This window comes from Sphingomonas sp. GV3 (genome assembly GCF_031082075.1).
GTDB classification, from domain to species: domain Bacteria; phylum Pseudomonadota; class Alphaproteobacteria; order Sphingomonadales; family Sphingomonadaceae; genus Sphingomonas; species Sphingomonas beigongshangi.
The window spans coordinates 1-56,345 of the sequence record NZ_JARWLE010000003.1; the positions used below are offsets into that span (position 1 = coordinate 1).

Sequence of the window (56,345 nt, forward strand, 5' to 3'; positions counted from 1 at the left end):
ACATGGCATCGAGCCTACGGGCCAGAAAGGGATTTCCGGTTGCCCGATCGGATGCAGAAAAGCCGTCCATGACCCGAAGCTTCATGCCGTCGTCGCTCCGAGCCGCCGCGCCTCGAGCGTCTCCATGACCGCCGGGCAGATCAGACACCGGCGCGGCAGCGATGCCGGGCCCCGCAGACCTATTTCGGGTGGGAAACCGTGCGCATGGTCGCAGTGCGCGTCCATGTCAGCTGCAGGCGCGGGCGCCGACACATCATCCCGACATGTCGACACGCGCGCGATCAATCCCCGATCGGGCTCTCGCCGTGCTTGCGCAGCACGTCGTTGAACGCCTCCGCCATCAGTGCCTGCAGGCTTCGCCCCTGACGGCGGGCGAGCATGTGCATCGCGAACGACATTTCGGGGCTGAAGAAGCCGGCGATCTGCTTGCGCCCCTGGCGGCTGGCAGGTCCGGTCGCAGGCGCGCTCCCCTCCCCTGCCCCGCCGGCGGCCGGCGGAGCCGGGGCGGGTGCGGGCGTCGCGGCGGGCGCGACGCTGCGCAGATTGGCGAAGCTGGGTTTGCGGCTCATGCGGCGCTCCTCTTGCGGGCAGGCTTTCTCGGCAGCGACAGGCCGACCTGTCGACATGTCCACTCGTAGATCTGGCGGATATCGTCGGCCGCCTTCCCGTCCGGTTCATATTCCATGACGGTGCGCCCCTCGCCGCTGGCGTGGCGATAGGCGGCGCGGTCGGGGATCTGGATGGGGCATGCGGGCGTGCCGAAGCCTTCGACGAGTTCGGCCGCCTCCTGATAGATGCGCGGCGCATTGGGATTGCCCGCGGTGAAGACGACGAACGCCGGCTTGCGCAGCAGCTGGACGAGCTTGGCGGTCGTCTGGATCGCGGAAAGGTCGAAGGCGCTCGGCCGGCAGGGGATCAGCACGAGGTCGGCGACCTCGACCGCGGCGCGCGCGGCACTGTCGGCGTGGGGCGGCGTGTCGATGACGATGACCTCCGCGCCCTGCGTCCTTGCCGCCTCGACCTTGGCGGCGAGGCGGGGCGGCGGGCTGTCGATCACCTCGGGCGGCACGTCCTGGCGCCACGAGGCCCATTGGCTCGCGGTCGCCTGCGGATCGGTGTCGATGACCAGCGCGACGCGTCCTGCATCCTGCGCGGCCGCGGCAAGGTGGATCGCGAGCGTCGTCTTTCCCGCCCCGCCCTTCTGGCTGATGATGGCTATTGTCGGCATGACTATCCCTATACGTGTCGACACGCCGACGTGGCAAGTCGTCGAAGAGCCGACACGGCAACTTTCCGTGCGCTATCACACGCGGCTGCTTCCACGCGCGACTGGGCGGGCGGGCGCGATGGCACGCGACGGCAATTGCTTGGTCCCGCTAGGGAGCATTGCGACGGCGCAGCCGGCGCTCCCGTGGGTGCTTTTGGCGTTGGGGATTATAGTTTTGCGGTTCGGTGCCTCGTTCTTGGCCGTCAGGCCGGACGTGTTGGCCGGCTAGGCCAACGCCATTCGTCCTTTCTGATAGAATCCGGTAGCGGTTGAGGATCATCCTGAGACTCGCGCTGTGACGCATCGAGCGCAGCGCCCAGCCGCGCAAGCATCGCGCCGAGCGCGCCACCGACCGTCGTGCTTGCAAGGTCGCGGCAGCTGAGCCCTTCCAGCATGCGTGCCTGGTCCTCGGCACGATCGGCATCGTGCTGGATCTGGTCCTCGGGCAGCGGCGCGGGACGGAAACGGCGCGGCAACAGCGCGAGCAGGCGCGCGGGCAGCATGGCGCGATAGACGTTGGAGGTCTGCGCATAGCGCGGCCCTGCCCCCTCCCCCGGCACGCGCTTGAACCGCCGCTGCGTCACCAGCAGTCCCGCCGCCTCCAGCGACCGGAGCGCCCGCGCCACGGTCGCGCGGCCAAGGCCCGTCGCCGCGGCGAGATGGTCGTAGCTCGGGAAGACCTGGCCCTTGTTGAGCCGCGCCAGCGTCAGCAGCTCCTCGAAGACGCGCACCGCGCCCGCGGTCAGCGCCGCGATCGCGGTTTCCGCCGCATCGAGCAGCCGCGTGCCGGCGCGCGCCTCGCGGCGCAGCGACCGGCCGATGTCGAGCGCCCGCCGCGCGGCATTGAGCAGCCGGTCGGTCTCGCCCTTTGCCGGAACCGCGAAGAACTGCGCCTCGAACGTTCCTGCCTCGATACTGTCGCGGCGCACGGGTGCGCCGGTGCGGTGCAGACCGCCCGATCGCGCCGGCCGCCAGGCCGTCAATCCGCCGCGCACCGGGCGCGCACGGTCCCGCAGGGCCAGCGCGCTCGCCTGGCTCAGGGTGCAAGCCGTCATCTTCCGTCTCCTTCGGAGCCGGGAATCGGGACAAAGAAAGGGTGTGGCGCGAAACGCGCATCCTTGAACCGTCAGGGGTTTCGGGCTATTGGAGAGGGGTCGTTGTGAGACACGGTACGACGTTTGGCGACGTCGCTCCAAAACCCTGGGATGCCCGGCTTCGTGCCGGGCTTTCCTTTATCCGGTCATGATGATTCCCTTAGACATCGACCGTCGGCGACATGCCGGCGGCCACGCGGTTCGTTCGACCATCGTCGCGGATCGTGCGTGTCGACGATCCACAAACGCCCCCAATACGAAAACGCGCGCCTATCAACATTGCGGCGAATTTGCCGAGAACCAAGCGTCCTGATTCGTGGTTTCGCCCGGAAAACCGCAACGAATATTCGTGCTTTCACCCGGAAAACCGGCCGGCCAGGGGCCACAACAGGGCCTTATCGGTCCCGAAAGCCGCCTTTACTTGACCTCGGTGGTAGAAATATCAGTCGCGGGGGTAGATCGTGCTTTCACTTGGAAAACCCGGCGGAAGGCGCGCCGGTCAGCCGACGCGGGCGCGACCGGTCGTGCCGGACGGTCCGCCTCCCTCCCCGCCCTCGATCGCCAGCGGGCGCAGGCGGAATCTGACGATCGTACGCAGCCGCGGCCGGCCGCCGCTGGGCGAGGGCAGCTTCTCCTCGGTCAGCGTCAGCTCATATTCGGGCAGCGACTGCTGATCGGCGACGTCGCGCAGCTGCTTCTTGAAATATTCGAGGCCCCGCCGGTCGGCGGCACAGCCGACCCGCGCCGCCAGCGCCTCCATGTCGACGTCGAAGCCCACGTCGTCCAGGCAGTTGAACTTGGCGAGTTCGTAGAGGCGCCGCTCGATCGGACCGAGCTTGAAGAAATCGAGGTGATAGGCGGCGATACGCCGGTCGGTGAGGATCGCGCGGTACAGCCAGTCGCAGACCATCACCTCGACGCGCTTCACGCGGCGTTCGCCGTTGGGAAGCTTGGTATATTTGATGTCCGCCTTGAGCAGCCACGAAAAGGCGCTGTCGGAGCCCTCCCCGCCCGTCTCGATGTTGGTGATGATCTGCGTGCCCTGCAGCCGGTTGAGCGAGGCCTTGAGCGACGTGTAGGAGCGTGCCGAGACGTTGGTGCCGGTGACGCGGAACAGATCGTTGGCGGTGAAGCTCAGCACGCGGTCGACCGTCTCGCCCCGCTCCATCCGCCCCGCCATAAGGCTGGCGATGTAGAGCAGGATTTCCTTGTCATAGATGGTGGCGACGCCGGTCTTGCTCGGGTTGATCTCGATCCGGGCATCGCCGCTCTCGAAGATCATCGGCGTCATCTGCGCGCGCTTGGTGAGCGCGAAGAAGGGGAATTCCGCAACCGTCCGCTCGCCCTGCACGTCGCCGTACAGCGGGCTGTCGAGCTGGAACAGGTCGCCCTGGTTGAGAGCCTTGTTGTTCATGCGTCGCGCATCCTTGCGTGGAACGACATGCCGGCCTTTCCCCTGCCTTGTCCATCGACCCCGGCGCTCGAACCAGGTTTTCCGGGTGAAAGCACGAACATTTATGCCTCGCCTGGTCGCCATACCCCGATATCGCCTTCGCTGGCGCTTCTCACGCGGCAAAGCGCCGATTTGCGCGGCAAGACGGTCGATCCGCCTGGCCCATCTTCGCGGCATTCGTGCTTTCACGCGGAAAACCAGGTCCCTGCCCGCGGCCGGTGATACGGCGCCGTCTCAGTCACACATTGAATCACCAAGCCTGCGGTGATTCAGGAAATCCGTCGGACATAGCGGCGCCTCCCGCCTAGACCCGCCGGCATGGACACGCTGCCGTTCACGCCGGTCGAGCTCGTCGCGATCGATCCCGCACGCAACATCCGTCGGCGCTGGCGCGTCGCCGCCTATCGCGACCTGTTCGGTACGGTGATCATCGAGACGGGCTGGGGGCGGATCGGCGCGGCCGGGCCGATGCTGGCGCGCAGCTTCACCGACGAGGCGGAGGCGACGCGCTACGTGCGCATGCTGCTCGCCCGGCGCCGGCGCGCGCCGCGGCGGATCGGCGTGGGCTATATCGGGGGCGTCACATAAAACGGGCACAGATATACGGTAACGGCGATCATGCCGGCAGCCGGACGGTCTGACGAAACGGGCGCAGTTCGCCATCACGCGGTGCAGGATCGGACCAGAGATAGTCGCCGGTCAGATTGATGTGCTGCCACCCGAGCGGGGAGAGGTGCTGGAGCAGGTCGGGCGACACCGGGCGGCCTTGCCGATCGAGATGGCGCATGGCGGCTTCAAGGTAGGTGGTGTTCCACAGCACGATCGCGCCGGCGACCAGATTGAGTGCGCTGGCGCGGTGTCCCTGGGCTTGCAGGCCGTGATCGCGGATGCGGCCGGTGCGATGGAAAAAGATCGCGCGCTTGAGTGCGTTCTGCGCCTCGCCCTTGTTCAGCTCACGCGTGGCCTGGCGGCGCTCCTCGGGCCGTTCGATCCAGTCGAGCGTGAACAGCGTGCGCTCGACGCGGCCGATTTCGCGCAGCGCCAGTGCAAGACCGTTCGCGCGCGGATAGGAGCCGAGCCGTTCCAGCATCACCGATGCGCTGGTGACGCCGGTGCGGATCGAGGTCGCGAGCCGGATCACGTCGGTCCAGTGACCGGCGATCAGCGCCTCATCGATCGGCTGCGCCGCGAGCGGGGCGATATCCGGTCCGGGCCGCATGTCGGCGAACAAGTGCAGGCGCCGGGCGGCGATATTCGGGATGCGTGGTGCGAAGCGGAAGCCGAGCAGGTGGCATAGCGCGAAGACATGATCGGAGACGCCGCCCCCATCGGTATGGTGGCGCTCGATCGCGAGGTCAGCGCCATGGTGGAGCAGGCCGTCCAGGACATGCGCCGCTTCGCCGGCTCCGGCGGAGATGACCCTGGAATGGAACGGCGCATAACGGTCGGAGACGTGCGTGTAGAAGGAGACGGCGGGATCGCTGCCCTTGTGCGGGTTGATCGCGCCGGTCGCCTGCGCCCGCCTGTCGAGCGGGAAGTTCTGCCCGTCCGAGCTGGATGCGGTGCCGCTGCCGAACATCGCGGCAAGCGGCATTCGGTGCTGCGCATCAGCCAGACTCGCCAGCGCCGTGCCGTAGCTGTCCTCGCGCAGGTGCCAGGCCGACAGCCATCCAAGCTGGCGCTGCGTCACCAGTCCGCACGCCTCGGCCATGCGGGCGTGGCCCAGGTTGGTGGCATCAGCGAGAACGGCGGTGAGGATCGCGCGCGGATCGTCATGCACCCGTCCCGTCGTCAGATGGGTGAAACAGTCGGTAAGGCCTGTCCAGCGATCCACGTCGGCGAGCAGGTCGGTGATCCGGATCGACGGCAGGTGCGCGTAGAGCGGGGCGAGCACGCTTTCCGCTTCGTCGGGCGTGATCGCCCGCAGGGGTGAGATGCGCAGACGACCGTTCGCGAGCTGCACGTCCTCCAGCGTATCGGCTGCAATCTTCGCCTCGACCTCCGCCAATCGACGCGCGAGCAACGCCTTGCGCTCGGCCAGCCAGCCCATGGCCGTATCGGCGACGGGCACGGGCAACGGCCCTGCGTCGCGCATCGCGGCGAACACCGGTGCAGGAATAAGCTGCTGTTCGACCGCGCGATAACGTCGGCTGCCCTCGACCCACATGTCGCCGGCGCGCAGCCGATCGCGTAGTTCGGCCAGCACGCAGAACTCGAATGTCCGTCGATCGAGGGCGGCGCGGTCGATGCGTCGTCGCCAGGTGGCGCGGAGGAACCCGAGCGACACGTCAGGCGGCAGCTTGCGCAGATGACTGCTGCCGAGGTCGCGCATGACGGCGACGGCGTGGGCGAGCGGAGCGCAGGCCGGCACCGCCCCGAAGGTGAATGCGGCGATGAACGCCGGTCCGATCTGGCGGAGGATCGGCGCATTCGAGCGGGCAAGCTCGATAGGGTCGAGCGGGTCCGGGCGGACGAGGCGGCGTGCTTCCTCGACCTCCGTCGCCAGTGCATCCCAACCTATGACGCTCTCGATGGCCGCGAGCGGGTCGGTTCCCCCGTTGCGCGCCGTCATGACCACCTCGCCGAGCCGGGCGAGCAGGCGTATCTTGGTGTTGATTGTTCGCCGGTCGCGCTTCAGCGCAGCCTCTTCGCGACGTTCCGCACGCCGGAAGAGCTGTCCGAACAGACGCTCGAACATCAGCACGGCATCGTCGGTCAGCGTCACCTGCGTCTCGATCGCGGTGGCGACCAACACCGCACGCCTGCGTACCGGGTTGAGCGTGGCGAGATGCTGGGCGGTGAGCCGGGCGCCTTCCTGTGACAGGCGACGCAGCCGTTCGGGGTGGATCGCCGCGACGAGGCCCGGATCGAGGTCGATGGCGCGCAGGACCGCCAGACGGTCGAGGATCGCGGAGAAAGCCCGGCGTCCCGGCTTGCCTGGCGGCTGACGTACCCACGCCAGCACGCTGGTCGATGTGCTGTCATGCCCGTCCAACAGCGCATCGAGCCGGTCGCGCCGCATGACGGTGAGGTTTCGGGTAAGTAGGTCGCCCACATGGCGCTCGGCATCGAGCAACGCCTTGCCGACCATCCGTTCGACGGGCGTGATGCCCGGCACGATGATCCGGCGCCGGCGCAATTCATCGAGCAGCAGTCTCGACAATGCCACGCCGTTGGTCGTCGTCAGCGCAGGCGGCAGGAGCCACGCCTGAAGCTCCACCCGAACGGGCCGGGAGAAGGGCTGAAAGCCAAACACATCGCGCAGCGTGTCGAGCTGCTCGTAGCGGGTCGGACCACGCGCCGCGTAGTCGGCCAGTGCTTCCGGCGCGATTCCGAGTTGCTCGCCGACGAAGGCGAGCGGGGCGTGGCGGATGACCTCGCCCGGCCGGAGTAGCCGCCCCGGATATCGCAATCCACATAGCTGGATCGCGAAGCCGAGCCGGTTGTGCGGGCGCCTGCGGCTGACGATCACGCGTAGATCCTCGGCGCTTAGCGTCCAGTGCCGGACCAGCGTGGCTTCGTCCTCCGGCAAGGCGAGGAGGTCGGCGCGCTGCGCCTCGGTCAGGACGGAACGGCGTGGCAATTGGGATCAGGCCCTGGCGGGGGCGGTCCACCCGATCCTTGCCAGCGTATCGATCAGCGTCGAGCGGGCGACGCCGAAGTTGCGGCACACCGCCGCCTTGCTCGCGCCTCCGTCGAGCGCGGCGGTGATCGCCTCGATCTTCTCCGCGTCGATCATCGGCGGCCTGCCGCCCTGCCGCCCCCGGCGTTTCGCCGCGGCGAGTCCGGCCATCACCCGCTCGCGGGTCAGCGCACGCTCATACTGCGCCAGCGCGCCGAACATCGAGAACAGCAGCTCGCCGTGCGGCGTGGTCGTGTCCATCGCCTCTGTCAGCGAGCGGAAGGCGATGCCGCGCGTACGGAAGTCGGTGATGATCGACAGGAGGTGCGGCAGCGAGCGCCCGAGCCGGTCGAGCTTCCACACCACCAGTGTGTCGCCTTCCTTCAGCCAGGCGAGGCAGGCCTTGAGGCCTGGACGGTCGTCGCGCGCGCCGGACGCCTTGTCGGCATGGATGTGACGCTCATCCACCCCGGCCGCGATCAGCGCGTCACGCTGAAGGTCGACCGATTGCCGGTCGTCGGCCGACGACACCCGCATGTACCCCACCAGCATGTACGACAAACCCTCCCAGCCCGGTTTCCGCATAGTAGAACAAGACGACAGGGTTTGTCGTGCAAATTTGGCGTACTTTGGCTTCCGGTTATCATCAGCTCGGTCCGCCCAGCGGAAATCACCTGTTTGGCGACAGGTCATGGCGGTCGCCCGACCTGTCAGAAGACCTTCCGCAGATTGAAGCTGAACACGCGTCCGAGCGGGTCGAGATAGGCGGGCTGGTAGCTGAGCGGTGTCGCGCCGGCGCGGTCGCGCACCTGCGGGCGGGTATTAAACAGGTTGGTGACGCCGATGGTCGCGCGCGTGCCCTTCAGCCATGCGGGTGCAGCGGAACCGCCGAAGCGTTCGGCAAGGTTGGCGAACAGGCTGAGGTTCACTGTCGCGAAATCGCCGAAGCGCAGGTCGTCCGCGGCGTTGGCCAATCCACCGATCCCGGTTCCGCTCCGCCAGGTGGCCGTGACGCGGGCGCCGAGACCCCGCTTGAAGGCGCCGGCCTGGAACTCGACCTCGTGACGACGCCGGCCACCGCCGAAGTCGACTGCACCGCCGTCGAGCAGGTCGAGTGCGGGAAGACCACCGCGCAGGGTAATCGCGTCCTCCAGGTACCAGTTGTGGTACAGGCTGACGAACACCCGGCTCGTCAGGTTGGCGGCATTTCTGGACATCGCGCTCCCCGGCTCGGCGCGGGTGAAGACGGCATTCGGCAGCGCCCGCCGGGCTTCCGCCTCGCTCGCAAACACCCGCGTCCGGGCGTTCTGAATGCCTGGGGGAACCGGTCCCAACGGCCGGGTGAAGTTGATGCCCCAACGTACCTGCCCCTGACGAGACTCGGCGAAGTTGAGTGGACGTCCGTCGATCCGCTGAAGCCGCCCTTCGCCATCGCGCGTGAAGCGATCAGGGAAGGCGGCCTCGATCCGCGGCGTCACAATCGGAAAGGCGGCGATCGGATCGTCGATCCGCGTGGCGACATAATCGAGGCTGAGGGTCAGGTCGGTGCGGGCGAGGGGGCGGACGTTCAGCCCGATCCTGACGACGTGACGATCGTCGGGACGAAGGGCCGCATTGCCGCCCGATACTCGCGTGACGTCGACCACCTCGCCCCGGCCGATATCGAACGTCCGGACATTGGGGGTGACCAGCAACGGTCCGCCGAGCTGCTCCAGCGTCGGCGCGCCTTCCTCATTGGTGACGGAAGCGATGAAGCCGACCGCATCCACCGGTGACCAGGCAAAACCGTAGCCGAAGGTTCGCAAGGTTCCGGCATCGGACAATCGCTCGACCGCGAGGTTCACGTTGGCGGAAAGGTTGCCGATCGGGGACGCTATCCTGCCGGCACGGCTGAGAAGTGGAAGGTCGAGACTGACCTGCGCCGACGCCCGGTCGCGGGAAAGGTCGGATCGGCCATCAGGGCCGCCACGTGACGATCGGCCCTCGAAGTCGCGAACATCGACACCGCCGCGCACGCTCGCCGACACCGGTCCTGCGGGCAGTTCCAGAACCGGGCCGGTCAGGAGAAGGTCGGCATTGGCAAGCGTGTCGATCGACCGTGCCTCGTCGCGCATGACGATCGTATCGGAGACATCCGTGAGCACCTTGGTGCTGGTACGGTCGTAGTTGCCGGTGAACGTCCACAGCCACCGCCCGGTCCTGCCGCCCAGCGTGGTGCCGAGGTGCCCGACGCGACGGTCGCTGTCACGCCGCAGCGGGCCATCCACGCCGAGCCCGAACAGGCTCGCGCTGCTGTTCGCCTCGAAACGGGCGTTCAACGTCGCCGACACGTCGCCCAGGACATGACCGCCGACCAGCACGTTGACGGAACCCTGCTCGCTTGACGGCAAGAGCGTTCGGAACCGGCCGAGCTCCGGCGATCCGGAAAACTGCTGCACATCCCGGTCGCTCTCCAGCAGCGACGCGGCGCGGTTGTACGTCGCGCCCAGGCCGATGCGGGTATCCCCGCGGAGCCTGAGATAGTCGACATTGCCGACGCCGTTGTCGCGCCCTCCGTCGGTCGGCGCAATATAGCTGACTTGGCCGACGCGAGAGATGAAGCGCTCGTACGTCACCACGTTCACGACCTTCTGATCGGCTCGATAGCCGTATCTAAGCGCCAGTTCTTCGGGAAACACCTCCATCCGCTCGATCGCTTCGGTGGGTATCCGGGCGATCTCGGAAAAGTCCGACACGCGCCGGCCGTTGAGCAACGTGACGGGGCCGCCGTCCCCGCGCCCTCGGTTGCTCGCCACCTGCGGACCGATCGCCTCCAGCAGCGCGCCGATATTGTCGGCACCGAACGCCCTGATGTCGAGCTGGTTGAACGTGCGTTCGGCCGGAAGGTCGCCGACCACCGCACCACGTGGCCGCTGTCCGGTCACGACGATGTCGCTTCCGTTCGCGCCTGCACCGGGCTCACCCGTCACCCTCGTAAGCGCTGACGGATCCTTGCGGAACCGCTCTTCCAGCTGACGCTGAATCTCGGGGGGCAGAGGCTTCCCATCGGCACCGCGAAACTCCATCCGGGGTACGGTGCCTTCGGCAGGGATCGGCGTGTCGGCGGGCACATCCGCCCGGCCCGGCGATGTCGGAACCTGGATCGGCGGAGTGGAAGCGGCAGTCCCTGACGTCTGCTGTGCGTGAAGCCCGCTCGACGCCACCCCCGCCAGCAACCCCGCCACGAATTTGTGTCTCACCTTCATGCCATTTTCCCCTGACCGTTCGTCCGGGTGGCGTTCAAGCGGAGCAGGGTAGCGTGGTGATGGCCGTTCGGTAGCGAGCCATGATACGCAAATGCTACATGACCTTGGTAGAACCACGTCATGAAAGCCGAGATTATCGCAGCGAGCACGATCCTCATCGTCGACGACGATGCCAGCATCCGCGATGCGCTCGCAGACTTCCTCGGCGGGCACGGCTATGCGGTCCGTACCGCCGGCAACGCCGCGACGTGCGAACGCGAACTGGCCGAGGCATCCGTCGATCTGATCGTGCTCGACGTGATGATGCCGGGAGAGGACGGGCTGTCGCTGTGCCGCCGGCTCGCCCCCGCCGGTACGCCGATCCTGATGCTCAGCGCGCTGGACGCCGTGACAGACCGGATCGTCGGGCTGGAAGTCGGCGCATGGGACTATCTGACCAAGCCGTTCGAGCCGCGCGAGTTGCTGGCGCGGGTGCGGGCGCTGCTGCGAAGGCCGGGGGCGGAGCGTCCCGCTGCCGGCCGCGCATCCGGCGGAGTGGTGTTCGCCAGTTGGTGGCTCGATATGGCCGAGCGACGTCTGCGCGATCCCAACGGACGCGTGCTATCGTTGAGCGAGGGCGAACACGCATTGCTCGCAGCCTTCGTCAGCCGCCCGGGCCGTATCCTCACGCGCGACGCGCTGCTCGATCTCGCGCGCGGGCTGGACGCAGTGTCCTATGACCGGGCGATCGACATCGCCGTCAGCCGCCTGCGTCGCAAGCTGGCCGAGGCGCATCCGGACCCCCTGATCGAGACGGTGCGCGGTGTCGGTTACCGCTTCCTGCCAACGGTCCATCCGGCATGAGGCGCGCACCCAGCGCGCTCGTGGCGATCGGCGGCTTCGGCGTCGCCGTCGCCACACTGAGCGTCGCGACCACCGCCGCGATCGTCATCCTCGCGCCTCAGCCGCCCGTGCTGCGCGTCAGCGCAGGCGAAGCCATCGCGGCGTTGCACAGGCCGGTTCCCGGATTCGAACGCCATCTCGTTGCCGAGCCGCCCCAAGGTGCGCGCCTGAAGATGCTGGAAGGACTGATCGCCGCTGAGTTGGGCCGGTCTGCGCGCGACGTGCGGGTGACATGGCCGGACGGTACGGCGCGGATGGGCATGCATGTCCAGAAGGCGACGATCAAGATGGCGCGCAGCCCCGGTGCCGCTGCGCTGCCGCCGGCGTTCGTCCTCGTGCAGCGGGCGCAGGGCCGGTTCGATATGGTCGCGCCAGGTGCCGCAGGCGGCGTGGCCCGCGCCGCACTGATCAGCCTGCCGATGACCGCCTTCACGACGAGCGTACGACAGCCGGACGGTCGCTGGCTCAGCGTGGAGCCTGCGCGGCCGTTCCTCGGCGGATGGCAACGCAACATTCTGATCGCCTTGGCCATCAGCCTCCTGCTGCTTGCTCCCATCGCATGGATTTTCGCGCGGCGGCTGACCCGCCCTTTTCGTGCCCTCGCCGGGGCGCTCGACGACGATCGCGCATCTCCGCTTCCGCACGAAGGACCGCGTGAACTGCGCGAAGCGGCCGCGGCGATCGCCGCGATGCGGGACCGGCTCGCCATCGAGGCGGCAGAGCGCGCGCGGATGCTGACGGCGATCGCCCACGACCTGCGCACGCCGCTGACCGGCCTTCGCCTGCGGATCGAGGCCGCGCCCGAGCCGCAGCGTGCCCGCATGGTCGCCGATGTCGAACGAATGCAGGCGATGATCGGCGAGGTTCTGGCCTTCGCCCGCGACGCCGCCGCGCCGGCCGAAGTGGTGGATGTCCGGCCTCTGCTCACTGCAATCGTTGAGGATATGGGTCAGCGCAGCGCGATCGTCCGGCTCCTGCCCGGTGACGAAGCGCGCGTTTCAGTGCCCGAACTCACCTTCCGGCGCGCAGTCGAGAATCTCCTGCGTAACGCGATCGATTATGCAGGGGGCGGCAGGCTTACCCTGCGACAAGCCGACACCAATGTGTGTATATCGATAATCGATGACGGCCCCGGTATTCCGGCCGGCGATCGGGAGCGCGTGCTGCGTCCGTTCGAACGCGGCGACGCCTCTCGCAATCGCGACACGGGCGGCGCAGGCCTTGGCCTCAGCATCGTCCGCGACTTCGCGGCCGGACACGGCGGTGACTTCACCTTGGCCGATGCCCCGAACGGCGGAACCATCGCGACGCTTAAGTTGCCTTCTGCGTAACGGCCCGCACCGTCCGTCGGCCTTGCCCAGGCGCTAGCGTATATCTGTGCCCGTTCTATGTGACGCCCCCTATATCGACTGTCGACATGCCTACACGCATAGGTGACGGCCTGTCGGCAACGGCAGGCGATCCGCGGCCGGCATCCGGCGGTCATGGCTGCCGGCGACCGGCCACTACGGATCGTACGCATGTCGACACGTCGGTCTGTAGTAATCCCAACATCCCGACAAGTCGGCCGCGGTCGTCGTCCCGTGGCGCGAGCGCGTATTACGTCCCGGCGATCCCGAACCCGCTGGCGCTGAACCGCAGCGCCTCGGCACGCATCTCGCGGGTCGCGATCAAGCCGTCCGCGGTGGCAAGGAAGGCCCAGCTCGAATGCGGGGCAGGGGGCGGCACGAGCGCCGCGGGATCGAGCACGGCGACGTTGATCCCGCCGGGCCGCCTGGCGGACGGCGCGCGCAACGCGGCGATGCCGGCAGCGCGGGCCTTTGCGCCGAGCGCCTGCGTCGCGACATAATCGGTCGGATGGGTCCAACGCCCGGGCGGCGCGTCGAACGGCGGCTGCGTCAGATCGAGCGCGCGCTCCGTCGAGACCTGCACCGCAAAGGCGGACATGGGCGTCGGCGTGCGCGGCCGCTGGAAACCGGGCGAGCGCGCGAAGGCGACGAGCCGCCAATAGGCGGTTTCCGCGACCGCGGTCGCGACATCCTCGGCCGCATAGAAGATGCCCGGCAGCACATCGCCGCCCCGAAAGCGCGAAGGCCGACCCAGCCCGTAACGGAATGGCGCGGCAAGCAGCCAGGGCAGCCGTCTGGCGGCTTCGGGCAGCATCGGCTTGACGTCGTCGGCGAGCGCCTCGAGCAGCGCCTGACCCGCGGCATCGTCGGCCAGCCGGTTGGTGGCGATGCGATGCTGCCCCTCGACCATGCGGATCACGCGCCCGCGATAGGAGGCGGCATGCGCGGCAGGATCGGCGACCATCGGTGGGGAAGGGGGCTTCAGACGCGCGTGCGCAGCGCGTCGACATAGTCGCTGGTGCGCAGCAACCCGCGCACGCTGGCGATCAGATCGATGGGCGCGGCGCCCAGGTCGAGGTTGGGCGTCACCAGCCAGGATCGCGCCGCGGCATCGTCCGCGCCCAGCCAGCTGTCGAGCGAGCGGAACAGGCGCAGGAGATGCTGCGCGAGCTCGAACGGCTTGCTGCCCGGCTCGAGCCGATAGGTGCCGCTGCGCAGCCGCGACACGGTCGGCGCGGACAGGCCGATGATCGCGCCGAGCCGCGCGTTCGACAGCTGCCAGAAAGCGGCGATCCGCGCGATCGCCTCGCCAAGGACACGCGAGGCATCGGGATCACGGGCGGGAAGGGCGGTGGCCATGCGCATTCTCCTATAGAAACATATATCACGATATCGTTCCAAGGAAACTGCGGACACCTCCATGGTTTCGATCAAACCAACATGTAGATTTGTCGACATGTGTGCGATTCTACCATTCGAGGTGTTGGCTGTACGACGCGTGCGGACCGTCATCAGCACAGGTCGTCACCGCCTGTTATATCAGCCTGATCGGCCACGATCGCGGGGAAGCCGGGTCATTACGGTCCTCGGCTCGACGATGACATGGTCGAGCATCCGCTTTGGCGATCAAAACGCTGGCTACGGACGGCTACATCCCGCACAAATGTCGCAATGGCACGAACTTGTGGGGCGCACCTACGGATCGGGGTCGCCGCAAACAGAGGAAGCGATATGACAGAAGCCATTTCCGTCTGTGTCCTCGCCCGAATGCCGAACCCCCATCTGGAGGCATCGGTCGGCATCTTTCGCCATGTCCTTGGCCACGCCGGCGCCTCGCTTTGGGTTACCGACGATGTCACCAAGGCCCTGCTGCACGCGGGCCCGGTATTGGTCATGCAGCTTGAGCAATATAATCTGCGCGCGCATCTGCTGGCGATCGCACGTGCCGTCATGCGCCGGCGAACATGTGCCATGGTATTTCGCTCGCGCGAGGCGCTGGTCGGCACGAAGCCGCAAACGCGCGTGAAGCGCCTGTTGCTTCGCGTCGAGCGCCGCCTCTCCTCGATCGCGATGCTGACAATCGTCCCCTTCGATCTTCTGCCGCGGCCGGAAACGCTGTTCCGCGGATGGCTTCACGATCCGCAGCTCTGGGATATCGCCATTCTGCCCGCCCCCGACGAAGATCGCGGTTTGGCGGATCGTGCCCTGACCATGGCGAATGGGCGCCCCATCATCATCGTCATCGGCCTGCTGGCGAGCTACAAGGGCATCGACAGGCTCGCCGAACTGGCCAACGACGCCGATTTTTGCGCGCAGTATCTGCTGGTCATCGCGGGCTCGCAAATTGCGGATGTGAAACACCGCTTCGCCGACATCGCCAATGACTGCATCATCGAGGACCGGCACATATCGGACGGCGAAATCTATGCTCTGTACGAGGCCGCCGATTACGTATGGTCCGTCTATGCGCCATCCTATGACCAGGCGTCCGGCATATTCGGCCGTGCCCTGCAGTTCGGCCGCACGCCGTTGGTGCGCGCCGGATCGCTGATCGAGCATTATGCGAAGACCCTTGGCCGGGAGACGGTCGCGGTGGACTGGGAGGCCAGTCCAAGCGAGATCGCCCGGATGCTCAGCAGCGTGCCGGGCAAACGTGCGCCCTACCGGGTGGATACGACGGCCAGCTTCGAGACCCTCACCACATCCGTTATCGGCAGAGCACATTAGGATCGCGACACACGTCCAACTCTGTTCAAGAAACCGAAGTCTTATCTATCACCTCGATATCGGGTGAAGCCGGAATGACAAATACCCGGTCGCCCCGTTGCGCCACGGCGAATAACTGCCGTGCGAAATCGGGCGGCAGGCCGATGCAGCCGTGCGTCGCCCGGCCCCTCGCCACGACGCTGGCGTGCAGGGCGACGCCGTCATGCGTCAGCCAGAGCGTGAAGGGCATGTCGGCATCATAGGCCTGCGACCGGTGCAGGCGCTCCTTGCCGAGCAATCGAAAGCTGCCCGACGGCGTCGCCGTGCCGTCCGATCCATAGACGACCACCGCGGTGCCGATCTCGTCGCCACCGCGGAAGACCGAGATCAACTGGCGTGGCAGATCGACGCGGATCCAGATCGGTCCGCTGCCCGCGCCCCGCTCGTCCCATAGGAAATCCCCGAAGGCCATCTTGCGGGGCACGGCCAGGAGACTGCCCACCGGATGCCGGCTGCCGTCGGTCGCGACGAACACGGGCCGGTCCTGCACCCGGTAGCGGATACGCCCCTCGACGGGACGGGCCGGCAGGGCAGGGGCCGATCGCCCGTCAGCGGGCGGCGCGGGTGCGCGATCACAGGCCGCGATCGGCAGGGCCGCGGCAACACAGACGATCGCCCGTGCCGAACGACGGAGCCTAGAGCGCCTCATGCGGGCGGCGTGCCGGCGCGCAACGCAGGATCGATCCCATGACGAAGAAGCCCAGCAAAAGCATGGTCCAGGTCGCCGGCTCCGGTACCGCGGGCACCACGACCGTTCCGGGATCGCTTGCGCCGGCGGTCGGGCCAGACCCACCGCCGCCACCCGCTCCCGGTGCGGTACCGACGACGCCGGGGATCCCCGCCAGGAATCCACCCGTCGGCGCAAAGGGCGCGTTTCCGCCCGTCACCACCCCGTCGAGCGGCCCATCCACCGGCCCGCCTGAGGGACCGACAGCCGTGGGGGGGACGCCTGCGACCGGCGTATAGAGCGCGGGAATGGCGCCACCCGGTACGGGTGCCGCTGGACGCCGGCGAACCGAAGACAGCACGCGCTCGGCGGGCGGCCCGACGTCGAACCCCGTCCGCGGGCTCTTGTCGTTGACGAGCCAGCCGTAATGCCGGCCGCCCGGCGACCGGGCGTCGAATATGCCGTCCATGTCCGTCGGACCTGACGATCGCGTCGTGCCCGCAGTGGCCGCAATAGCGGTCATGGGAAGCAGCGCGTCGATACCGGCGACCCCCGCGCCCCCGGCGATCACGAGCGCGGCAGCGGATAGGGCAGCCGTCAGCGGCCGACCCAGGACGATCGAGACGGCGCGTCGTGCAAGCTGCCGGAAAGACGGCAAAATCTTCATAACTTAATCGAACTCGTTCCAGGTTGATTGGTTGCGCACACGTGACGACCGCGTCGCTCCAATGTGCGATCCAGCAAGGCTGGACCGGGGCGGTTCCGGCCCTCACCCCCACCCGACCGCCCAGCCACGATACGCTGTGTGGGCGGTCGGGTGGGGGAGAGGGCCGGCACCGCTTCCACGCACGTGGATCAGACTGTAGCAGAGCGACGCGGTCGTATCGAGCCGGAACGGCCGTATCAATCCTGGACGGGGAACCGAGCTCAGCGCCCGACGGCGGAATAGGTGAAGCCGAGGGCTTCGACGTCGTCGCGGCGATAGATGTTGCGCAGGTCGACGAGGACGGGGGCGGCCATGGTCTGCTTGAGGCGGGCAAGGTCGAGCGCGCGGAAGGCGTCCCATTCGGTGACGATGACCACCGCGTCGGCGCCCTGCGCGGCTTCATAGGCGTCGCTGCAATAGGCAAGGTCGGGCATCATCCGCTTCGCCGCGTCCATGCCCTCGGGATCATAGGCGCGCACCGTCACCCCGGCATCGCCGAGCGCCTGCGCGATCGCGATCGCGGGAGCATCGCGCATGTCGTCGGTATTGGGCTTGAAGGTCAGGCCGAGCAGCGCCACCGTCTTGCCCTTGGCCTCGCCATGGCCCCGCTCGCCGAGCGCGGCGAGCACCTTGCGGCCCATCGCGCGCTTGCGGCTGTCGTTCACCTTAACCACCGCCTCGACGATGTGGACCGGGCTCTCGAAATCCTCGGCGGTCTTGAGCAGCGCCAGCGTGTCCTTGGGGAAGCACGAGCCGCCATAGCCCGGCCCGGCGTGCAGGAACTTCTTGCCGATGCGGTTGTCCAGCCCGATGCCGCGGCTGACGTCCTGCACGTTCGCCCCCACCGCCTCGCACAGGTCGGCGATCTCGTTGATGAAGGTGATCTTGGTCGCCAGAAAGGCGTTGGCGGCATATTTGATCAGCTCGCTCGTGCGCCGGCCGGTGAACAGGATCGGGCTCTCGTTGAGGTACAGCGGGCGGTAGACGCCCTGCATCACCTTGCGCGCGCCCTCGTCGTCGGTGCCGATGACGATGCGGTCGGGCCGCTTGAAGTCGCCGATCGCGGCGCCCTCGCGCAGGAACTCGGGGTTGGAGACGACCTGGACGGCAACGTCCGGGCGCTTCTCGCGCAGGATCGCCTCGACCTTGTCGCCCGTGCCGACCGGCACCGTCGACTTGGTCACCACCACCGTCGGCCCCGTCACCGCCGCGGCGATCTCCTCCGTCGCCCCGAAGACATAGGACAAATCGGCATGCCCGTCGCCACGCCGCGACGGCGTGCCCACCGCGATGAAGATCGCATCCGCCCCCGCAACCGATGCCGACAGATCCGTCGTGAAGCTCAGACGACCCGCCGCCACGTTCTTCGCGACCAGCGCCTCCAGACCCGGCTCGTAGATCGGCATCCGGCCCGCCTTCAGCGCCGCGATCTTCCCCTCGTCCTTGTCGACGCAGGTCACCTCATGCCCGAAATCCGAAAAACACGCCCCCGATACCAGACCCACATAGCCCGAACCGATCATCGTAATGCGCATCGTTTATCCCAGCCCACCAAGGGTTTCCTGGCGCGCCTTCTAGAACCGCATTTGGGGAAAGCCAGCCCCGCCCGACGTCGCGCATCGACCGTAATGGTACACAATGCCGCGACGTCTTCGCGAAAGGCCCAAAATCAGCGCAGGCACTCACGCCGTTGTTCGACATTGTCGCCGCTCGTCGACCGGGTCAGCATCGCCAGCGCGCGGCATCGGCCGCCGTCATCCTCCTCCAGCGGGCCGGCGACGACGAAGCCGCGAACCCCCGAGGCGTCCTGCCATTCCTGCATGTCGCCGCTGAGCAGGGCGATCCTGACCGCAGCCGCACGCGACGGGGCGACACCGGCAGCCACCTCCGCGCCTTCGTCTTCCCCCAGTGCGAGGTCGAGCGATCCATGGGGGCTTGGCAGGGCGGCGGCCGCCTGGTGCCGGACGACGGACCGCGGCCGCGGTACGGGGTGTCTCGCGGCCTCGCCATCCCGGCTGCGATGGTGGGTTGCGACCTGCCGGACGACGGGGGGCACGGGAAGAGTGACGCTGTAGGGCTGGCTTGCCCGCACCCGCTCCCCCAGGATGCCGGCGACGGCGAGCGTACAGAGGCTGAACACGATCACCCCGGCATTGGCACGGATCGGCAGACGCTTCGGCGCCCGGCCCGCCCCCGGTGACGGCTGCGCCTCGTCGACATAGCAGCGATGCCAGCGCGCGATCCGCACGGTGCCGACATGCACGCTCCAGCCCCGATCGACGACGTAGCGGCCCGCGTCGTGCGTTGGATCGATCGTCATGACCGCCGTCCTCCTTGCAGTCGCCTGGCCATCCGGGCGCCGGGATGACGGCATAGGTCACGCAAGAGAAAGCGCCAAGCAGGGCGGCGGCCTCGCAAGGCCGCGAACGAGAGGCCAGGAAAGCCGCGCGCCCGGTCGGCGCGCGGCTTTCCGACCATGTCGAACGTCAGGCGGGCAGGCCGGCGGTCAGACGCTTGATCTTCATCTCGAACTTCGCGTCCATCCGGCGCTTGGTCGAGCGCATGCCGAACCCGATGACGCCGAAGCCGAGCAGCATCATCAGCCACGTCGCCGGCTCGGGCACCGGTGCCATCGTCGCGACCGTGCCGTTGAGATAGCCGTTGATGAAGTCGAGGTTGTACGAGAGGAGCGTGTTGCCGCCGAGTTCGCCGATCGACGAATTGGTGCACTGCGACAGGTCGCGCGTCACGGCGGTGCTGCCCGACTTGTTGTACGGGTCGATCGAATTGCCGCCGCAATAGCCGGTGAACACCGCACCGGTGATGCCGAACGACGTCACCGTGGCGATCTTGCCGTCGATGAACGCGGGGCCGCCGGAGTCGCCGGGCGAGGCCGCCGCCTCGTTGGCGACGCCGAGCTGCGAATTGCCGCCGATCCGGCCGAACACGTCGTGCGCGGCGGTGCCGTCGTCGAAGTCGTACATCACGACGCCGGCGCCGACGTCCGAGAAGACCTGGTTGCCGTAATATTCGTAGATGTTGCTGCCGACGCGCTTGCGATAGTCGTTGGCGACGCCGACGTTGGTGCCCTGCGGACCACCGATCGTGCCCGTGCCGACCTCGGTATATTGCTGCAGCGGGTTGCCGGTGAAGATGCCGTATTTGTCATAGGCGCTCGTGTCGCCCGTGATCGTGAACAGGGCGACGTCGTGCCCGCCGATCAGGCCCCCGCTGGCTTCATAGTCCGGATTGACCGCAAACGCGCTCGCGGTGAAGATCTTCGATGCGGCACTGCGGTCGCCGAACGACGGCAGGTAGAAGGCGATCGAGGTGATCGGATCGTTCGGGTTCGTCTCGAGGCAATGCGCCGCGGTGAGCACGGTGCCGCTGCCGATCAGCGATCCGGTGCACAGGCCGCCGAGACCCGTCGTCGCCGTCGAAACGGTGGAGACGAACAGCGAACCGACGCCGCTATAGGCCGACGTCCTGCTGCTGCTGACCTGCCCGACGGTCGTATAGGTCATATAGCTCTGGGCCAGACCACCCGTCACATAATCGGCGGCCGATGCGCTCCCCGCCGTCAGCGTGCCGGCGAGCGCCAGCGCCATCATCATCGTCTTTTTCATCTGTCCCCGGCTCCCAGTATCGCGAGCCTGACCGGCCCTACGCACAAGCAAGCTGACAAAGCGATGTCGAAAGCGCAAGTGCGGTTAATGGTATTTTAATATTTGAATTCCTGACGTTCGATTGCACACCTTACAAAGTGGAATGATGCGGATGCTGTCCATGATCCTGGCCCTGGCCATCGCTTCGGCCGCTACCGGCGAGAAACGGCCGTTTCCCGTAGCCGGCCCCTCCGCACCGTGCCGGGAACGCGACGGCCGCATCCGGATCCATTGCCTGCCGCGCGGCACGCTCCGCGCGCTGCCCGTCCTCACGCCGCAGGCGCTTCCAGTGCCGTCCGCCGCACCGCGACCGGAGCCGACCGCGCCAAATCGCTCCAAAACGGGACACCGGCCGTAAAAAATCCGGCACGGTCCAGGCGGGGGCAGCTTGCCCCGATAGGCGGGCGGGTGCCGCCGCCTTCCCTATGCGTCAACCTTTCGGGGCAAAGCGCGTTATCCTGGCATCGTTCCCCAGAGGTCGTTCATGCCCCCACCCGAAAACCGCGCCGCCACGCTCGATGCGCGGCGGATGCTGAAGATGGCGCGGTCCGCGCATGCCTATGTCCGGGGCAATACGGCGCATTTCTACGAATGGCTGGCGCAGTCCCCCGCCGCACACCGTATCCCGAAGGGACCCGCGATCTGGATCTGCGGCGATTGCCATCTCGGCAATCTCGGCCCGATCGCCGACGGCGACGGCAAGGTCGCAATCCAGATCCGCGACCTCGACCAAGCGGTGATCGGCAATCCAGCCCATGACCTGATCCGCCTCGGCCTGTCGCTCGCCACCGCCGCGCGCGGGTCGGACCTGCCCGGCGTCGTCACGATGCGGATGCTGGAAGAGATGGTCGACGGCTATGCCGCCGCGATCGCCGATCCCGAGGCTCATGCCCCCGACGCGGAATCCGACGTCGTGCGCAGCATCGAACGCGAATCGCTCGGGCGCCGCTGGCGCCACCTCGCCAAGGAGCGGCTCGACGCGGTCGAACCGCGCATCCCGCTCGGCAAGCGCTTCTGGGTCCTGGCGCCGGAGGAACGCGACGCCCTGCGCCGCCTGTTCGCCGACGAGCGGGTCGCAGCGATGGTATTGTCGCTGAAGGGCAAGGAAAAGGCGCGCGAGATACGCCTGATCGATGCCGCCTATTGGATGAAGGGGTGCAGCTCGCTCGGCCTGTTGCGCTATGCCGCGATCGTCGGGTTGCGCGGCGGCAAGGGCCATTGGTCCTATGCGCTGGTCGACCTCAAGGAAGCGACCGACCCTGTCGCCCCCATCGCGCGCGGCGCGGCGATGCCGCGCGACAATGCGGAACGCGTCGTCGCCGCGGCGCGGGCGCTGTCGCCCCATCTGGGCACCCGCATGCTGCCGGTGCGCATGCTGGACCGGTCGCTGTTCATCCGCGAGCTGACGCCGCACGACCTCAAGCTGGAGGTCGACCAGTTCAACCGGACGGAGGCGGTGTGCGCCGCGCGCGAGCTCGCCTTCGTCGTCGGCAAGGCGCATGCCCGCCAACTCGATCCAGCCGCCCGTACCGCCTGGCTGGCGAAGTTGGAGGCGGACCGGCGCGGCGCGATCGATACGCCGTCCTGGCTCTGGGAAAGCGTCGTCGCGCTGGCCGCGCGGCACGAGGCGGGATATCTCGACCATTGCCGGCGCTATGCGCTGGCGGCCTGACCCCCGCCGACGGCATGTCGGCGTGTCGACATGTCGCCTTGCCGACAACGTGCCGGTCCTGTCAGGACCGCGATCCGTTCCGCGTCACGATACCAGGGCGGGGACGCCGCAGTGCGCGCCCGGTACGCGGACATCCGCTTGGCCGACCCTGATCCCGGCGACCTGCTGGATCTGGTCGAGCAGCTGATCGACCAGCGGGGTCGCACCGGACAAGGCGCTCAGCAGCGGCGTGGTGAGGGGAGACGTGCCGACCTGCAGGCCGAGCACGCTGATCCTGAGGTCGAGCCGCTGCATCAGCGATCCCACCAGCCCCTGCGTGACCGAATTGGCGTTGACCGTGCGCGCGACGTTGCCGCTGATGTCGGCGGCCGAGAAAAGCAGCCGCTGCCAGCCCGATCCCGCCAGCTGGACGTCGGCCAGCCCCTTGATGCCGGTCGGCGGCACGCTGAGCAACGTCGCATATTGCGAGGGCAGGGGGGTCGACAGCGCGTAGAAGGCGGGATCGGAGACGGACGCGATCATCGCGCGGCCGGGGGAGGCCTGCGCGTCGACCGCGACGCTGGCGCCGTCGCTGCCGCAGGTCACCGACGCCAGCCGCGCCGACGCGCTCGCGCCCTCGACGACCACGGGCAGCTCGGCCGCCACGAGCCCGATGCCCAGCACGTCGACGCGCGCGGTCACGCCGATCCGCATCTGCGCGGTGCTGACGGTGACCGAGGCGTCGCGCCCTACCTTGATCCACGGCGAGGTCGCCTCCCTGCTGCCGATCGCCATGCGGACGTTGGTCGCCGCGAGGCCCGGGACCTGCGCACCGAGGCCGAGCGTGATCTGCCGGTCACCGCCGGTGCCGATCAGCGCCTCGCGCAGCAGGGCGTCGGCCGCGACCTTGACCGGGGGCGGGGCGGGGCTGGTGCCGAGGTCGATCAGGCGGCGCACGTCGATCTGCGTCGTCGGCACCTTGAGCGCGACCTGTTTCAGCACCGCCGCGGCGGCCGGCGCGTTGGCGGCATCCGCCATGGCGGCGATGAGCGTCGGCAGCGCGACCGTAGCGCCGGCCGTGCCGTCGAACGAGGCGAGGCTGACGCCGGCGCGCGTGCCGAGCAGCCGCGACAGCGTCAAGACGTCGACATTCGCGCCGACCAGCGCATTGTAATCCGCGACCGACAGATTGAGATCGACGCCCGCCAGCGACGACAGCAGCGCTCCGGGCACGCCACCCTGCACGCTGGCCAGCCGCGACCCGATGCTGATCGCCGCCTCGCCGGTGCGTGCGGCGGTCGCGGTCACCCGAAGATCATGAAACCGCCGGCCGGTCAGCACGCCCGCGAAGAACAGCGGCACGCGCCGCGCGAGCACGAGGCGCACCGCGGTGCGCGCGCCGGCGCTCGTCTGGAACCGGTCCGCGGGCGCGATGCTCCGATCCGCGACATAGGTTCCGCTGTCGGCGCGCACCAGCGTGACGTCGCTCACCCCTTCCGCGTCGATCAGCTGCCCGGTCGCGATCCCCGCATCGCCCATGGCGACGCTGGCGAGCGCCGCGCGATCCGCCAGGCCCTGCAATTGCTGCTTGCGCATCACCAGCGACCCGTAATCGACCGCGGTCGCCGCCCCCCCGAGCGCGATCAGGATCAGGAAGACCGACAGGATCGAGACGCTGCCTTCCCGCGACGCGGACAGGTGACTCAGGGCGCGACGCATCACAGGCCACCCAGCAGGATCGTTGCCCGCTGCACGATCCGTGTGGGCGGTGCGGGAACGAAGGGCAGACGCAGGGTCGCGATGCCGCTCGCATCGTAGGTCACCGTGACGGTCAGCCGGTTGGCCTGTTCGACGACGGCGACGCGCGCCTGCTGCATGTCGTAGCGGCCGACCGCACGAAGATTGTCGGTCGCCCTGCCGATCGCCAGCGCCTGCCGTTCGCCGCTGTCGAGGCCGGCGATCGCCGCGCGCGCACCGTCGTTTGCCGCATGCTGCACGCCGTTCGCCAGGAAATACCACCAGGAATAGGAAATGATGCCGAACGTGAACAGCAACAGGACCGGCGTCAGGACGGCGAATTCGATCAGCACCGCCCCCGCACGGTCGCAGTACAGTCGCCGCCAGGGCCGTCGCCTGTCCAGCCTGACCGCGATCTTTCCACTGTGGCGACATGCCTCTCTAAGTCGAAGAGCCATCGATATTCCCCTTGCTCGGGAAAATCGCGCCGACGCCACTAACGAAGTCATAAAAAGTCAATCTGGATCAAGCCCTTATCTGTGCGGTTCAAATACTGATTCGGGTATATTGCGCAGCCGGTACGATCGGCCCCGGAGCGGGACTTTTGCGCTTGCGCTTCGATGTCGGACGCGCTTCCTCGATGGCGAGGATCGCACGGCATCGCCGGCGACGGCGGGAGAGACGGCGCATGAGCGACATCAATCGGCGCGATGCCTTCGGATTGGCGGCGCTGGTCGGGGGCGTGCTGCTGCCCGAGTCCGCGACCGCCGGACCGATCGGCACGACGGAAGGGCAAGGGCGACCGGCAGCGACATGGCGGCGCGGCCACGACGGCCAGCGCATCGCCGACCTGGGCGACGGGCGCTTCCTCAATCCGCTGATCGCGGGCGACCGGCCCGATCCGGCGATCCTGAAGGACGGCGCGGATTACTACATGACCTTCTCCAGCTTCGACAGCTATCCCGGGCTGACGATCTGGCACAGCCGCGACCTGATCAACTGGCGGCCGCGCAGCGCCGCCCTCCATCGCAACATCGGCGCGGTCTGGGCGGTCAGCCTGGCCAAGCACGACGGCCGCTACTTCCTGTACATACCGGTGAAGGCGACGCCGAACGACATCCACGTCATCACCGCCGAGCATATCGACGGGCCGTGGTCCGATCCGGTCAGCCTGGGCCTGCACGACCATATCGACCCGTGCCATGCCGTCGGCGAGGACGGTTCGCGCTGGCTGTTCCTGTCGGGCGGCGACCGCATCCGGCTGGCGGACGACGGCCTGTCGACGATCGGCGCGGTCGAGCATGTCTACGACCCGTGGCGCTATCCCGACGACTGGGACGTCGAGGGGTTCAGCCCCGAAGGCCCCAAGATCCACCGGCGCGACGGCTGGTTCTACATGATCACCGCGGTCGGCGGCACCGCGGGGCCGCCGACCGGCCATATGGTCATCGTCGCGCGGTCACGCTCGATCCACGGCCCCTGGACCGACGATCCGGGCAATCCGGTGGTGCGCACCCGCTCGAACGACGAGGCCTGGTGGTCGCGCGGCCACGCCAGCCTGGTCGAGGCGCCCGACGGCAGCTGGTGGTCGGTCTATCACGGCTATGAGAACGGCTATTGGACGCTCGGGCGCCAGGTGCTGCTCGATCCCGTCCGCTGGACTGCGGACGGCTGGTTCCGGACGACGGGCGGCGACCTGTCGCGCCCGCTGCCCGCGCCGCGGGGCGGGGAGGGGGGGCCGCACGGCCAGCCGCTGTCCGACGATTTCGCCGCGCCGCTGCAACTCGGCACGCGCTGGAACTTCTTCCGCCCCGGACCGGGGGAGCCGCGCCGCATCGGCCACGAACCCGCCACGCTGGTGCTGGAGGCGCGCGGGACGGCGCCGGCGGATTCCGCGCCGCTGCTGATCACCGCCGGCGACCGCGCCTATGTCTTCCAGTGCGATATCGCGATCACGCCGGGTTGCACCGCCGGGCTGCTGCTCTTCTACGACGACCGGCTCTATTGCGGGCTCGGGTTCGACGAGCATCGCTTCGTCACGCATCAATATGGCATGGAGCGCGGCCGCCCCGCCAATCCGCATGGCCGGCGCATGACGATCCGTATCGCCAATACGCGCCACATCGTCGCGATCCACACCTCCGGCGACGGCGGCCGCACCTGGCATCGCTTCGATCGCGGGATGGAAGTGTCGGGCTATCACCACAATGTGCGCGGCGGCTTCCTGATGCTGCGCCCCGGGCTCTATGCGGCCGGGACGGGCGCGGCGCGCTTCCGGGATTTCCGCTTCACGGCGCTACCGGGGTGATGACCACCGACATTGCAGAATTGTCGACCTTTGTCGGCCGGCGATATTGATGCGAAGGAGTAGTGCACAGCGCGCCTTTCATCCACGGCTACGACGATGGGCTACCGACCGCGACCGGCCGCGCGCGGGGTGGATCGCCCCGATGCGATCGCGCCGGCCGCGACCAGGGCCGGGACGAAGACGAACGCGTTCAGCAGCGCATCCAGCGTGGCGAGCACCGCCACCAGCGCGAGGCCCCGATCCACGGCGATCGGCGTGGCGCCCGTCATCAGCATCCGGAGACCGCCCGATAGCAGGATGATCGCGGCAAGGCCAAGCGCCACCAGCCCGAACTGGCCGATGAGCAAGAGGGCGAGGCTCCAGGGTCGCGTCCGGCTCGGCCGCCACCAATCCCAGCGCGACATACCGACGATCGGGTGCTGGCGGATCAGCCCCGCGACCTTCTGATCCTGCGACACGCGCCAGGCGATAGATCCCCGCCCGGTCGCCCGGACGACCGCCAACAGCCTCTGACCGGGCGCGGTATGGCGCACGAGGCGCTCGATCGGCAGGACACCCGCGACGTACAAGGGGGCGAAGATCAGCGCCAGCCCGGCGACGCCGAGCGCGATCCGCCGCAGAAGCGGTGCACCGACCGGCACCAGCAGCAGCACCATGCCGGCCAGCATCAGCAGGATCGCTCCGGCGGATTGCGACAGGATCGCCACCCCCGCCAGGATCGCGGCCTGCACCGCATGCGCTCGACCGCGCGTCTGGCGCCACACCGCGGTCGCGCACAGCGCCGCCAGTGCGATGAAGATGCCATATTGGTTGCCGTCCTCGAACAGCAGCAACGGCCGGAAGCCGATATACCGGTCCGTCCCGTCGGCGACGAACGGATGGGCACCATATAGGGCCGTATAGACGAACGGTCCCGCCACGCCCTCGGCGAGCGCGAGCGGCGCGAGCGCAAGGCCGCCGATCGTCACCGCCTTTGCCAAACCGATCCGTCCGGCCGCGTCGGCCAGATGCACGCGCGCGAGCAGCCAGGGCGCGCCCCACACCCCCAGAAGATAGAGGCAGGACAGGATCGGCGCGGGTGAGGGCGCCAGCGCGGCGAAGCCGGCGATCCCCGGCCACAGGCAGAACAGCAGGACGGGCAGGTCGACGGGACCGGGCCGCCAGGCCAGCAGCGTCCGCGGCGCCCTGATCGCGGCAAGGGTCAGCGTGACGACGGGGGCCACCCATGCCTTGTTGATCAGCATCGCCGGGGCGGGCAGCATGGCGCCGATCACTTCGATGGTGAAGCCCGCATGATAACCAACATAGGATCCGACCGGCAGCGCCAGCCAGCCGCCGACATAGGTCGCGAGGATCGCCGTGCGGATCGGCAGGGTCGCGAACAGGACACAGGCCAGCGCCGCATAGGCGACATAGATCATCGATGGTGCGGACAGACCATGGCTCCCGACGGTTATGGTCCGGCACGGTCGCGGCCCCTGGCCGGAACGCATCGGGACGCTAAGCCGAAGCCATGACCGATCTCATTGCAAACACCAACACGTTTGGCATCTGGGCGCTGGCACTGGCGGCGGTCGCGGCCGCATCGCTGCGCCGACCGTCCTGGCTGCTCCTCGCCGCCCTGCTTGCCGCAATGGCGATCGTGATCGCCACCGATGCGCATTGGATCGTCCATGACAGGATCCGCGCGATGCTGATGGCGGACGGCCTCTATGCCGATCATGCGCGCATCCAGATGGCGATCACCCTGGTGGGGGCAATCGGCGTCGCCTGCGCCGGGCTGTGGATCGTGCGCGCGGCGCGCGGCGCGCGACGCTGGGCATGGTTGACGACGCTGGCGCTGGTCGGTCTGTTCTGCGTTCAGGCGCTGTCGGTCCATGGGGTCGACGCGCTGCTCGGCATGCGGCTGGGACCGGTTATGCTGATCGGCTGGCTATGGGGGACGGCGGCCCTGGCGATCCTGCTTGCCGTCGCACACGCGCACAGAAAGGGCGGATGAATCCACGCGTTATGGATTCGTGAACCTTACCCATGGCTTGCCGCTGTCCCGTGCGACGGATAGGGGGCGGACGGGCAGGCGGCATCCGACCGGCGTGACCTGCGGAGCGCGACACCGACCATGATACAGGACCAACGCGGCACGATCGGCAGCGATGGTGCGGCGGAAATCGTCGCACCGTCCGCGGACGACACCCTTCCGCCGCGATGGTTCGGCCGCATCCTGGCGCGGATCCCGCGGCTCGCGGCGCTCCAGCAGGTCGGCTGGGTGACGGGCTCCTACGCCTTCAGCCAGGTCACGCGCCTTGCGACCAACGTCGTCCTCGCCAAGCTGCTCGCGCCGCAGCTGTTCGGCATCATGCTGATCATCAACACACTGCGCACCGGACTCGAGCTGCTGTCCGACATCGGCATCTCGCACAACATCATCAGCAATCCGCGCGGCGACGAACCGACATTCTTCAACACCGCCTTCACGCTGCAGGTGATCCGCGGGTTCGCGCTGGGGGCGCTCGCGCTGGTGTTCGCGGGGCCGGTGGTACGGATCTACGACCGTCCCGAGCTGAGCGTGCTCGTCCCGCTGATGTCGATCCTGTTCATCCTGTCGGGCCTCCAGGCGCCATCGCGCTTCCTGATGGTGAAGCACGGCGAGGTGAAGGCCTATGCGCTGTCGGACATCTTCCTCGGCATCGGATCCTTCGCGCTCAACGTCGGACTGGCGCTCTATACGCCGACGATCTGGGCGCTGTTCATCGGCCTGATCCTGACCTCCACGCTCCAGACCGTCGTCACGCACGTCCTGATGCCGCGCGGCGTGCTGAAGTTCCAGCTCGACCGCGCGTGCATCGGGCAGATCACCTCTTTCGGGAAATGGGTGTTCCTGTCGTCGCTGATCTACTTCCTCGCGATGAACTACGACCGCCTCTATTTCGCCAAGGCGGTGCCGTTCGCCGTATTGGGCATCTATGGCGTCGCGCGGACGTTTTCGGATGCGGCGGCACAGCTGGTCCAGCGTATCGGCGACATGATCATCTATCCCAAGATTGCCGCCACGCAGCAGGACGGCCCGGCGTTGCGCCAGTTCCTGGCGCCGGCGCGCGGGCGGATGCTGATGCTGATCGCCATCGGCTTGAGCATCGTGGTCGCCGGGTCGGACCAGATCATCATCCTGCTGTACGACCAGCGCTATCATGCCGCGGCCTTCATGCTGCCGGTGCTGCTCGCCAGCATCTGGTTCTCGATCCTGGCGACGCTGGGGGATTCGGTGCTGATGGGCACCAGGCGCCCCGCGCATACGGCACGCGCCAATTTCGCGAAGTTCGTCTTCACCTGCGCCGGCCTGCCGCTCGCGCTGCATTATGACGGCATGGTCGCCGCATTGTTCGTGATCGCGTCCGCGGACATCGTCCGCTACGCGCTGCAGACGATGTCGCAGCGCGCGCAGGGCGTCTCCTTCATCCGTCAGGATGCAGTGCTGACGCTGGCGATCATGGCGATGATCGTCGTCTGGCGCATCCTGTTCACCGCCGTCGGCCTGGTCCCGTCGCTGTCCGCCTGGTGGGGCTACGGCGCGGGGCTGCACGGATAGGGCTTGCCGGGAGTAGGTCCCGTCAGGCGGGATGGGGCAGCGCGGTGGCGGCGTCCGGCAGCGGCGGGGCGATAGGGCGCTTGGCGCGGCTGCGCAGCATGGCGCGCCGCTCGACGCCCAGCCCGGCGACCAGGCCCAGCGTGATCGCGAACAGATACTGGATGATCCAGGTCACGAACACCCATTCGTACAGGCAGTGCAGCGCCACGACGATCAGCGTCACCGCCGCTCCGAGCGCGATCTCGCCGCTCGGACCGCGCGGCCGTGCCCAGGCCAGTCGCAGCGCGGACACGATCGCCAGGGCGAACAGCAGGATGAAGCTGACGAGTCCGAGGTATCCGGTCTCCGCGCCGATCAGCAGATAGGTGTTGTGGACATTGGCGTTGCGGGACGACGATACCCAGGCCACGCCGGCACGCGTGGAATAGCCGCCGGTATTCGCCTTCACGACATATTGGTTGGCGCCGACCCCCATGGGATGATCGGCCCACATCGCGCGCGCGGCGGTCTCGAAGGCCTTGCGCTCGTCATAGTCGCCGGTGTCGGATTGCGTGGCGAAACGATGCTCGAGCGTCAGATAGGCGATCGGCGCGCCGGCGAGCAGCACGGCGAGGCCGATCCCGGCCACCCGCATCTTGAACGCCGTGCGATGGCGCAGCAGCGAGAGGATGACGAGGACCACCAGGCCGGCGCCGGCCAGACCCGTCGTCGCACGGGACCCGGTGAGGATGACGGCGATGCCGCCTCCGATGACACCGATCTTCGGAAGCCATCGCCGATCCCCCGCCAGCATCGATGCCAGCGACAGCAGCAGCGCGAAATGCGTCGCGAGCCCCAGCAGGTTCTGATGCCCCATCGTTCCGCTAGCCTGCGTCACGCCCTGCAGGCGCTGGATGATCGAGAAGACCGCCTGGAAGGCGACGCCCGCCGACAGTCCGCCGATGATCTGCCTGGCGCCATCGGGAAGCCGGGCGACCCGGGTCACGGCCGCGAACACCAGCATCGCACGGGCGAGCTGCCACGAAAACAGGAAGGACGCCATGGCCGGCGTGGCGAACAGGCTCGCGACGCCGCTGCAGACGAAATAGCCGAGATAGGCCCACAGCAGCAATTTGCCGCCCGGCGCGGACCGGGTCGTCAGCAGGATCGCGATCGCCAGCGAATCCAGCAGCGATACGATCATGCCCTTCACGTATCCGGGCCAGAACGCCCAGGACACGATCGAGACCTCGAGATGCGCGTAGCCGATGATGAACGGCGCAAGGCCGATCGCGAACCAGCCGTAACGGCGGATCGCCGGCGATCCGTTCATCAGTGCGTAGAACAGCGGGATTGAGAAGGCGAACACCGCCAACCCGATAATACGCATCACGATGACTAACTCCGCCCCGCAGCCCTGGCAGCGTTGCCATAGCGACGCTCCGGCACTTGGGCGATCACTTTATGAGCTGGTCGACGGCCTGGCCGTAGATCCGGGCCATACGGCCCTGACCGCCCGAATAGTTCGGGGCACCCGTACCGTCGGTCGGATGCAGGCCGTCCTTGTACCATTGCGTGTCGCACGCGGCGGCATCGGGGCCGATGTCCGGATCCGCCGCGAAGTCGATCACGGCGTCGATGCGGGTACCCACCGCCTGGCGGATGGCGGGGTTGACGATCGCGCGGCGCGTATTGTGGTTCGCGACATAGGCCGCGGACTGCGGCGCGCAGATCGGCAGGATCGTGCCCACCGCGACCTTCGCCCCCGTCGCGCGGACCGTCGCGACATAGGACCACAGGGCCGCGAGCCACTGATCGGTCGAGGCGTAGCTGCTGTCGCCCAGGTCGTTCGCGCCGATCAGGATGGTCACATAGCCGGGCCGCAGCGCCAGGTCGGCGGTTAGCCGCTGGACCAGGCCGTTGCCGCCGGCGACGTCGCTGATGCGGGTGCCGCCCACGGCCTTGCCCGCGAACGACACGTTCGGATGCGAGGCGGCGTAGAGGCCGGTGTGGCTGCCGCCCCAGAATACGGAGATCGAATCCCCCTCGGACAGCACCAGCGAACTGGGCGGCGAGGCGGTGGGGGTGGGGGTGGGTGCAGGCGTCGGCGCAGGCGTCGGCGTCGGAGTCGGCACAGGTGTCGGTGTCGGTGTCGGTGTCGGTGTGGGAACGGGGGTCGGCGCCGGCGTCGCGGGGCTGGTCGCGCTGCCGACGACCGTCACCGGAGCGCCCGCCGACGTATTGCCGCCGCAGGCCGAAAGGCCGAGCGCCAATGCCACTATCGATATGCGGCCCCCAAGGGACATACGCAGAGTCGTGGTTCGCAGGCAGGCACGCATCGTCGAAAACCCCTTCCGGTCCCGAAGATCGGCCGGTTCAGTCGTTGACGATTTGCTAGCGAGATAGTGATAAGATTTACTGAATGACGAACGCTGAAAAAACACTGGGGATGGATGTACTTGGTACTGGTGCGCCTGTCCGGCGCGCCGCGACCGGGGGGCCGGACAGGCCCCTGTCGATATCCCGTATCCCCGGCATCGACGGCCTGCGGGCGCTGGCCATCCTGATCGTCATGGTGTCGCACGCCGGGCTCGGTCGCTACGTTCCGGGCGGGTTCGGGGTGACGATCTTCTTCTTCCTGAGCGGCTATCTCATCACGACGCTGCTCAGGGTGGAATATAGCCGGAGCGGCCGCATCAATCTGCCTGCCTTCTACATGCGCCGCGTCCTGCGCATCCTTCCCCCCTTGTATCTGACGATGACGCTGGTCGTGGTGCTGGCCCTGACCGCGGTGATCGACACGCGGGTGACGCCGCTGAACCTCGTCACCGACGCGCTGTTCCTTACCAATTACGCGGGCCTGCTGGGGCTGCCGTCGACGACGCCGATCCCCTTGTGGTCGCTCGACGTCGAAGAGCATTTCTACATGCTCTTCCCCGCCTGTTTCGCCGCGCTCGCCATGTGGCGGGGATCCCGCATCGCCCGGACGCTCGGCGCGATCTGCCTGCTGACGCTGCTGATCAGGATCGCGACCTTCGCCGCGATCGGCGAAGGCGAGATCTATTACTGGTCGCACACGCGGATCGATTCGATCATCTTCGGCGCCGTCCTTGCCGTATGGCAGAACCCGATGCTGGACGAGGATGCCTGGCGGCCGCGACCGTGGCACGTCGCGCTGGCGCTGCTGGTCATCGCCCTGACGCTGGCGCTTCGCGCGCCGGCCTTCCGCGAGACGCTCCGCTACACGTTGCAGGGCGGGGCGCTCTTCGTGCTGTTCAGCGCCGCGATCCAGGCGCGTGGCCCCGTCGCGCGGCTGCTTGCCCAACGCTGGCTGCGCGTCGTCGCGCTCTTCTCCTATACGCTGTACCTCGTCCACATGCCGATGCTGGAGGCGATGCGCCCGCTCGGGTTATGGTCGGTACCGGTCGCCTATGTCCTGGCCTTCGCCTGGGCCGCGGGCATGTATGCCTGCGTCGAGCGACCGCTGGCGCGGCGCCGCCAGCGGTCGTTGCGCAAGGTCGTGCAGGGGGCGTAACCGCCCCCTGGGCCGCTCATGCGGCCGCGACGGGCCGCCGGCGGGGCGATATGGCGCGGTGAAGAAGGGCCGTCAGCGGCCGCTCGATCGCCGCGTGGAACAGCGCCGCGAAGACGATGGCCCCGACCGTCGTCGCGATCATCAGGAGCGCCAGCGGCACCGCCAATCCCATCGTCCGCAGCAATGCCAGGACGAGGGTGATGAGCAGGATGTGGCAGAGGTACAGAACGTAGGAACTGTCCCCCAGCCAGCTCAGCCGCCGCATCAGGCCGCTTCGCCCGGTCTGTTCGAGGACGACCATGCCGGCGATCAGCAGCGCGCTCGGCACGCCCCAGACGATGGCGCTCGGCGCCCGGTCATAGCCCCAGGCAAGTCCGGCGCCATACAGGACCAGCGCCGACGCCACTGCCGCCCAGCCGATGCCCCGCGGCAGGGCGTAGCGGGTGGTGATGCGCGCGACCCACACGCCCATGCAGAACTCGAGCAGCAAGGCGTTGGTCGCCATCGCCGCCAGGGGATGGGCGGGGTGCAGCACCATGCCGACCGCGATGCTGCCGACGAAGACGAGGGTCAGCGCGATCGTTCCCCGCAACGCGCCCAGGATCATGATGATGCCGAAGACGAAATAGAAGTAGATTTCGTAGGACAGCGTCCACGCCGGGCCGATGACCAGCGGGGCGCTGGCGGGGGCGAGCGCCAGCATGCCGGCGAATTGCATCGGCGACAGGAGGGGCATGATGCCCAGCATCGCCGTCACCGCCAGGTATAGCGCGACGAAGATCCAGTAGATCGGGTAGATGCGCACCAGCCGTCGCAGGAAGAACTGCCCGGTCCGGAACCGACCCGGGCGGCCGAAGCTCGTCAGGTACATGATGTACCCGCTGATCACGAAGAAGATGTGGACCCCGACCTTGCCGAAGCCGAACGCATAGGCGGCCCCGACCGTCGGCGCGGCAAGTGCCGCCGGCACGAAACTGATATAGGCGTGGTAGATCACCACGACGGTCGCCGCGACGAAGCGCATGCACTGGATCGAGTGCAGTGTCATGCCGCCACTGCTCGGACGCCCCTCCGCCACCGCCTCCGCCTTGGACATCGTGGCGGGCTCCGCAGGCGTCATCGCCCGGCAGCCGACAAGGCGTGGTCGATCAGGTCGAGCGCCGCGCTGTCGTCGTCGAACTTGCGCGCGAAGTGCATGCCGGACGCCAGCATGGTGGGAACCTCTGCGGGCCCCAAGGTCATGGGATGCGCGCCCCCGCCGTTCCACTCCGTGAACCGCTTGTTGCTGCGGTTGAGCACCAGCCCCGGCGTGTTGCAGAGCACCGTCTGGTAATAGCTTTCCTCGGGAAAGGCGCGCCAGCGCAGATGCCGCTGCAAGGCCCGATGCGTTGCGGTCGGCTGCAGGAAGACATCGGCGACACGGCGATTGCCGGTGAACCAATGTTCCCCCCACCACAGGCTGAAGCCGTCCCGGAACGGACCTCGCTGCGTCCATGGCAGGCGGATCGTCAGGCGCCCCGGACGCCACCGCGGGCGCCGTCGCAGGATCGGCAGCCAGAACTGCCGCGCGAGGTAGAAGCCCCATTTGGTGCGGAGGCTCTCCGCGCGATCGAGATGGCGCAACATCGGATTGATGTCGCCGGTCAGCGTCGCGGCGGCCGGTGCCGGTTCGATCTGGTGGACATCGATGAACGCGTCGCACCCGCTGTCGCGCAATTCGGCCAGGACCGCATCGGGCTGGCGCACGGGATAGTCGGCACCGCTGAGCAGGACGAACCAGTCGGGGCCGCCGTCGGCATAGAGCAGCGCGAGCGCGTGCAAGAAGGCGTCGACGACGCTCCATTTGCCCCATCCCGTCGCGACCCAATCGTCGACGAAGCGGACGTTCGCCGGGAACCGGCTGCGATCGAGCGGCGCCTGACCGAAATCATGATGGCAGGCGATCGGTGGGTTTCCGTAGAGTTCGCCGAGAGTGCGGATCAGACGAAGCAATTGATCCGGCGCGCGATGCGACAGGATCACGAAGCCGATCGGGGGATGTGGGGGCATCGAACCTCTCTGGTGCCGGACCGGAACGGCATCAGCCGATCTGTCGCGGTTTGTGAAGCCATATCGCGGGAACTTGATCATTTCGCTAAGAAATACATGCGATATAGGGCGCAGCATGCCGCGGCTGCGGCTATGGCTGCGGCACAAGGGGTTGGCGTTGACGAAGTTTGGGACGGCGCCGGCATGGTAGCGACGACGAACACCGATGGCATGCGGGACGCCGGTGCCCGCGACGATGGGGCGGACGTCGGCATCGTCCTGATCGGCCGCAACGAGGGCGAGCGGCTGGTCGCCTGCCTGCGCTCGATTGCGCCGCTCGGCCTGCCGATCGTCTATGTCGACAGCGCATCGACCGACGGCAGCCAGGCGGTCGCGCGCGACGCCGGCGCGCATGTGCTCGACCTCGACCTGACCCGTCCCTTCACGGCGGCCCGCGCGCGCCACGAAGGCGCGATGGCGCTGATCGCGCAGGGGCCGGGCCTGCGATACATCCAGTTCATCGACGGCGACTGCGCCCTCGCGCCCGGATGGATCGAGGCGGCCCGGCGCTTTCTGGAAGCGGCGCCGGATTATGCCGTCGCCTGCGGACGCCGACGCGAACGCCGGCCCGACGCCTCGCTCTACAACCGCCTCGCGGACATCGAATGGGACACGCCGGTCGGCGATGCTCCCGCCTGCGGGGGCGACTCCCTGATCCGCATCACCGCCTATCGGGCGGTCGGCGGCTTCGATCCGACGCTGATAGCGGGGGAGGAGCCCGAACTCTGTTCGCGCCTCACGCGTGCGGGATGGCGGATCCGCCGCCTCGACGCGGAGATGACGGTACATGACGCCGCCATGACGCGCCTCGGCCAATATTGGCGCCGCGCCGTGCGCAGCGGCTTCGGCTATGCGCAGGCGTGGCGCACGACACGCAGCCACCCGCATCCGCTCTACGGCCGCGAACTGGTGCGCGCGTGCGGCTGGACGCTGATCCCGTTGCTTCTCTCGATCGTCGGCGGTCTGGCGGTCCATCCCGCCGCCTGGTTGCTCGCGCCCGCCATCTACGCGCTGCAGGTCGCGCGCCTGTCATCGCGGTTCGGCGCCGGCCATGTCGCATCGTGGCAGCGCGCCGCACTGCTGACGCTCGCCAAGGCGGCGGAGACATGGGGGGCGCTGCGCTATTTCGGGCGCCTGGCGCGCGGCCACGCAGGCGGGACGATCTTGTACAAATGACGACGCGACGCATCGGCTATCTGACCAGCCAATATCCCGCCCCATCGCACACGTTCATTCGCCGCGAGATCGCCGCCCTGCGCGCGATGGGGCTGGAGATCGCGACCTATAGCATCCAGCGCCCCCCCGCCGGGCTGGAGGCGCCGCTGGACCGCGCGGCCGCGGCGGATACGTTCACGGTGCTGGCGCGGCCCAAGGCGGCCTATGCCGGCGCGCATCTGGCGGCGCTGCTGTCGCGGCCCGGCCGCTATCTCGCGACGCTCGCGCTCGCCTGGCGGCACCGCGTGCCGGGCGTGCGCGCGGCCTTGTGGGCGCTGTTCCATTTCGCCGAGGCGATCCTTCTCGCCCGGCGGCTGGAGGCGGACGGCGTCCGCCATCTCCACAATCATTTCGCCAATTCGGCGGCCACGGTCGGCCTGCTCGCCAGCCGCTTCGCGCGCATCGACTGGAGCCTGACGCTCCACGGCATCTCCGAATTCGACTATCCCGCCGGGCTGCTGCTCGCCGACAAGATCGCCGCGGCGGATTTCGTCGCTTGCGTGTCGCGCTTCGGCATGGCGCAGGCGATGCGCGCGATCCCCACCACACACTGGCCGAAACTCGCCTTGGTGCGATGCGGCGTCGACCTCGCCGACCTGCCGCCCGCGCGCGCGCCCGGCGACGAGGCGCCGCGGCCGCTGCAGCTGATCGCGGTAGGCCGCCTTTCGCCCGAAAAGGGCCAGGCGGGGCTGCTCGAGGCGATCGCCCTGCTGCGCGACCGTGGGATCGGGATCGCGCTGACCTTGGTGGGCGACGGGCCGGATGGCGCACAGCTGAAGGCGCAGAGCAGCCGGCTCGGCCTCGACGCGCTCGTCCGTTTCGTCGGGCGGCAGGACGAACGCACCGCGCTCGCCTCGATCGCGGCCGCGGACGTGCTGGTGCTGCCGAGCTTCATGGAAGGGCTGCCGGTCGTGCTGATGGAAGCGATGGCGCTCGGCGTGCCGGTGATCGCCACGCGGGTCGCAGGCATTCCCGAACTCGTGCGCGACGGGACCAGCGGCCTGCTGTTCGATCCGGCGGACTGGCAGGGGCTGGCGGATGCGATCGCCAGGCTCGCGGCGGACCCGGCGCTGCGCGCCCGCCTCGCCGTCGCGGCACGGCAGCGGATCGAGACCGAATTCGCAATCGAGCGGGCGGTCGCGCCGCTGCCGCCTCTCTTCGCTTCCTCCTCCGCCGGGGCCGTGCCGCAATGATCTTCGACGCCTTCGATCGCATCCGCATCGTCAACCTTCCGCATCGCCGCGACCGCGCCGCGCAGATGGAGGGCGAACTGCGTCGCATCGGCCTGTGGGGCGATCCGCGCGTCGCCTTCTTCGCCGCGATCCGCCCCGCCGACGCCGGCGACTTCACGTCGATCGGCGCGCACGGCGTCTATCTCAGCCAGAAGCAGATCCTCGCCGAGGCCGCGGCGGCCGGCGAATCCGTCCTGATCCTGGAGGACGATTGCGATTTCGCGCCGCATGCGCGCCACTATGCGACCGTCGAGCCTTGGGACATCTTCTACGGCGGCTATGAAGCCTCCGATCCGGCGGACCTCGCCCGCAGCGACATCATCGGCGCGCATATGATGGGCTTCACCGCCGCGGGCGCGAAGGCCGTCAGCGCCTATCTGCACGACCTTCGCTACACCGGCATCCATCCGCCGATCGACGGTGCCTATGTCTGGTTCCGGCGCGCCCATCCGGAGGTCGCGACGCATTTCGCCGTGCCGCCTCTCGGCCATCAGCGATCGTCACGCACCGACATCGCCGATCTCGCCTTCTACGATCGCTGGCCGGTGCTGCGGTGGCTGGCCAATGCCGCCCGCCGGGTGAAGCGTGGCCTCACCCGGCGCGCGCGCTGACCGGGATCACTGCGCGTAATATTTGCCGTACTGGCTGCCGTATCCATAGCCATAGGGGTCCGACCAGCCGCCGTCATAGCGGTTGAGGACGGTCCCGATGCACGGCGTCGGGTGCAGCATCTCGCGCGTGCCGAGGATCTGCTTGCGCGTCGTGCTGCCCTGTTCGACCACCATCAGATAGGCGTCGAGCTTCTCGCAGATCACCGACGTGTCGTCGTTGGCGAAGGCGGGCGGCAGGTCGCACAGCGCGATCGCATTGTCGGGCAGCGCGTGCATAGCGGCGGCCAGCGCCTTGAAGGCGTTGCCGCTGAACAGCTCGGCGGAGCGGTCCATGCTGGCGAAGCAGGGGAAGAAGGCGAAGCCGTTCTCGCCGATGCGATGCCCGATGTCGCGCAGGTCGGTGACCTTACCCTCCAGGAACAGGCCGAGGCCGCGCCCCGACTGCAGCCCCAGTTCGCGGGCCAGCGACCCGCGACGCAGGTCGAAGTCGAACAGATAGACCTCGCGGTCCGCCATCCGCGACAGTGCCGCGGCGAGGTTGGTCGAGATGAACGACTTGCCCGCGTTGGGCGCGGCCGAGGTGATGCCCAGCACCTTCATGCCGTCGCGCGCGAGCCGCTTGGCGACCTGCGAGCGCAGCAGGTTGAAGGCGCGCGAGCGGATGTCGCGCGAATCGAAACCGACGATCTTGCGGCTCGCCAGATACTCGGGATCGAGCGGCAGTTCGGGCAGTTCGGCGGCCGTCGGGATGGCGAGCGGCTCGGCCATGTCGTGGCCCGCCTGGTACAGCGATGAATTTTGGGTCACGTATCGATCCTAAGCCTGTGCCTTGCGGCGTCCGAACCAGCCCCGCTTCGCGGCGCCACCGCGCGCGGAAACGGTGGGAATGACCCCGAGCGGGACTTCACCGAGCAATTGCGTCAGCGTCGCCGGGTCACGGATCGGACGCAGGATCAGTTCGACCAGGAACATCAGCACCAGGCCCAGCGCGAAGCCCGCGGCCGGGCCGCCGGCGAGCAGCATCCAGCGCTTGGGGAAGCTCGGCTCGTCCGGCACGACCGGCGGGTTGACGATCGACAGCCGCTCGCCGAGCTGCTCGTTCTCCGCCTTCACCCCGGCGCGCGCCTGGAAGAGGCGGTCGGATACGCCCTTATACTGTTCGTTGAGGCCGTCGAGCTTCTGCTGGAGCTGCGCGATCTGCTGCTGGACGAGCGGCGCGCGCGACTGTGCGCCGATCGTCGCGTTCACCCGCGCGGACTCCCCCGCCTGCGCCGCGCGCAACGCGGCGATCTGCCGGTTGTTGAACGCCACCTGCTCGTCGATCGCGCCGACCGGTGCGTTGGCGACGTTCTTGCGCGCCAGCGCCTTGGCCTCGGCGAGACGCTGCCGCGCCAGCCGAACGTCGGGATGATCGTCGGAATAGACCGACTGCGCCGCGGCCAGCTGCGCTTCCGCCTGCGCGACGACGGGATCGCGCGTATCGGCGGTACGGCTCAGGTTGCGCTGGGTCAGCAGCTGCGAATTCTCGCGCTGCAGCGCCGCGATCTGGACGTCATAGCTGCCGCCGCCACCACCGAGCATCGTGACGCCGGCGCTTGACAGGATCGAGCCGTTGGCCGCCTTGATCCCGGCGATCTGCCGCTCCTGCTCGGCGATCTGCTGCTGCAGGCTGCGTGCCTGGTCGGACAGGAACTGCACCGAGGCGCTCGCCTGCTGCGTCGACTGGGTCGCGTCGAGCCGCAGGACCTGCTCGCTGAGATCCTGCGCGACGGCCTGCGCCTTGGTGGGATCGGCATAGGAATAGGACAGCGTGAAGGCGATCGTGTTGCTGTTGTTGCCCTGCTGCTGCATCTCGGCCGCGAGCGGAACGATCGTCACCGCCTTGCGCATCGTGTCGACGATGTCGGACAGCGCGGCATTCGCGCGTTGCTTGGGATACAGCTGATAGCGGTTGACCAGCTCGATCAGCTCGGGACGGCTGAGCACCTGCTCGCGGATGCGGGCGATGCGGCGATCGATCACGTCGTCGGGATTGCCCGCGGCGACCGCCTGCGGCAGCGTCGACGACTGCACCAGCAGCGTCGCCGTCGAGGTATAGCGGACCGGCACTACGAACGCGGCCGCGACGCCGACGATCGTCAGTGCGATGATCGGGATGATCAGATACCAGCGCCGCTGCCAGATGATCGCCGGCAGATGGGCAAGCAGCGATCCGCCGCCACCCTGTTCGGCTTCATAATCGTCGATCTGCTTCATTACCGTCCATTGAACCTATAGGTTATGCCCGCGGTCGCCGTGAGATTGGCCTCGCGGCGGATGCTGTCGCCGAATGCCTTGGCGTAGCCGCCCGACACGAAGCCCGACAGCGTACGCCGGAAGCGATGCGAGTAATTGGCGTTGACGCTGGCGAAATCGAGGGCGCCGTTGTCGGTGATATTGCCCGTGGGGGTGCCGAGATTGCGCAGCAGCGGCGCACTGGCATGCGAGTAGCTGCCGGACAACGAGAGGTCGTCGAACTCGTTGATCCGATAGCCGATCGAGGTCGCCGCACTGCTCGACGTGCGCACGCCCTGAAAGGCGGAGGGCACCGTCTGCCGCGCGAAGTTGAAACAGGCGGTCCAGCGTAGGTCGCGCCGGCACAGGTCGGCGGTGCCGTTGAACGTGGTGGTGGTGCGGGTCTGCCCCAGGCCTTCGTTCAGGTTGACGATCGCCGCGCCCAGCGAAGCCTTCAGCGTCCAGCGCTCGCTGATGGTGCGCGAGGCCGTGAGCGACGGCTGGTAGACGGTCGCATCGCCGACCGACGAGCGCAGATAGTTCGAGATGCCGACCGCGAAGCTGGCACCGACGGTGAACTTCTCGCTGAGCAGCCGGGAATAGGCGACCGAGGGGGTCGCGTAGTTGAAGTCTTCCAGACCAAAGCCGCCGGACCGGTTGGCGGACACGGCGACGCCGGCTTCGATCTGGTCGCGTGGCGACAGGATCGAGACGAGATTGCCCGACGCCTGATAGATCTGGCGGCGCCGTCCGACCCCGCCCAGCGCGGGATCGTTGACGAAGACGGGAAGGTCGGCACCGATCGGCACCACCGGCCCGACCGGCACGCGCACGTCGTTGAAGGTGCCGACGATCGTGTTGATATAGCCCACCGCCGCGTTCAGCGTGGTGAACTCGCTCAGCTTGTGCGTGCCCGATCCCTGGACGCTGATGCTCTCGTTGGTGCCATAGCCGCGATTGTAGAAGGTCGCGTGCGCATCGCCTTCCACGCGCAGCGTGGTCAGCGGACGCTCGCTGATCCAGGTCGGGCGAAAGCTCAGCGTCGGGCCGATCGCGGTTGGCGGCGATCCCGTATCCAAAAAAGGATTGGTCGCGACACCGATGCTGGCGGATGCGTCGGCGGTCAGCCGATCCTGCGCCGCGGCGGGGGACGCCACCGCGAGCAGGTCGAACAGGATGAGCGCGCCTGCGGTACCGAGCAGACGGCGGCCATGGCTTGCCATCGTCATCGCAGGTCCGCTCACGGCACGATGATCGTGTCGCCGCTCTGGATGCGCGGGATCAGCTGATCCCCGTTCGCATCCGCCGGCACGCCGTTGCGCATCACGCTGGACAGGCGGGCGCGATTGCTCGCGCCGTTCTTGTGGACGATCGAGATGTTGTCGAGGCTGGCGAATTCGGCGGGGCCGCCGGCCAGGCTGATCGCCTCGAGCAGATTGACGTAGCGGCCCGGCGTGAACGACCCGGGCGTCTTGACCTTGCCCACCACCGAGAATTGCAGGCCCGCGGGATTCTTCACCGACACGGTCACCTGCGGTACCGCATCGCGATACTGGCTGGCGAGGCGCTTGGAGATCGCATCCTGCACCTGTTCGGGCAGCAGGCCCTGGACCGAAAGCTGGCCGACCAGCGGCATCGCGATCGTCCCGTCGGGAAGCACGCGGATCACCCGCTGCAGCCGCTCCTCACCCCAGACGTAGACCTCGATCTCGTCGCCCGGATTGATGCGATAGGGCGTGACGCCCGGGGCGCGGACGACGGCGGGCTGGGCGGTCGGCGTGACGGCGGGTGCGGACGTGGTCTGAGCCGACACAGGCATGGCGGCCGCGCACGCCAAAACAGCCGCGGGCAAGTGCCGCCACGAGTTAACCGTCATTCCTGCGACCCCTTTTGTCTGCAAGTTTTATCTGCAAGGCTTTATCTTACAGTCTTTTCCGATGACTGGCGAGGCCGAAAGTAGGTTACCGGACTGCGCCAAACATTGCGAAACTGCCGTGTCCGATTACGAGACAAGGGAATCATGAACCGCCAAAGTGCCCCGTTCGTCCGCCTATGTCTGGCCTTGCTGGCGGCGTCACCCGCCGCCTGTTCCGACAGCACGCAGAAGGCGGCCGCCCTCGCCGGACAGGCGCAACAGCTGCTCGACGCCGGTCAGCCGGCGGAGGCCTATGCGCTGATCGGCAAGTCGATCCGGACGCGCGATGATCAACCCGAAGCCTTTCTGTTGCAGGCGCGGATCGCGATGGCGCTCAACCGGCGCGACGATGCCTATCGCGCCTATTCCAACGCGTTGGCACTGGATGCGGTCAACCCCGAGGCGCTGAACGGCGTCGCCCAGACCGGCCTGTCCAGCGGCCATCTGAACGAGGCGGAGGCGGCCGCCGACAAGATCCTGGCGCTCGAGCCCAATCACGTCGGCGCGCTGCTCGTCAAAGGCATCGCCTGCATGGTCCGCAACGACCTGGACGGCGCGATCGCGTTCAGCGACCGGATCCTCAAGATCAACCCGCAGGAAGTGGGCGCGACGATCCTCAAGGCGCGCGCCCTTGCGCTCCGCGGCGACCGGCCCGCGGCGCTCGCGCTGCTCCACGAACGGATCGGACAGGTCGGCGAGACGCGCGAGCTGACGATGTCGCTCGCCGAACTGCAGCGCTTCGGCGGCACGCCCGCCGACTTTCTCGCCTCGCTGGAACGCATCCGCCAGCTTGCCCCCGACAACCGCGACTATCGCTTCGACCTCGCCGACACGCTCTATCGCACGGGGAAGAAGGATCAGGCCCGCGCGGAAGCCGCGAGCCTCGCGGCGGTGCCCGACCTTTCCTCCGCCGAGGCGGCACGCCTGCCGCGTCTGTTCTACGCCTATGACCCGGACGGCCTGACCGCCGCGCAGATCGAGGAAGTTTCGACCAAGGCGTCGGTGGATACCCGTCTCGCGCTGGCGCGCTGCTGGATCGCGACGGGCCATGCCGAGGCGGCGATCGCGCTGCTCAAGCCGGTGGCGACGGGCTGGTCCGGCGACATCCAGGCGCTGTACGCGCGCGCGATCGGCGCGGCGGGCAATGCCGCCGCGGCGCGCGATGCAGCGGGCGCGATCCTGAAGCGCGATCCCGGCAATGGCGATGCGCTGCTGATCCGTGCCGGGGATGCGATGGCGCGCGGCGATGCCTCGGCCGCGATCGTCGACTATCAGCGTGTCATCCACGATTATCCGCAATGGGAAGAAGGCTATCTGGGTCTCGTCCAGGCCTATGCCGCCCGCGACAGGGCAGGCGAGGTACGCCGCGTGTTCGAGGACGGCCGCAAGGCGCTGCCGCAGAGCCTGCCGCTGGCGCGGGCCTATGTCGCGGCGCTGCTGCGCATGGGCGACGGCGGCCATGCGCTCGAGGTGGCGCGGCGTTTCGCGCTCGATTCGCCCGCGCTGGGCGCGGCATGGGCGCTCTACGGCTCCGTCTGCGCGCGGACGAAGGACATGGATTGCCGTGCGGAAGTCGCGGAGGGGACGCGGCGCGCGCAGACCCGCTACGGCCTCGATCCGGAACCGGGGGCATCGCCGCCCATCGCCTTGATCGGGCGCCTGTCGTGACGGATGCCGCGATCCTGCCGGCGACGACGCCGTTCCTCGGCCTACCGATCGCACGGCTGTCGCCCGACGAGGCGGTGGCGGCGGTGCTGCAGCGGGCGGACGCGCCGCATTTCTCCTATCTCGTCACGCCCAACGTCGATCATGTCGTGCAGCTCGACCGCATGCGGCGGGCCGGTGACAGCCGCGGGGACGCCTTTGCCGCCGCCTATGCCGATGCCGCCCTGATCTTGTGCGACAGCCGCATCCTGCAGCGGCTGGCCAAATTGTCGGGGCTGGACCTGCCGCTTGTGCCGGGCAGCGACCTCACGCGCATGCTGCTCGCCGATCCCCGCATGGCCGGCCGCACGGTCGCGATCGTCGGCGGATCGGAGACGCTGGTCGCGGCGCTCGAGCGCGTCACGCCGGGGATCGCCTTCGTCCAGCTGCGCCCGCCGATGGGCGTGCTGCGCAATCCGGAGGCGATGGCGGCGATCGAGACTTTCGTCGCCGACCAGCGTGCCGATGTCGTGCTGTTCGCCATGGGCGCGCCACAGAGCGAGATCGCCGCGCGGCAATGCCTGAAGGCCGGTCGCTCGCGCGGTATCGGCCTGTGCATCGGCGCCTCGCTCGAATTCATCATCGGCGAAAAGCGTCGCGCCCCGCCGTGGATGCAGCGCATGGGCATGGAATGGGCGTTCCGGCTCGGCAGCGAACCGCGCCGGCTCTGGCGCCGCTATCTGGTAGAGGGACCGCGCATCTTCGCGATCTGGGCGCGCCAGCGCTGACGCCGCGTCAGACCGGATCGCTCTCGCCGGGGCGGCGCGTCCGTACCCAGGCTTGCGCGCCGCCCCGACCCAGCAGCGTCCGATAGAGCGGCAGCTTGGCGGCGATATAGAGCGGCGTACGCAGCAGCGCCGCGCCGCTGATCTGGTCGCGACCGGCACGCGCCCAGGCGGCGATCGTCGCCAGCCCGGCGATACAGGCCGCGCCCGCCACGATGCCCGGCGCCAACCAGCCCCCGCCGAGCAGCGCCAGCAGCACGGTGGCTGCCAGGGCCACGCCCGCGCTGACGAACAGCAAGGCGAGCGGGGGAACCAGGATGTGGAGGCCCAGCCACAACCGGCTGCGCGACGCGCGTGTCAGCCCCTGCGCGATCAACGGCAGCGCGCTGTGCCGCGCGACCGCCAGGAATCCCCGTTCCCAGCGGTTGCGCTGGGTGAGCAGCGCGCGCCCCGATGCCGCATCGCTCCATATCTCCACGTCCTCGACGAACAGCGGGGGGCGTCCGGTCCGCGTCAGCCACACGCCCAGCGACATGTCCTCCGCCAGCGCCGCGCTGGCCAGCGGCGCCTCGGCGAACATCGACCAGGGTATCGCCATGCCCGTGCCCGTCATGGCAGCAACGCCGCCCATCCGCACCATGCCACGCTGGCGGACCAGATTCTTGACCAGAAAGGCGAAGCTCGAAATCTGCGCGGTGGGAGAGGCGGTGAGATCGGGCCTTTGCAGGTTGCACGACTGGCAAGCACGCCCCGACGCCATCGCCGCGCGCGCGAGCCCGGCGACACCCTGGCCCGCGACGGTGCAATCCGCATCGATCACCACGACGCAGTCCGGCGGTGACGCGGCCAGCGCGTCGCGGCCGAAGGCCAGCGCATAGCCCTTGCCGCGCGCGACGGGATCGTGCCGCTCGACCACGTCTGCGCCGGCACCGCGGGCCAGCGCCGCGGTATCGTCGCTGCAATTGTCCGCGACGACGAGCAGCGTGATTTCGGGGTCGCTCGCAGCGCGCAGGGCCGCGATCGTCGCCGCGATGCCGGCTCCCTCGTTGTGCGCCGGGATCAGCACGACGGTACGGGGAAGGGGATGGGGATGGGGGGGCTGGGGGCCTCGGACCTTCCTACCCGCCAGCGGCCACAGACCGGCGATCGCCTCGACGCTGTAGATCGCCAGCAGCAGCGTCGGCACCGCCGCGACGAGGACCGCAAGCGCGCCCGGCACCGTCATCGCACCAACCCTTGCAGGAAGCTGCGATAGGCCGCGCCGACGCGGTCCCAGCCGAACCGTTCGGCCCGCCGATGACGCGCCGCGACACGATCGGCGTCGTCGCCGGAGGCGGAGGTGCCGCGCGCCGCCAGCGCGGCCTCGATCGCCCGGCTCACCGCCGGCAGCGATTGCGTATCGACCAGCGGCTCGTCGTCGCCGACGATCCAGCGCAGCCGCGGCGTGTCGTGGCCGATGACCGGCAGGCCGCACGCCATCGCCTCGACGAAGACGTTGCCGAACGATTCCAGCAGCGACAGATGGAGGAAGGCATCGGCGGAGCGGTAGAGCGCCGGCATATCGGCGGGCGCGACCGTCAGCCGCGTGAAGCGGCCGGGCAGCAGGGTGGCGGCCAGCGCCTCGGCCTCGTCGCGCAAGGCACCGTCGCCCGCGACGACGAGATGCGCATCCGGCACCCCGGCGACGGCCCGGATGCCGTCGGCGACGCGCTTGCTCTCGATGAGCGCGCTGACCATCAGCACGATCGGCCGATCCGTCGGCAGGCCGAGCCGCCCGCGCTCCTGCGGCCCCGGCACGAACCGCCCGAGATCGGTGCCGTTGGGGATCAGCGCGCAGTTCCAGCGATCCTTGTTGCGCTCGAGGAAATCGGGGTTGGTACAGACCAGGCCGTCGCACCCGAACCAGCGATATTCCGACGTTCCCGCGATCGCGGGCCAGTCGCCGTTCTGCGTGACGAAGACATGCGCCGGCCGCCGCCCGCCGAGCCGTGGCCGGCGCAGCACCCAGTTGGTGAAGGGATAGGAACAGGTGACGGTCGCGTCGAAGTCGCCTGGCCGGAAGCGCAGCGCGAGCCCCGGCGCGAAGCTCGCTTCCTCATAGGCGGTATCGCCGCGCAGCAGCGGCATCGTCGGCATGCGCTCGAACCGCTTGCGATCGACCGCGGGAACATGCCGAAAGGCATAGGGCGTGCCGGGGCGCGCCTGCCCCGACCCCATGACGGTCACCGCATCGCCCGCGCGGGCGCAATGCTCGGCCACGGCGAGCAGGGCCACCTCCGCGCCGCGATCGAAACGATGGAAGCCCGGCAGGGCGAACAGGAGGCGCATCGCCATGCCGTCTGTGGACACCTTTACTTGGAATTGGTTGCCGCGGCGGGCGTGAAGCCCGGCTGATATTCGATCTTCGCCTTGGCGCGCGCGTCCTTGAGGCGCTGCTCCAGGATCTTGTCGAGTTCCTGCGTGCGCATCATCTGCACGGCGAGCGGCCGCGCCTGTTCGGGCGGCAGCGGCTGCGCCTCCTTGCCGACGATCACGCTGACCACCACGCCCTGCGGCGTCGGCACGATGAACGGTTCGCCCGGCGGCAGCGCCAGCACCTGCTGCATCATCTGCTGCGGCACCTGCGCGCTGTCGATCTTGCTGCTGCCGCGGTCGAACTTGACGCCCTTGCTGGTCAGATACTGCACGATCGCCGGCAGCGTGTGCAGGTCCTTCATGCCCGTGATCACCGACTGGTCGGCGGGCGGCGCAAAGCGGATCTGGTCGACGGTGAAGATCGAGCGGCCGGCAAAGCTCGTCGGATGGCTGGCGATGAACGCGTCGATCGCGCTCTGGTCGGGAACGCGCAACGTCCCCTGCGCGCGCTTGGCATAGAATTCGAGCAGCAGCGCCTGGTTGAGCTGCCGCTGGCGGGTCAGGAATTCAGGATCGCGGTCGATGCCCGCCGCCTTGGCCTGCTGTTCCATCAGCCGCTTGTCGACGAGGCGCTGGAGGATGGCGGACCGCGCCTTCTCCTTCTGCGCGCCATCCGGGATGTTGGCGTTGCCGAGCTCGGCGTTCACTTCCTGCAAGGTGACCTCGTCGCCGTTGACGACCGCGGCGACCTGGCCCGTCGCCTTCTTCTCGCAGCCGCTCAGCGACACCGACAGGGCAAGGCAGGATATCAGGATGGTGGCATGGGGAAGACGGCGCATCGATGTTCCTCTGGAGCAAGCGTGTAATTGACGATAAGGTAGCTGGATCATTGCAAAAAAGGCTGCGTGACGTGGAAACCGCCTATGATTGGCTCACCCTGGCAATATTCGCGGGACTGATCGTCCTGTTCCTCGAACGGTCCAACAAGGACGAGCCGACCGACCATCTGTGGCAGTATCTTGTTCCAGCCGTCGGATGCGCCCTCGCCAATTATGCCGGCAACCATGGCCAGGGCATCATCGGCTTCGTGATCATCGTCGGCGTGCTGGCCTATATCCATGTCGTCCTGAAACCCTCCGATCTGTGGCAGAAGCGTTAGGCCGTACCGACCAGCAACCGGCGCGCGGGCGGCGGAGCGGTACGGACCAGCTGCGCGGCGAAGGCCGTGAGGTCGCCGCGCGCACTCGCCATGTCGGGGGCTAATGTCGACACCCGCACCAGGACGCCATCGGGAATGACTCCGTTCAGGTTCGCGCGCAGCACGGCGACCCGCTGGCCGAGCCAGGTCGTCGGAAACGCGGCGCCGACCCGGGTCCAGTAGAGCACCTGTTCGGTCCGGCTGACGCCATCGGCGGAGAAGGTGTTGGCGGGAATGATGCCGCCGACGCCGTCCGGCATCGCCTCCACCACCGTCGGCGACAGGCGATAGCCGCCCGCCGGATAGCAGAATTCGGGTCGATGGACCTGCAGCATGCCGTCCTGGACGTTGCTGTAGGCGATCAGCAGCATCATCGGCATGCGGTCCGGCGCGACATAGGTCCGCGTGACGATGCCGCTGTACAGCGCGTCGGACAGGGCATCGGGCGGCGGCAGCACCAGGCCCGAGGAATCGCGGAAGGTCCAGTCGCCGATCCGCGTCGGCACGAGCCGCTCCAGCGTCTCCTTGCCGATGCGCGCGGACTCCGGCCTCGGCTGGCGCGCCATCGCGACGCCCCCGACGCCCGCCAGGGCCGCGCCCATCACCATGCTGCGTCGGGTGATCAGGGGTGAGGATGAAGGGGTCATGCCGTCCTCCGGACGATGAAGCGCCGCCAGACCGGCTCGAGCACGCTGTCGATGCCGAAGATCGTCAGCAGGGCGATCATGAACATCGTCAGGCCCGCAAAATTATGCAGGAAGCCCTGCGCCATCGCATCGCCGGCATGATAGGTCAGCAGGATCAGGATCAGCACGCGCACGAAATTGGTGAAGATCGCGACCGGCAGGATGAAGAGCGTCAGCAGCAGCGCATAACGCCAGTCCGCCTGGTGGCGCATGTAGACGTAGAACAGCGAGATGGCGGTCAGCGCGACGATCGAGTTCAGCCCCGAACAGGCGGCCGCGACGAGCAGCTGGAACTGGCCGACCTGGATGGTGACGCCGGCGCTGCCGATCGGATAGCCGAACTTGTAGAGCAGGGCGACGGCGGCTTGCGAAATGCCCGTCTTCAACGATCCGGTCATCGCCGCGACGACCGTGTCCGGCAACGGGAACATGAAGGCGAGATAGACGAACGGGAACCACAGCCGCCGCATCGCCGGCAGCCCGATCAGCGCATAGGTCGTCGCCAGCACGACCGCATACATCAGATAGCCCTGGATCTCGACGATCTGCGCGATCCGCGACACCAGATAGAGCGGCAGGGTCACGATCAGGCCGAGCGCCGCGAGGATCGCCGGAGGCGGGGCGACGAGTGGCCGCGCTTCCGGCCACAGGCGCCACAGCAGCCACAATCCGGTACACAGCACGATCGGCCCGTGCGCGCCGGATTCCGTGCTCCAGCTCACCTTCGCGACGAAGAGCATCGTCGGGACGACGACGAGCGCGAGCCCGGCCAGCAGCAGCAAGGGTGCGACCGCGGCGAAACGCCCCCTTCGATCGGATACCACCAAGGTCGCCATGACGTTCTTCAGACCCCAGCCCGATCTTGCCAGCATTCCAACAGCATGGCTTCCGAGGATGAGCTAGCATGGGCACCAGCGCCGGCCAAGCATACAGGAGGCGGGTCGCGACACGCGTCCCAATTCAGAACCTTTTGCCGTCGCGTTAAGCCTGTAACGCGCGATGACGCGCGCAAACTACTATCATAAACTGTTTTTTATGGTGTTGTGAGCGGTTCCGGGCGGCAAAGGCGCTTGTCTCCTTTCCTTGTCCCGGTACGAGAAGGGCCCAAACCCAGGGGTAGAACGAAACATGGCACGGCAATATGGCGCTCGGAAGCGCGTGATGGTGACCGGCGGAGCCGGCTTCCTCGGCTCGCATCTGATCGATCGGCTTATCGAACGCGGCGACGAAGTGCTGTGCCTCGACAATCTGTTCACCGGCACGAAGCAGAACATCGCGCATCTGCAGGGGCATCCGCAGTTCGAATTCATGCGTCACGACGTGACGATCCCGCTCTACGTCGAGGTCGACGAGATCTATAATCTCGCCTGCCCCGCCTCGCCGGTCCATTACCAGCACGATCCCGTCCAGACGACCAAGACCAGCGTGCACGGCGCGATCAACATGCTCGGCCTCGCCAAGCGGACGGGGGCCAAGATCTTCCAGGCCTCGACCAGCGAGGTCTACGGCGATCCGGCGGTCCACCCGCAGCGGGAGGATTACTGGGGCCATGTGAACCCGATCGGCCCGCGCTCCTGCTACGACGAGGGCAAGCGCTGCGCCGAGACGCTGTTCTTCGATTATCGTCGCCAGCACAATCTCGGCATCAAGGTCGTGCGCATCTTCAACACCTACGGTCCGCGCATGCATCCGTCCGACGGGCGCGTCGTGTCGAACTTCATCGTGTCCGCGCTGAAGGGCGAACCGATCACCATCTATGGCGACGGCACGCAGACGCGCAGCTTCTGCTACGTCGACGACCTGATCGACGGCTTCCTGCGGCTGATGGACAGCGCCGACGACGTCACCGGCCCGATCAACATCGGCAACCCCGGCGAATTCTCGATGCGCGAGCTGGCGGAGAAGGTGATCGCGATCACCGGCTCCAAGTCCGAGATCAGCTATCTGCCGCTGCCGCAGGATGATCCGAAGCAGCGGCGTCCGGACATCACCCGCGCGCAGGAAATCCTTGGGTGGCAGCCGACCATCGCGCTCGACGAGGGCCTGCAGAAGACGATCGATTATTTCCGCCAGATCGTCTGAACAACGGGCATCGGCGCCGGTGCTGGACGTTGACAAATTATCCCCCTTGTCTGGGGGTTACGTAGCGTTGATCCAATCTGACACAGCCGTCGTGACGGCGACTCAAGGTAATCCTTGCGCAATGCAATCTTTGCTACAGGTTGACGATCAGCGGTGCGCGGAGACGTGCGGACAATGACGGCGCAGATTCCAGTACGAGCGGGCGACCGCGATCCGGATGGCTGGTCCTATTCGGATACGCAGGCCATCCGCGCGACGCTCTATCTGGTGCTGGCGCTGTCCGATGCCGGCATCGTGGCGGCCGCCTTCGGCCTGTCGGACCTGCTGCGCCACGGCAACTTCACCGACATGGCAACGCTCAGCTACTGGCTGATCGTGCCCATCTTCATGGCGGCGAGCCTGTATGTCCGGGCCTATTCCTACACCACGCTGATCGCGCGCCATCTCAGCATCTGGAAGGCGGCCACCGCCATGGTCGGCGCGACCGCGGCGACGATCATGATATTGTTCGCCGCGCGCAACAGCACCGACATATCGCGCGTCGCCTTCTTCACCGGCACGTTGTTCAGCCTGGCCGGCCTCATCCTCATCCGGCTGCCGCTGCCGCTGCTGATCAAGCACCTGGGCTCGCACTTCTTCCGCCGGGTCCTGATCGTCGATGGCCCCTTCGACCATCCGATACCCGCGGACATCGAACGGATCGACGCCGCGGCTCTCGGCATCCAGCCCGAGATCACCGATCCCCTGATGCTGCACCGATTCTCGCAGATCGTCGCCGGCGCGGATCGGGTCACCGTGTCCTGCACGGCCGAGGAGCGCGAGCGCTGGTCGCTGTATCTCAAGAGCGTCGACTGCTACGGCGAACTGCTCATCCCCGAACTGCACAATGTCGAGCCGCTCGGCGATCCGTCGGGCCTGGGCCTGGCGAGCGTCTGCGTCTCGATCGGTCGGATGGACCTGCGCAATCGCCTGCTGAAGCGCGGGCTCGATCTCGTGCTGGCGTCCATCGCGCTGATCGCGCTCATGCCGGCGATGGTGATCATCGCGCTGGCGATCCGGATCGACAGCCCCGGCCCGATCCTGTTCCGTCAGCAGCGGATGGGCCGCGCCAATCGCCTGTTCGAGGTGCTGAAATTCCGCAGCATGTATGTCGACCTCGCCGATCAGCGCGGCGACCAGTCGACGCGGCGCGGCGACCCCCGCGTGACGCGGGTCGGCCGGATCATCCGGGCGACCAGCCTCGACGAACTGCCGCAGCTGCTGAACGTGCTGGGCGGGAGCATGAGCCTGGTCGGCCCGCGCCCCCATGCGCTGGGCTCGCGCGCGGGCGACAATCTCTTCTGGCAGGTCGATCGCCGTTACTGGTTGCGTCATACCACCAAGCCCGGGCTGACCGGACTGGCGCAGGTCCGCGGCTATCGCGGGACCACCGCGCGCGAAGACGACCTGATCAAGCGCCTCGAAAGCGATATGGAATATCTGACGCATTGGTCGCTGATGACGGACCTCACGATCCTGGCGCGGACCGTCTTCGTCATGCTGCACAAGAACGCCTATTGATCGCCGGATCGTCGCCGTCCCGCGGGCCGGGCCGCCCTCAGAACGGGATTTCGCCTTCGTAATTGCCCGCTTCGCTGTACCGGCAGACGAGCACGTCCTCGCGCGCGCCATGCGCCAGTGCGCAGCCGACCGAACGGGTCGCGCGCCACATCAGCTGGGTATAGTGGCCGACGTCGGCAACATGCCCGGTGATGCTGTTGTCGGGAAAGCGGCCGGGGCGGAAGACGCGCTTCTCCCGTGCCCAGGCATCGACCATCGCCTCCGGCGTGAAGCGGCCGGGCGTGCCGGCCCATAGATTCTCGCCCTCGGGTGCCGCCTCGTTCTCGGGCGCGTGACGGAACGTTCCCGTCGCGGCGAGATGATCCGCCCATGTCCTGGCGGACCTGGCCAGCGCGGGATCCCAGGTCAGCGCGGCGACATGTGCGTCCGCACGCTCCAGATTGTGGCGGGACAACAGGCGGGATGCGAATCCCTCGTCCGCCCCCATCAACAATGGCGCCGCCCCGAATGCGAGGATCGCAAGGACGGATCTGTGGCCGCGGGAAGTGCGGGAGAGCATGATATCTGTGCCTTCGCCGGTGCGAGCGAAGATCATGCCGATGCACGTTGACCACCGGGTTAGGGGGGCTGGTAAATGCGGGCTTAAGGGCCGCGACAGGAAACCTGGCCGTCTCCGCTGCGATCGCCACCCTCACAAGACCAGCGTGAACACGGGCGGCGACGATCCGCCGTCCGTATCGCATTTCGGCCTGCCGCCCGTCGGCCTTATCTGTCCGCGTGCGCCGGCCGCCCGTTCGATCATGCAGAATTTACAGCAACGGGCTGCGCGCAACACCGCCCCTCATCGCCGGATTCGACCGCTCCGCATCTTAGATACCTAACGTATCACTTTGGCACAGACGAATTTTAACCATCTATCGCACTGTACGAATCTTTAACGGCTTATTAACAAGACTCAGCCTTGCGACGGTGGGGCCTGACATAAGGGGCGATATCATGAAGACTCTGAAGCGTGTTCTGACCGCTGCCGCGCTGATCGGTGGCACTGCATTGTCGATGCCGGCTTCGGCCGCAAATCTGGTTACCAACGGCAGCTTCGAGACCGGTGACTTCACCGGCTATACGGCCAACGGTAATTTCCTGAGCGTCCAGACGAATCCTTTCGCCGGCATCAGCACGCCGTTCGGTACGCACTTCGCCGCACTCGGCACGACCCCGGCTGCTGGTGGCACGCTGTCGCAGACGCTGACGACGATCGCCGGCTGGACCTATACGCTCAGCTATTATCTGGCGAGCGACGGTGGCACGCCCAACTTCTTCAACGCCAGCTGGAACGGCAACGTCATCAGCGGCAGCGCGCAGACGAACATCGCGCGCCAGGGCTTCACCCAATATCAGTTCAACGTGACCGGCACCGGTAGCGACGTGCTGACCTTCGCCGAGCGCAACAACCCTGGCTTCCTCGGCCTCGACAACATCAGCGTCACCGCCGCGGTGCCCGAGCCCGCCACCTGGGCGCTGATGATCCTGGGCATGGGTGCGGTCGGCTTCGCGATGCGCCGCAGCCGCAAGCCGAAGGTCAACACGACCGTCAGCTTCGCCTGATCGCCGGTCTGACGGACCGGCAAGGCCGCCGCCCGATACGTCGGACGGCGGCCTTTTCCGTGTCTGTCGCAGTCGTGACGTCCGCTCCGGGCGAAGGACAGCACGTGATCGCCCGCAGGCCGGCCGATCCGACCGGCACCGACCGGGGGCTGACCCTTGTGGGAACCGGCTGCGTGCGTGGCTGTTTACCGGATATCCCCTTTACGCTCGACAGATGGCGCCTCACGCCCACCGTGAGGCGCCATCGTCGTATCTGGCCCTCGTCCGGGTGGGCCTGGGACGCCCCACACACCGTCCCATATTGGGACGCGATATTTAAGTCGCGAAATTCAAGGCATTTTTTGGAACTGAGATATGAACCCTTTGTTAACGCCTTGCTCGGGTGGGCCGGGCTGATCCTAAAGGGGATTTATATGAAGAAATTGCTTGGCTTGCTCGCTGCGGGCGCCGCCATCTGCGCCGCTTCGAACGCCAATGCCGCCACGATCGCGGCGGGTAGCTCGATCGACTTCACCGGCTATCTCAACGCCACGGGTGGCTCCAACCTCGCTACCGCGACGTCGCTGGACTTCCTCTCGAGCGCTGGCGGCACGGCAACGCCGGGCGTCGCGGGCGTCATCCCCAACTATGGCACGGGCAGCGGCACCTTCGCGGGCTTCTCCTGCATGACCGGCCCCTGCGGTACGATCCAGGACATCGCCAATTTCCGCGTCGGCGCGCAGTCGATCGCGAACTTCTTCTCCCTGACCGGCGGCAACAACACCTCGCCGATCAGCTTCGATCTGGCCTCGATCGACAGCATCGGGACGCTCGGTGCCAACATCCTCGCGTTCACCGCGACGGGCACGCTGCGCTACGACGGCTTCGACGCCACGCCGGGAACGTTCGTGTTCACCACGCAGGGCAACACCACCACGTCCTTCTCCGCCACGGCGCTGACGGCCGCAGTGCCTGAGCCGGCCACCTGGGCGCTGATGATCCTGGGCATGGGTGCGGTCGGCTTCGCGATGCGTCGCCGCAACACGACGACGCGCGTCCGCTTCGCCTGATCGGGCAAGCCCGAACGATCGGCCGCCGCCCGGTGACGGGTGGCGGCTTTTCGTATCTGCGGGCGGCCGATCGACGCCGTTTCGGCCGGTGTCGTCCAACTGTGCCGCAGCTGCGACAGAATATTTGCTAAGCCACGGAACCAACGGCTTATATCGCCATCCGTCCCGCTTTCCTTAACCAAATCACAAGGCCACGACCGCTACATCCACGACGATAGATCGTCGTTGGAGTGCATACATGTTCGTGGCCGATCGGTGGACGCACAAGGCTCGCCGCCTCGTCAGAAACAACCTGCGTGCCTTCAACCCCAGCCTTCTTGCCGCCTTGGTCCTGGCGGGATGCGGTGGTGGCGGCGGCAATGCGGCCGCGGGAATCGTCAGCGTCACCCCCAGTGGCGGCGCGACTCCGGCGCCATCGCCCAGCCCGACGCCGACCCCCGTGCCCACGCCTTCGCCTACGCCGACGCCCAGCACGACGCAGCCCAGTTCCGTCACGCCGATCGCCAGCAATTTCGACCGGGCACCGCTGATCGT

General features: G+C 67.8%; 51 protein-coding genes (1 of these 51 running past the window's edge). 20 read left to right on the plus strand and 31 right to left on the minus strand.

The annotated features are described in order from the left end of the window. Positions 1-281 precede the first annotated feature (281 nt). The 4 genes from RF701_RS16940 to RF701_RS16955 all read right to left on the minus strand — a co-directional run bounded on the left by RF701_RS16940 (position 282) and on the right by RF701_RS16955 (position 3,775). On the minus strand, positions 282-569 hold the full coding sequence (locus RF701_RS16940; RefSeq protein ID WP_308815716.1) for a ribbon-helix-helix domain-containing protein: 288 nt from the start codon (positions 567-569) through the stop codon (positions 282-284). Then, on the minus strand, positions 566-1,228 hold the full coding sequence (parA, locus tag RF701_RS16945; RefSeq protein ID WP_288934083.1) for a ParA family partition ATPase: 663 nt from the start codon (positions 1,226-1,228) through the stop codon (positions 566-568). Before parA ends, RF701_RS16940 begins: the two co-directional genes overlap by 4 nt. A gap of 242 nt (positions 1,229-1,470) precedes the next feature. After that, positions 1,471-2,322, minus strand: a complete 852-nt coding sequence (locus tag RF701_RS16950; RefSeq protein WP_308815718.1) for a helix-turn-helix domain-containing protein — start codon at positions 2,320-2,322, stop codon at positions 1,471-1,473. A 538-nt stretch (positions 2,323-2,860) separates the two neighbouring features. Then, positions 2,861-3,775, minus strand: coding sequence for a replication initiator protein A (locus tag RF701_RS16955; RefSeq protein ID WP_288934062.1), 915 nt, complete (start codon positions 3,773-3,775; stop codon positions 2,861-2,863). Positions 3,776-4,132: 357 nt separating this feature from the next. Here RF701_RS16955 and RF701_RS16960 point away from each other — a divergent pair, with 357 nt between their 5' ends. After that, entirely contained in the window at positions 4,133-4,402 is a 270-nt protein-coding gene (locus tag RF701_RS16960; protein WP_308815719.1) for a WGR domain-containing protein, read from the plus strand. A 28-nt stretch (positions 4,403-4,430) separates the two neighbouring features. Here RF701_RS16960 and RF701_RS16965 read toward each other — a convergent pair whose 3' ends face one another. From RF701_RS16965 to RF701_RS16975, 3 genes are all read right to left on the minus strand, one after another. Further along, complete coding sequence (locus RF701_RS16965) at positions 4,431-7,397, minus strand: Tn3 family transposase (protein WP_308815720.1); 2,967 nt, start codon at positions 7,395-7,397, stop codon at positions 4,431-4,433. Positions 7,398-7,403: 6 nt separating this feature from the next. Then, positions 7,404-7,988 (minus strand): recombinase family protein, encoded by a 585-nt coding sequence (locus RF701_RS16970; RefSeq protein ID WP_285139558.1) that lies wholly within the window; start codon positions 7,986-7,988, stop codon positions 7,404-7,406. A gap of 158 nt (positions 7,989-8,146) precedes the next feature. Beyond that, positions 8,147-10,405, minus strand: a complete 2,259-nt coding sequence (locus tag RF701_RS16975) for a TonB-dependent receptor (protein WP_308815721.1) — start codon at positions 10,403-10,405, stop codon at positions 8,147-8,149. A 396-nt stretch (positions 10,406-10,801) separates the two neighbouring features. Between RF701_RS16975 and RF701_RS16980 the strand changes: the two genes are divergently transcribed. Continuing rightward, positions 10,802-11,524, plus strand: coding sequence for a response regulator (locus tag RF701_RS16980; RefSeq protein WP_308815722.1), 723 nt, complete (start codon positions 10,802-10,804; stop codon positions 11,522-11,524). After that, entirely contained in the window at positions 11,521-12,894 is a 1,374-nt protein-coding gene (locus tag RF701_RS16985) for a cell wall metabolism sensor histidine kinase WalK (RefSeq protein WP_285139561.1), read from the plus strand. Before RF701_RS16980 ends, RF701_RS16985 begins: the two co-directional genes overlap by 4 nt. 268 nt (positions 12,895-13,162) lie before the next feature. Here the strand turns inward: RF701_RS16985 and RF701_RS16990 are convergent, their stop codons facing one another. Together RF701_RS16990 and RF701_RS16995 are read right to left on the minus strand one after the other, a co-directional pair. Further along, entirely contained in the window at positions 13,163-13,876 is a 714-nt protein-coding gene (locus RF701_RS16990; RefSeq protein ID WP_308815723.1) for an RES family NAD+ phosphorylase, read from the minus strand. Positions 13,877-13,893: 17 nt separating this feature from the next. Continuing rightward, positions 13,894-14,271 (minus strand): antitoxin Xre-like helix-turn-helix domain-containing protein, encoded by a 378-nt coding sequence (locus RF701_RS16995; protein WP_308815724.1) that lies wholly within the window; start codon positions 14,269-14,271, stop codon positions 13,894-13,896. Positions 14,272-14,643: 372 nt separating this feature from the next. Between RF701_RS16995 and RF701_RS17000 the strand changes: the two genes are divergently transcribed. Beyond that, positions 14,644-15,639 (plus strand): hypothetical protein, encoded by a 996-nt coding sequence (locus tag RF701_RS17000; protein WP_308815725.1) that lies wholly within the window; start codon positions 14,644-14,646, stop codon positions 15,637-15,639. 25 nt (positions 15,640-15,664) lie between these two features. Here the strand turns inward: RF701_RS17000 and RF701_RS17005 are convergent, their stop codons facing one another. The 5 genes from RF701_RS17005 to RF701_RS17025 form a co-directional block, all read right to left on the minus strand. Beyond that, positions 15,665-16,327, minus strand: coding sequence for a L,D-transpeptidase family protein (locus tag RF701_RS17005; protein WP_308815726.1), 663 nt, complete (start codon positions 16,325-16,327; stop codon positions 15,665-15,667). Beyond that, on the minus strand, positions 16,314-17,012 hold the full coding sequence (locus RF701_RS17010; RefSeq protein ID WP_308815727.1) for a PEP-CTERM sorting domain-containing protein: 699 nt from the start codon (positions 17,010-17,012) through the stop codon (positions 16,314-16,316). The genes RF701_RS17005 and RF701_RS17010 overlap by 14 nt, the downstream gene beginning before the upstream one ends. Positions 17,013-17,272: 260 nt before the next feature. Further along, positions 17,273-18,586, minus strand: a complete 1,314-nt coding sequence (locus tag RF701_RS17015) for a UDP-glucose/GDP-mannose dehydrogenase family protein (protein WP_288937621.1) — start codon at positions 18,584-18,586, stop codon at positions 17,273-17,275. Between the two features lie 134 nt (positions 18,587-18,720). Further along, on the minus strand, positions 18,721-19,371 hold the full coding sequence (locus RF701_RS17020) for a hypothetical protein (RefSeq protein WP_308815728.1): 651 nt from the start codon (positions 19,369-19,371) through the stop codon (positions 18,721-18,723). 166 nt (positions 19,372-19,537) lie between these two features. Continuing rightward, positions 19,538-20,677, minus strand: coding sequence for a trypsin-like serine protease (locus RF701_RS17025; protein WP_288939055.1), 1,140 nt, complete (start codon positions 20,675-20,677; stop codon positions 19,538-19,540). Between the two features lie 523 nt (positions 20,678-21,200). Between RF701_RS17025 and RF701_RS17030 the strand changes: the two genes are divergently transcribed. After that, complete coding sequence (locus RF701_RS17030; RefSeq protein WP_308815729.1) at positions 21,201-22,388, plus strand: DUF2252 family protein; 1,188 nt, start codon at positions 21,201-21,203, stop codon at positions 22,386-22,388. 84 nt (positions 22,389-22,472) lie between these two features. On the opposite strand, the gene RF701_RS17035 is transcribed toward RF701_RS17030, so the two are convergent. Together RF701_RS17035 and RF701_RS17040 are read right to left on the minus strand one after the other, a co-directional pair. Further along, positions 22,473-24,086 (minus strand): pilus assembly protein TadG-related protein, encoded by a 1,614-nt coding sequence (locus tag RF701_RS17035; protein WP_308815730.1) that lies wholly within the window; start codon positions 24,084-24,086, stop codon positions 22,473-22,475. Next, complete coding sequence (locus tag RF701_RS17040; protein WP_308815731.1) at positions 24,086-24,562, minus strand: pilus assembly protein; 477 nt, start codon at positions 24,560-24,562, stop codon at positions 24,086-24,088. The genes RF701_RS17035 and RF701_RS17040 overlap by 1 nt, the downstream gene beginning before the upstream one ends. A gap of 230 nt (positions 24,563-24,792) precedes the next feature. Here RF701_RS17040 and RF701_RS17045 point away from each other — a divergent pair, with 230 nt between their 5' ends. Further along, positions 24,793-26,412 carry a family 43 glycosylhydrolase gene (locus RF701_RS17045; RefSeq protein ID WP_308815732.1) on the plus strand — a complete coding sequence of 540 codons (1,620 nt, stop codon included), beginning with the start codon at positions 24,793-24,795 and terminating at the stop codon, positions 26,410-26,412. Between the two features lie 101 nt (positions 26,413-26,513). On the opposite strand, the gene RF701_RS17050 is transcribed toward RF701_RS17045, so the two are convergent. After that, a complete protein-coding gene (locus RF701_RS17050; RefSeq protein ID WP_308815733.1) occupies positions 26,514-27,833 on the minus strand; it encodes a hypothetical protein in 1,320 nt (439 codons plus the stop codon). A gap of 92 nt (positions 27,834-27,925) precedes the next feature. Here RF701_RS17050 and RF701_RS17055 point away from each other — a divergent pair, with 92 nt between their 5' ends. Both RF701_RS17055 and RF701_RS17060 read left to right on the plus strand, forming a co-directional pair. Next, positions 27,926-28,411, plus strand: coding sequence for a hypothetical protein (locus tag RF701_RS17055; RefSeq protein WP_308815734.1), 486 nt, complete (start codon positions 27,926-27,928; stop codon positions 28,409-28,411). A gap of 120 nt (positions 28,412-28,531) precedes the next feature. After that, the gene (locus RF701_RS17060) at positions 28,532-29,998 is read left to right on the plus strand and encodes an oligosaccharide flippase family protein (RefSeq protein WP_308815735.1); all 1,467 of its coding nucleotides are present in this window, start codon (positions 28,532-28,534) and stop codon (positions 29,996-29,998) included. A 22-nt stretch (positions 29,999-30,020) separates the two neighbouring features. Here RF701_RS17060 and RF701_RS17065 read toward each other — a convergent pair whose 3' ends face one another. Together RF701_RS17065 and RF701_RS17070 are read right to left on the minus strand one after the other, a co-directional pair. Continuing rightward, complete coding sequence (locus tag RF701_RS17065; protein ID WP_308815800.1) at positions 30,021-31,367, minus strand: O-antigen ligase family protein; 1,347 nt, start codon at positions 31,365-31,367, stop codon at positions 30,021-30,023. A gap of 67 nt (positions 31,368-31,434) precedes the next feature. Then, entirely contained in the window at positions 31,435-32,250 is an 816-nt protein-coding gene (locus tag RF701_RS17070) for an SGNH/GDSL hydrolase family protein (RefSeq protein WP_308815736.1), read from the minus strand. A 149-nt stretch (positions 32,251-32,399) separates the two neighbouring features. Here RF701_RS17070 and RF701_RS17075 point away from each other — a divergent pair, with 149 nt between their 5' ends. After that, positions 32,400-33,512 (plus strand): acyltransferase, encoded by a 1,113-nt coding sequence (locus RF701_RS17075; RefSeq protein WP_308815737.1) that lies wholly within the window; start codon positions 32,400-32,402, stop codon positions 33,510-33,512. Between the two features lie 16 nt (positions 33,513-33,528). Here the strand turns inward: RF701_RS17075 and RF701_RS17080 are convergent, their stop codons facing one another. After that, positions 33,529-34,632, minus strand: coding sequence for an acyltransferase (locus RF701_RS17080; protein ID WP_308815738.1), 1,104 nt, complete (start codon positions 34,630-34,632; stop codon positions 33,529-33,531). Then, complete coding sequence (locus tag RF701_RS17085) at positions 34,629-35,561, minus strand: beta-1,6-N-acetylglucosaminyltransferase (protein ID WP_308815739.1); 933 nt, start codon at positions 35,559-35,561, stop codon at positions 34,629-34,631. Before RF701_RS17085 ends, RF701_RS17080 begins: the two co-directional genes overlap by 4 nt. Positions 35,562-35,744: 183 nt before the next feature. Here RF701_RS17085 and RF701_RS17090 point away from each other — a divergent pair, with 183 nt between their 5' ends. The 3 genes from RF701_RS17090 to RF701_RS17100 are packed head-to-tail and all read left to right on the plus strand — an operon-like array spanning position 35,745 to position 38,658. Next, the gene (locus RF701_RS17090) at positions 35,745-36,776 is read left to right on the plus strand and encodes a glycosyltransferase (protein ID WP_308815740.1); all 1,032 of its coding nucleotides are present in this window, start codon (positions 35,745-35,747) and stop codon (positions 36,774-36,776) included. After that, positions 36,773-38,008 (plus strand): glycosyltransferase family 4 protein, encoded by a 1,236-nt coding sequence (locus RF701_RS17095; RefSeq protein WP_308815742.1) that lies wholly within the window; start codon positions 36,773-36,775, stop codon positions 38,006-38,008. Before RF701_RS17090 ends, RF701_RS17095 begins: the two co-directional genes overlap by 4 nt. Continuing rightward, entirely contained in the window at positions 38,005-38,658 is a 654-nt protein-coding gene (locus RF701_RS17100) for a hypothetical protein (RefSeq protein ID WP_288938046.1), read from the plus strand. The genes RF701_RS17095 and RF701_RS17100 overlap by 4 nt, the downstream gene beginning before the upstream one ends. Positions 38,659-38,664: 6 nt before the next feature. Here RF701_RS17100 and RF701_RS17105 read toward each other — a convergent pair whose 3' ends face one another. From RF701_RS17105 to RF701_RS17120, 4 genes are read right to left on the minus strand one after another with little or no spacing between them, the layout of a single operon-like run. Continuing rightward, positions 38,665-39,465: a CpsD/CapB family tyrosine-protein kinase gene (locus RF701_RS17105; protein ID WP_287978665.1), complete on the minus strand. Its 801-nt coding sequence runs from the start codon at positions 39,463-39,465 to the stop codon at positions 38,665-38,667. Between the two features lie 9 nt (positions 39,466-39,474). Next, on the minus strand, positions 39,475-40,914 hold the full coding sequence (locus RF701_RS17110; RefSeq protein WP_288938049.1) for a Wzz/FepE/Etk N-terminal domain-containing protein: 1,440 nt from the start codon (positions 40,912-40,914) through the stop codon (positions 39,475-39,477). Then, positions 40,914-42,161, minus strand: coding sequence for a hypothetical protein (locus RF701_RS17115; protein WP_308815744.1), 1,248 nt, complete (start codon positions 42,159-42,161; stop codon positions 40,914-40,916). The genes RF701_RS17110 and RF701_RS17115 overlap by 1 nt, the downstream gene beginning before the upstream one ends. An 11-nt stretch (positions 42,162-42,172) precedes the next feature. After that, complete coding sequence (locus RF701_RS17120) at positions 42,173-42,751, minus strand: polysaccharide biosynthesis/export family protein (RefSeq protein WP_287978672.1); 579 nt, start codon at positions 42,749-42,751, stop codon at positions 42,173-42,175. 201 nt (positions 42,752-42,952) lie between these two features. Between RF701_RS17120 and RF701_RS17125 the strand changes: the two genes are divergently transcribed. Further along, a complete protein-coding gene (locus RF701_RS17125) occupies positions 42,953-44,515 on the plus strand; it encodes a tetratricopeptide repeat protein (protein ID WP_308815745.1) in 1,563 nt (520 codons plus the stop codon). Further along, complete coding sequence (locus RF701_RS17130; RefSeq protein WP_308815746.1) at positions 44,512-45,279, plus strand: WecB/TagA/CpsF family glycosyltransferase; 768 nt, start codon at positions 44,512-44,514, stop codon at positions 45,277-45,279. Before RF701_RS17125 ends, RF701_RS17130 begins: the two co-directional genes overlap by 4 nt. Positions 45,280-45,286: 7 nt before the next feature. Here the strand turns inward: RF701_RS17130 and RF701_RS17135 are convergent, their stop codons facing one another. Genes RF701_RS17135 through RF701_RS17145 form a run of 3 tightly spaced genes read right to left on the minus strand, consistent with a single transcriptional unit; the run spans position 45,287 to position 48,470 of the window. Then, entirely contained in the window at positions 45,287-46,501 is a 1,215-nt protein-coding gene (locus tag RF701_RS17135; RefSeq protein WP_308815747.1) for a glycosyltransferase family 2 protein, read from the minus strand. Beyond that, positions 46,498-47,610, minus strand: coding sequence for a glycosyltransferase family 4 protein (locus RF701_RS17140; protein WP_308815748.1), 1,113 nt, complete (start codon positions 47,608-47,610; stop codon positions 46,498-46,500). Before RF701_RS17140 ends, RF701_RS17135 begins: the two co-directional genes overlap by 4 nt. A 17-nt stretch (positions 47,611-47,627) precedes the next feature. Continuing rightward, complete coding sequence (locus RF701_RS17145) at positions 47,628-48,470, minus strand: EpsD family peptidyl-prolyl cis-trans isomerase (protein WP_308815749.1); 843 nt, start codon at positions 48,468-48,470, stop codon at positions 47,628-47,630. Between the two features lie 71 nt (positions 48,471-48,541). Here RF701_RS17145 and RF701_RS17150 point away from each other — a divergent pair, with 71 nt between their 5' ends. Continuing rightward, the gene (locus RF701_RS17150; RefSeq protein WP_287978683.1) at positions 48,542-48,790 is read left to right on the plus strand and encodes an XrtV sorting system accessory protein; all 249 of its coding nucleotides are present in this window, start codon (positions 48,542-48,544) and stop codon (positions 48,788-48,790) included. On the opposite strand, the gene epsI is transcribed toward RF701_RS17150, so the two are convergent. Together epsI and xrtV are read right to left on the minus strand one after the other, a co-directional pair. Beyond that, positions 48,787-49,476, minus strand: a complete 690-nt coding sequence (epsI, locus tag RF701_RS17155) for an exosortase-associated protein EpsI, V-type (RefSeq protein WP_308815750.1) — start codon at positions 49,474-49,476, stop codon at positions 48,787-48,789. The two genes, RF701_RS17150 and epsI, sit on opposite strands and share 4 nt — an antisense overlap. Further along, positions 49,473-50,351 carry an exosortase V gene (gene xrtV, locus RF701_RS17160; RefSeq protein WP_308815751.1) on the minus strand — a complete coding sequence of 293 codons (879 nt, stop codon included), beginning with the start codon at positions 50,349-50,351 and terminating at the stop codon, positions 49,473-49,475. Before xrtV ends, epsI begins: the two co-directional genes overlap by 4 nt. A gap of 292 nt (positions 50,352-50,643) precedes the next feature. On the opposite strand from xrtV, the gene RF701_RS17165 reads away from it, so the two are divergent. Both RF701_RS17165 and RF701_RS17170 read left to right on the plus strand, forming a co-directional pair. Beyond that, a complete protein-coding gene (locus RF701_RS17165) occupies positions 50,644-51,597 on the plus strand; it encodes a UDP-glucuronic acid decarboxylase family protein (protein WP_288934093.1) in 954 nt (317 codons plus the stop codon). 174 nt (positions 51,598-51,771) lie between these two features. Next, positions 51,772-53,157 (plus strand): sugar transferase, encoded by a 1,386-nt coding sequence (locus RF701_RS17170; protein WP_288934094.1) that lies wholly within the window; start codon positions 51,772-51,774, stop codon positions 53,155-53,157. A 37-nt stretch (positions 53,158-53,194) separates the two neighbouring features. On the opposite strand, the gene RF701_RS17175 is transcribed toward RF701_RS17170, so the two are convergent. Then, a complete protein-coding gene (locus RF701_RS17175; RefSeq protein WP_308815753.1) occupies positions 53,195-53,716 on the minus strand; it encodes a CAP domain-containing protein in 522 nt (173 codons plus the stop codon). 437 nt (positions 53,717-54,153) lie between these two features. Between RF701_RS17175 and RF701_RS17180 the strand changes: the two genes are divergently transcribed. The 3 genes from RF701_RS17180 to RF701_RS17190 form a co-directional block, all read left to right on the plus strand. Continuing rightward, the gene (locus RF701_RS17180) at positions 54,154-54,762 is read left to right on the plus strand and encodes a PEPxxWA-CTERM sorting domain-containing protein (protein WP_308815754.1); all 609 of its coding nucleotides are present in this window, start codon (positions 54,154-54,156) and stop codon (positions 54,760-54,762) included. 413 nt (positions 54,763-55,175) lie between these two features. Further along, positions 55,176-55,811 (plus strand): PEPxxWA-CTERM sorting domain-containing protein, encoded by a 636-nt coding sequence (locus tag RF701_RS17185; RefSeq protein ID WP_288935723.1) that lies wholly within the window; start codon positions 55,176-55,178, stop codon positions 55,809-55,811. Between the two features lie 238 nt (positions 55,812-56,049). After that, positions 56,050-56,345, plus strand: the beginning of a protein-coding gene (locus RF701_RS17190; protein WP_308815755.1) for a DUF1996 domain-containing protein. It continues 967 nt past the right edge of the window; only the first 296 of its 1,263 coding nucleotides appear in the window; its start codon is at positions 56,050-56,052; the stop codon falls past the right edge of the window.

What these genes read in the sequence shown, in the direction of transcription:
- xrtV (WP_308815751.1), bottom strand. Translation starts at nt 50,351, where the DNA reads ATGGCGACCTTGGTGGTATCCGATCGAAGGGGGCGTTTCGCCGCGGTC.
- RF701_RS17170 (WP_288934094.1), top strand. Translation starts at nt 51,772, where the DNA reads ATGACGGCGCAGATTCCAGTACGAGCGGGCGACCGCGATCCGGATGGC.
- RF701_RS16980 (WP_308815722.1), top strand. Translation starts at nt 10,802, where the DNA reads ATGAAAGCCGAGATTATCGCAGCGAGCACGATCCTCATCGTCGACGAC.
- RF701_RS17115 (WP_308815744.1), bottom strand. Translation starts at nt 42,161, where the DNA reads ATGACGATGGCAAGCCATGGCCGCCGTCTGCTCGGTACCGCAGGCGCG.
- RF701_RS16985 (WP_285139561.1), top strand. Translation starts at nt 11,521, where the DNA reads ATGAGGCGCGCACCCAGCGCGCTCGTGGCGATCGGCGGCTTCGGCGTC.
- RF701_RS17005 (WP_308815726.1), bottom strand. Translation starts at nt 16,327, where the DNA reads ATGAGGCGCTCTAGGCTCCGTCGTTCGGCACGGGCGATCGTCTGTGTT.
- RF701_RS17145 (WP_308815749.1), bottom strand. Translation starts at nt 48,470, where the DNA reads ATGCGCCGTCTTCCCCATGCCACCATCCTGATATCCTGCCTTGCCCTG.
- RF701_RS17075 (WP_308815737.1), top strand. Translation starts at nt 32,400, where the DNA reads ATGACGAACGCTGAAAAAACACTGGGGATGGATGTACTTGGTACTGGT.
- RF701_RS17175 (WP_308815753.1), bottom strand. Translation starts at nt 53,716, where the DNA reads ATGCTCTCCCGCACTTCCCGCGGCCACAGATCCGTCCTTGCGATCCTC.
- RF701_RS17125 (WP_308815745.1), top strand. Translation starts at nt 42,953, where the DNA reads ATGAACCGCCAAAGTGCCCCGTTCGTCCGCCTATGTCTGGCCTTGCTG.
- RF701_RS17010 (WP_308815727.1), bottom strand. Translation starts at nt 17,012, where the DNA reads ATGAAGATTTTGCCGTCTTTCCGGCAGCTTGCACGACGCGCCGTCTCG.
- RF701_RS17030 (WP_308815729.1), top strand. Translation starts at nt 21,201, where the DNA reads ATGCCCCCACCCGAAAACCGCGCCGCCACGCTCGATGCGCGGCGGATG.
- RF701_RS16970 (WP_285139558.1), bottom strand. Translation starts at nt 7,988, where the DNA reads ATGCTGGTGGGGTACATGCGGGTGTCGTCGGCCGACGACCGGCAATCG.
- RF701_RS17065 (WP_308815800.1), bottom strand. Translation starts at nt 31,367, where the DNA reads ATGCGTATTATCGGGTTGGCGGTGTTCGCCTTCTCAATCCCGCTGTTC.
- RF701_RS17100 (WP_288938046.1), top strand. Translation starts at nt 38,005, where the DNA reads ATGATCTTCGACGCCTTCGATCGCATCCGCATCGTCAACCTTCCGCAT.
- RF701_RS17135 (WP_308815747.1), bottom strand. Translation starts at nt 46,501, where the DNA reads ATGACGGTGCCGGGCGCGCTTGCGGTCCTCGTCGCGGCGGTGCCGACG.
- RF701_RS17180 (WP_308815754.1), top strand. Translation starts at nt 54,154, where the DNA reads ATGAAGACTCTGAAGCGTGTTCTGACCGCTGCCGCGCTGATCGGTGGC.
- RF701_RS16990 (WP_308815723.1), bottom strand. Translation starts at nt 13,876, where the DNA reads ATGGTCGCCGATCCTGCCGCGCATGCCGCCTCCTATCGCGGGCGCGTG.
- RF701_RS16955 (WP_288934062.1), bottom strand. Translation starts at nt 3,775, where the DNA reads ATGAACAACAAGGCTCTCAACCAGGGCGACCTGTTCCAGCTCGACAGC.
- RF701_RS17015 (WP_288937621.1), bottom strand. Translation starts at nt 18,586, where the DNA reads ATGCGCATTACGATGATCGGTTCGGGCTATGTGGGTCTGGTATCGGGG.
- RF701_RS16960 (WP_308815719.1), top strand. Translation starts at nt 4,133, where the DNA reads ATGGACACGCTGCCGTTCACGCCGGTCGAGCTCGTCGCGATCGATCCC.
- RF701_RS16995 (WP_308815724.1), bottom strand. Translation starts at nt 14,271, where the DNA reads ATGGCCACCGCCCTTCCCGCCCGTGATCCCGATGCCTCGCGTGTCCTT.
- RF701_RS17085 (WP_308815739.1), bottom strand. Translation starts at nt 35,561, where the DNA reads ATGCCCCCACATCCCCCGATCGGCTTCGTGATCCTGTCGCATCGCGCG.
- RF701_RS17185 (WP_288935723.1), top strand. Translation starts at nt 55,176, where the DNA reads ATGAAGAAATTGCTTGGCTTGCTCGCTGCGGGCGCCGCCATCTGCGCC.
- RF701_RS16940 (WP_308815716.1), bottom strand. Translation starts at nt 569, where the DNA reads ATGAGCCGCAAACCCAGCTTCGCCAATCTGCGCAGCGTCGCGCCCGCC.
- RF701_RS16950 (WP_308815718.1), bottom strand. Translation starts at nt 2,322, where the DNA reads ATGACGGCTTGCACCCTGAGCCAGGCGAGCGCGCTGGCCCTGCGGGAC.
- RF701_RS17045 (WP_308815732.1), top strand. Translation starts at nt 24,793, where the DNA reads ATGAGCGACATCAATCGGCGCGATGCCTTCGGATTGGCGGCGCTGGTC.
- RF701_RS17090 (WP_308815740.1), top strand. Translation starts at nt 35,745, where the DNA reads ATGGTAGCGACGACGAACACCGATGGCATGCGGGACGCCGGTGCCCGC.
- epsI (WP_308815750.1), bottom strand. Translation starts at nt 49,476, where the DNA reads ATGACCCCTTCATCCTCACCCCTGATCACCCGACGCAGCATGGTGATG.
- RF701_RS17120 (WP_287978672.1), bottom strand. Translation starts at nt 42,751, where the DNA reads ATGCCTGTGTCGGCTCAGACCACGTCCGCACCCGCCGTCACGCCGACC.
- RF701_RS17000 (WP_308815725.1), top strand. Translation starts at nt 14,644, where the DNA reads ATGACAGAAGCCATTTCCGTCTGTGTCCTCGCCCGAATGCCGAACCCC.
- RF701_RS17095 (WP_308815742.1), top strand. Translation starts at nt 36,773, where the DNA reads ATGACGACGCGACGCATCGGCTATCTGACCAGCCAATATCCCGCCCCA.
- RF701_RS17060 (WP_308815735.1), top strand. Translation starts at nt 28,532, where the DNA reads ATGATACAGGACCAACGCGGCACGATCGGCAGCGATGGTGCGGCGGAA.
- RF701_RS17050 (WP_308815733.1), bottom strand. Translation starts at nt 27,833, where the DNA reads ATGATCTATGTCGCCTATGCGGCGCTGGCCTGTGTCCTGTTCGCGACC.
- RF701_RS17025 (WP_288939055.1), bottom strand. Translation starts at nt 20,677, where the DNA reads ATGAAAAAGACGATGATGATGGCGCTGGCGCTCGCCGGCACGCTGACG.
- RF701_RS17080 (WP_308815738.1), bottom strand. Translation starts at nt 34,632, where the DNA reads ATGACGCCTGCGGAGCCCGCCACGATGTCCAAGGCGGAGGCGGTGGCG.
- RF701_RS17040 (WP_308815731.1), bottom strand. Translation starts at nt 24,562, where the DNA reads ATGGCTCTTCGACTTAGAGAGGCATGTCGCCACAGTGGAAAGATCGCG.
- RF701_RS17140 (WP_308815748.1), bottom strand. Translation starts at nt 47,610, where the DNA reads ATGGCGATGCGCCTCCTGTTCGCCCTGCCGGGCTTCCATCGTTTCGAT.
- RF701_RS17165 (WP_288934093.1), top strand. Translation starts at nt 50,644, where the DNA reads ATGGCACGGCAATATGGCGCTCGGAAGCGCGTGATGGTGACCGGCGGA.
- RF701_RS17055 (WP_308815734.1), top strand. Translation starts at nt 27,926, where the DNA reads ATGACCGATCTCATTGCAAACACCAACACGTTTGGCATCTGGGCGCTG.
- RF701_RS17035 (WP_308815730.1), bottom strand. Translation starts at nt 24,086, where the DNA reads ATGCGTCGCGCCCTGAGTCACCTGTCCGCGTCGCGGGAAGGCAGCGTC.
- RF701_RS17110 (WP_288938049.1), bottom strand. Translation starts at nt 40,914, where the DNA reads ATGAAGCAGATCGACGATTATGAAGCCGAACAGGGTGGCGGCGGATCG.
- parA (WP_288934083.1), bottom strand. Translation starts at nt 1,228, where the DNA reads ATGCCGACAATAGCCATCATCAGCCAGAAGGGCGGGGCGGGAAAGACG.
- RF701_RS17020 (WP_308815728.1), bottom strand. Translation starts at nt 19,371, where the DNA reads ATGACGATCGATCCAACGCACGACGCGGGCCGCTACGTCGTCGATCGG.